The organism is Allobosea sp. 10L417 (assembly GCF_056395485.1).
On record NZ_JBFTJP010000001.1, the window covers coordinates 500,544 to 556,337 of the forward strand.

52 protein-coding genes (2 of these 52 running past the window's edge) are annotated in these 55,794 nt (G+C 66.4%); 22 read left to right on the forward strand and 30 right to left on the reverse strand.

The window, feature by feature from the left end; translation table 11 throughout:
* The 6 genes from AC1DE3_RS02610 to AC1DE3_RS02635 all read right to left on the reverse strand — a co-directional run.
* A protein-coding gene (locus AC1DE3_RS02610) for a Dyp-type peroxidase (RefSeq protein WP_476779032.1) crosses the window boundary here: on the reverse strand, positions 1-582 show its 5' portion. It extends 486 nt beyond the left edge of the window; the window shows 582 of its 1,068 coding nt (coding positions 1-582); it begins with the start codon at positions 580-582; the stop codon falls past the left edge of the window.
* A 93-nt stretch (positions 583-675) separates the two neighbouring features.
* Positions 676-909, reverse strand: coding sequence for a hypothetical protein (locus AC1DE3_RS02615; RefSeq protein WP_476779031.1), 234 nt, complete (start codon positions 907-909; stop codon positions 676-678).
* Positions 910-937: 28 nt separating this feature from the next.
* Positions 938-1,192, reverse strand: a complete 255-nt coding sequence (locus AC1DE3_RS02620; RefSeq protein WP_441512199.1) for a DUF2171 domain-containing protein — start codon at positions 1,190-1,192, stop codon at positions 938-940.
* A gap of 307 nt (positions 1,193-1,499) precedes the next feature.
* Positions 1,500-1,730: a hypothetical protein gene (locus tag AC1DE3_RS02625; protein ID WP_476779030.1), complete on the reverse strand. Its 231-nt coding sequence runs from the start codon at positions 1,728-1,730 to the stop codon at positions 1,500-1,502.
* A 41-nt stretch (positions 1,731-1,771) separates the two neighbouring features.
* A complete protein-coding gene (locus tag AC1DE3_RS02630; protein WP_476779029.1) occupies positions 1,772-2,047 on the reverse strand; it encodes a chaperone modulator CbpM in 276 nt (91 codons plus the stop codon).
* The gene (locus tag AC1DE3_RS02635) at positions 2,047-2,946 is read right to left on the reverse strand and encodes a DnaJ C-terminal domain-containing protein (RefSeq protein WP_476779028.1); all 900 of its coding nucleotides are present in this window, start codon (positions 2,944-2,946) and stop codon (positions 2,047-2,049) included. Before AC1DE3_RS02635 ends, AC1DE3_RS02630 begins: the two co-directional genes overlap by 1 nt.
* A 671-nt stretch (positions 2,947-3,617) precedes the next feature.
* Here AC1DE3_RS02635 and AC1DE3_RS02640 point away from each other — a divergent pair.
* The 3 genes from AC1DE3_RS02640 to AC1DE3_RS02650 all read left to right on the forward strand — a co-directional run bounded on the left by AC1DE3_RS02640 (position 3,618) and on the right by AC1DE3_RS02650 (position 10,606).
* A complete protein-coding gene (locus tag AC1DE3_RS02640; protein WP_476779027.1) occupies positions 3,618-5,804 on the forward strand; it encodes a glycoside hydrolase family 3 N-terminal domain-containing protein in 2,187 nt (728 codons plus the stop codon).
* A 425-nt stretch (positions 5,805-6,229) separates the two neighbouring features.
* Positions 6,230-7,465, forward strand: a complete 1,236-nt coding sequence (locus AC1DE3_RS02645; RefSeq protein WP_476852041.1) for an efflux RND transporter periplasmic adaptor subunit — start codon at positions 6,230-6,232, stop codon at positions 7,463-7,465.
* Positions 7,466-7,468: 3 nt separating this feature from the next.
* Positions 7,469-10,606 carry an efflux RND transporter permease subunit gene (locus AC1DE3_RS02650; protein WP_476779025.1) on the forward strand — a complete coding sequence of 1,046 codons (3,138 nt, stop codon included), beginning with the start codon at positions 7,469-7,471 and terminating at the stop codon, positions 10,604-10,606.
* Positions 10,607-10,727: 121 nt separating this feature from the next.
* Here AC1DE3_RS02650 and AC1DE3_RS02655 read toward each other — a convergent pair whose 3' ends face one another.
* Positions 10,728-11,351 (reverse strand): alpha/beta hydrolase family protein, encoded by a 624-nt coding sequence (locus AC1DE3_RS02655; RefSeq protein ID WP_476852042.1) that lies wholly within the window; start codon positions 11,349-11,351, stop codon positions 10,728-10,730.
* Positions 11,352-11,530: 179 nt separating this feature from the next.
* Here AC1DE3_RS02655 and AC1DE3_RS02660 point away from each other — a divergent pair, with 179 nt between their 5' ends.
* The 6 genes from AC1DE3_RS02660 to AC1DE3_RS02685 all read left to right on the forward strand — a co-directional run bounded on the left by AC1DE3_RS02660 (position 11,531) and on the right by AC1DE3_RS02685 (position 17,697).
* A complete protein-coding gene (locus tag AC1DE3_RS02660) occupies positions 11,531-12,361 on the forward strand; it encodes an AraC family transcriptional regulator (protein ID WP_441512191.1) in 831 nt (276 codons plus the stop codon).
* A 97-nt stretch (positions 12,362-12,458) separates the two neighbouring features.
* Positions 12,459-13,184, forward strand: coding sequence for an alanyl-tRNA editing protein (locus AC1DE3_RS02665; protein ID WP_476779023.1), 726 nt, complete (start codon positions 12,459-12,461; stop codon positions 13,182-13,184).
* Complete coding sequence (locus tag AC1DE3_RS02670) at positions 13,184-14,128, forward strand: DMT family transporter (RefSeq protein WP_476779022.1); 945 nt, start codon at positions 13,184-13,186, stop codon at positions 14,126-14,128. Before AC1DE3_RS02665 ends, AC1DE3_RS02670 begins: the two co-directional genes overlap by 1 nt.
* On the forward strand, positions 14,125-15,189 hold the full coding sequence (locus tag AC1DE3_RS02675; RefSeq protein WP_476779021.1) for a Glu/Leu/Phe/Val family dehydrogenase: 1,065 nt from the start codon (positions 14,125-14,127) through the stop codon (positions 15,187-15,189). Before AC1DE3_RS02670 ends, AC1DE3_RS02675 begins: the two co-directional genes overlap by 4 nt.
* A gap of 4 nt (positions 15,190-15,193) precedes the next feature.
* Positions 15,194-16,309, forward strand: coding sequence for an acetylornithine deacetylase (gene argE / locus AC1DE3_RS02680; protein WP_476779020.1), 1,116 nt, complete (start codon positions 15,194-15,196; stop codon positions 16,307-16,309).
* 47 nt (positions 16,310-16,356) lie between these two features.
* Entirely contained in the window at positions 16,357-17,697 is a 1,341-nt protein-coding gene (locus AC1DE3_RS02685; protein WP_476852043.1) for an MFS transporter, read from the forward strand.
* Between the two features lie 330 nt (positions 17,698-18,027).
* On the opposite strand, the gene AC1DE3_RS02690 is transcribed toward AC1DE3_RS02685, so the two are convergent.
* Positions 18,028-18,231: a cold-shock protein gene (locus AC1DE3_RS02690; protein ID WP_441470030.1), complete on the reverse strand. Its 204-nt coding sequence runs from the start codon at positions 18,229-18,231 to the stop codon at positions 18,028-18,030.
* Between the two features lie 126 nt (positions 18,232-18,357).
* On the reverse strand, positions 18,358-20,556 hold the full coding sequence (locus tag AC1DE3_RS02695) for a glycoside hydrolase family 3 N-terminal domain-containing protein (RefSeq protein ID WP_476779018.1): 2,199 nt from the start codon (positions 20,554-20,556) through the stop codon (positions 18,358-18,360).
* Positions 20,557-20,685: 129 nt separating this feature from the next.
* Between AC1DE3_RS02695 and AC1DE3_RS02700 the strand changes: the two genes are divergently transcribed.
* The 3 genes from AC1DE3_RS02700 to AC1DE3_RS02710 all read left to right on the forward strand — a co-directional run bounded on the left by AC1DE3_RS02700 (position 20,686) and on the right by AC1DE3_RS02710 (position 24,458).
* On the forward strand, positions 20,686-21,309 hold the full coding sequence (locus AC1DE3_RS02700) for a YitT family protein (RefSeq protein WP_476779017.1): 624 nt from the start codon (positions 20,686-20,688) through the stop codon (positions 21,307-21,309).
* A gap of 97 nt (positions 21,310-21,406) precedes the next feature.
* Positions 21,407-22,558 carry an alpha-hydroxy acid oxidase gene (locus AC1DE3_RS02705; protein WP_476779016.1) on the forward strand — a complete coding sequence of 384 codons (1,152 nt, stop codon included), beginning with the start codon at positions 21,407-21,409 and terminating at the stop codon, positions 22,556-22,558.
* Positions 22,521-24,458 carry an SGNH/GDSL hydrolase family protein gene (locus AC1DE3_RS02710; RefSeq protein WP_476852044.1) on the forward strand — a complete coding sequence of 646 codons (1,938 nt, stop codon included), beginning with the start codon at positions 22,521-22,523 and terminating at the stop codon, positions 24,456-24,458. Before AC1DE3_RS02705 ends, AC1DE3_RS02710 begins: the two co-directional genes overlap by 38 nt.
* A gap of 182 nt (positions 24,459-24,640) precedes the next feature.
* Here the strand turns inward: AC1DE3_RS02710 and ettA are convergent, their stop codons facing one another.
* On the reverse strand, positions 24,641-26,293 hold the full coding sequence (gene ettA, locus AC1DE3_RS02715) for an energy-dependent translational throttle protein EttA (protein WP_476852045.1): 1,653 nt from the start codon (positions 26,291-26,293) through the stop codon (positions 24,641-24,643).
* 160 nt (positions 26,294-26,453) lie between these two features.
* Here ettA and AC1DE3_RS02720 point away from each other — a divergent pair, with 160 nt between their 5' ends.
* Both AC1DE3_RS02720 and AC1DE3_RS02725 read left to right on the forward strand, forming a co-directional pair.
* Entirely contained in the window at positions 26,454-26,999 is a 546-nt protein-coding gene (locus tag AC1DE3_RS02720; protein ID WP_441512180.1) for a hypothetical protein, read from the forward strand.
* A gap of 111 nt (positions 27,000-27,110) precedes the next feature.
* Positions 27,111-27,920 (forward strand): MBL fold metallo-hydrolase, encoded by an 810-nt coding sequence (locus tag AC1DE3_RS02725; protein ID WP_476852046.1) that lies wholly within the window; start codon positions 27,111-27,113, stop codon positions 27,918-27,920.
* Between the two features lie 9 nt (positions 27,921-27,929).
* On the opposite strand, the gene AC1DE3_RS02730 is transcribed toward AC1DE3_RS02725, so the two are convergent.
* Positions 27,930-28,670 carry a 3-oxoacyl-ACP reductase family protein gene (locus tag AC1DE3_RS02730; protein ID WP_476779013.1) on the reverse strand — a complete coding sequence of 247 codons (741 nt, stop codon included), beginning with the start codon at positions 28,668-28,670 and terminating at the stop codon, positions 27,930-27,932.
* Between the two features lie 105 nt (positions 28,671-28,775).
* On the opposite strand from AC1DE3_RS02730, the gene AC1DE3_RS02735 reads away from it, so the two are divergent.
* Together AC1DE3_RS02735 and AC1DE3_RS02740 are read left to right on the forward strand one after the other, a co-directional pair.
* Positions 28,776-29,423 carry a TetR/AcrR family transcriptional regulator gene (locus tag AC1DE3_RS02735; protein WP_476779012.1) on the forward strand — a complete coding sequence of 216 codons (648 nt, stop codon included), beginning with the start codon at positions 28,776-28,778 and terminating at the stop codon, positions 29,421-29,423.
* A 69-nt stretch (positions 29,424-29,492) separates the two neighbouring features.
* Positions 29,493-29,810: a hypothetical protein gene (locus AC1DE3_RS02740; RefSeq protein ID WP_476779011.1), complete on the forward strand. Its 318-nt coding sequence runs from the start codon at positions 29,493-29,495 to the stop codon at positions 29,808-29,810.
* A gap of 9 nt (positions 29,811-29,819) precedes the next feature.
* Here the strand turns inward: AC1DE3_RS02740 and AC1DE3_RS02745 are convergent, their stop codons facing one another.
* Positions 29,820-31,634, reverse strand: coding sequence for a monovalent cation:proton antiporter-2 (CPA2) family protein (locus AC1DE3_RS02745; RefSeq protein ID WP_476779010.1), 1,815 nt, complete (start codon positions 31,632-31,634; stop codon positions 29,820-29,822).
* A 129-nt stretch (positions 31,635-31,763) separates the two neighbouring features.
* On the reverse strand, positions 31,764-32,774 hold the full coding sequence (locus tag AC1DE3_RS02750) for an aldo/keto reductase (protein WP_476779009.1): 1,011 nt from the start codon (positions 32,772-32,774) through the stop codon (positions 31,764-31,766).
* 156 nt (positions 32,775-32,930) lie between these two features.
* Between AC1DE3_RS02750 and fliK the strand changes: the two genes are divergently transcribed.
* The 4 genes from fliK to mog all read left to right on the forward strand — a co-directional run bounded on the left by fliK (position 32,931) and on the right by mog (position 36,605).
* The gene (gene fliK / locus AC1DE3_RS02755) at positions 32,931-34,532 is read left to right on the forward strand and encodes a flagellar hook-length control protein FliK (protein WP_476779008.1); all 1,602 of its coding nucleotides are present in this window, start codon (positions 32,931-32,933) and stop codon (positions 34,530-34,532) included.
* Entirely contained in the window at positions 34,529-34,819 is a 291-nt protein-coding gene (locus tag AC1DE3_RS02760) for an EscU/YscU/HrcU family type III secretion system export apparatus switch protein (RefSeq protein ID WP_441512172.1), read from the forward strand. The genes fliK and AC1DE3_RS02760 overlap by 4 nt, the downstream gene beginning before the upstream one ends.
* The gene (locus AC1DE3_RS02765; protein WP_476852047.1) at positions 34,816-35,970 is read left to right on the forward strand and encodes a GNAT family N-acetyltransferase; all 1,155 of its coding nucleotides are present in this window, start codon (positions 34,816-34,818) and stop codon (positions 35,968-35,970) included. The genes AC1DE3_RS02760 and AC1DE3_RS02765 overlap by 4 nt, the downstream gene beginning before the upstream one ends.
* A 101-nt stretch (positions 35,971-36,071) precedes the next feature.
* Positions 36,072-36,605 (forward strand): molybdopterin adenylyltransferase, encoded by a 534-nt coding sequence (mog, locus tag AC1DE3_RS02770; protein ID WP_476779006.1) that lies wholly within the window; start codon positions 36,072-36,074, stop codon positions 36,603-36,605.
* Positions 36,606-36,755: 150 nt separating this feature from the next.
* Here the strand turns inward: mog and AC1DE3_RS02775 are convergent, their stop codons facing one another.
* The 12 genes from AC1DE3_RS02775 to AC1DE3_RS02830 all read right to left on the reverse strand — a co-directional run bounded on the left by AC1DE3_RS02775 (position 36,756) and on the right by AC1DE3_RS02830 (position 47,906).
* The gene (locus AC1DE3_RS02775; protein ID WP_476779005.1) at positions 36,756-37,322 is read right to left on the reverse strand and encodes a glutathione peroxidase; all 567 of its coding nucleotides are present in this window, start codon (positions 37,320-37,322) and stop codon (positions 36,756-36,758) included.
* 103 nt (positions 37,323-37,425) lie between these two features.
* Positions 37,426-37,812, reverse strand: a complete 387-nt coding sequence (locus AC1DE3_RS02780) for a response regulator (protein WP_441512168.1) — start codon at positions 37,810-37,812, stop codon at positions 37,426-37,428.
* Positions 37,813-37,823: 11 nt separating this feature from the next.
* On the reverse strand, positions 37,824-38,921 hold the full coding sequence (cheB, locus tag AC1DE3_RS02785) for a chemotaxis-specific protein-glutamate methyltransferase CheB (RefSeq protein ID WP_476852048.1): 1,098 nt from the start codon (positions 38,919-38,921) through the stop codon (positions 37,824-37,826).
* The gene (locus AC1DE3_RS02790; protein WP_441512166.1) at positions 38,921-39,514 is read right to left on the reverse strand and encodes a chemoreceptor glutamine deamidase CheD; all 594 of its coding nucleotides are present in this window, start codon (positions 39,512-39,514) and stop codon (positions 38,921-38,923) included. Before AC1DE3_RS02790 ends, cheB begins: the two co-directional genes overlap by 1 nt.
* Positions 39,511-40,392, reverse strand: coding sequence for a CheR family methyltransferase (locus AC1DE3_RS02795; RefSeq protein WP_476779003.1), 882 nt, complete (start codon positions 40,390-40,392; stop codon positions 39,511-39,513). The genes AC1DE3_RS02790 and AC1DE3_RS02795 overlap by 4 nt, the downstream gene beginning before the upstream one ends.
* Before the next feature lie 3 nt (positions 40,393-40,395).
* Entirely contained in the window at positions 40,396-42,093 is a 1,698-nt protein-coding gene (locus AC1DE3_RS02800) for a methyl-accepting chemotaxis protein (RefSeq protein ID WP_476852049.1), read from the reverse strand.
* Between the two features lie 185 nt (positions 42,094-42,278).
* A complete protein-coding gene (locus tag AC1DE3_RS02805) occupies positions 42,279-42,794 on the reverse strand; it encodes a chemotaxis protein CheW (RefSeq protein WP_441512163.1) in 516 nt (171 codons plus the stop codon).
* Positions 42,791-45,103: a chemotaxis protein CheA gene (locus tag AC1DE3_RS02810; RefSeq protein ID WP_476852050.1), complete on the reverse strand. Its 2,313-nt coding sequence runs from the start codon at positions 45,101-45,103 to the stop codon at positions 42,791-42,793. The genes AC1DE3_RS02805 and AC1DE3_RS02810 overlap by 4 nt, the downstream gene beginning before the upstream one ends.
* A gap of 10 nt (positions 45,104-45,113) precedes the next feature.
* Positions 45,114-45,473 (reverse strand): response regulator, encoded by a 360-nt coding sequence (locus tag AC1DE3_RS02815; protein ID WP_441512161.1) that lies wholly within the window; start codon positions 45,471-45,473, stop codon positions 45,114-45,116.
* 5 nt (positions 45,474-45,478) lie between these two features.
* A complete protein-coding gene (locus AC1DE3_RS02820) occupies positions 45,479-45,760 on the reverse strand; it encodes an STAS domain-containing protein (RefSeq protein ID WP_476778999.1) in 282 nt (93 codons plus the stop codon).
* Positions 45,761-45,882: 122 nt separating this feature from the next.
* Positions 45,883-46,350 carry a response regulator gene (locus AC1DE3_RS02825; RefSeq protein WP_441512159.1) on the reverse strand — a complete coding sequence of 156 codons (468 nt, stop codon included), beginning with the start codon at positions 46,348-46,350 and terminating at the stop codon, positions 45,883-45,885.
* 53 nt (positions 46,351-46,403) lie between these two features.
* A complete protein-coding gene (locus tag AC1DE3_RS02830) occupies positions 46,404-47,906 on the reverse strand; it encodes a methyl-accepting chemotaxis protein (RefSeq protein ID WP_476778998.1) in 1,503 nt (500 codons plus the stop codon).
* 238 nt (positions 47,907-48,144) lie between these two features.
* Between AC1DE3_RS02830 and AC1DE3_RS02835 the strand changes: the two genes are divergently transcribed.
* Positions 48,145-48,891, forward strand: a complete 747-nt coding sequence (locus tag AC1DE3_RS02835; protein WP_476778997.1) for a superoxide dismutase — start codon at positions 48,145-48,147, stop codon at positions 48,889-48,891.
* A gap of 103 nt (positions 48,892-48,994) precedes the next feature.
* Here the strand turns inward: AC1DE3_RS02835 and AC1DE3_RS02840 are convergent, their stop codons facing one another.
* Both AC1DE3_RS02840 and AC1DE3_RS02845 read right to left on the reverse strand, forming a co-directional pair.
* Positions 48,995-50,395, reverse strand: coding sequence for an amidohydrolase family protein (locus tag AC1DE3_RS02840; protein ID WP_476778996.1), 1,401 nt, complete (start codon positions 50,393-50,395; stop codon positions 48,995-48,997).
* A 130-nt stretch (positions 50,396-50,525) separates the two neighbouring features.
* On the reverse strand, positions 50,526-51,368 hold the full coding sequence (locus tag AC1DE3_RS02845; protein ID WP_476852051.1) for a LysR family transcriptional regulator: 843 nt from the start codon (positions 51,366-51,368) through the stop codon (positions 50,526-50,528).
* Positions 51,369-51,666: 298 nt separating this feature from the next.
* On the opposite strand from AC1DE3_RS02845, the gene AC1DE3_RS02850 reads away from it, so the two are divergent.
* Positions 51,667-51,861, forward strand: coding sequence for a hypothetical protein (locus tag AC1DE3_RS02850; RefSeq protein ID WP_476778994.1), 195 nt, complete (start codon positions 51,667-51,669; stop codon positions 51,859-51,861).
* Positions 51,862-52,808: 947 nt separating this feature from the next.
* On the opposite strand, the gene AC1DE3_RS02855 is transcribed toward AC1DE3_RS02850, so the two are convergent.
* The 3 genes from AC1DE3_RS02855 to AC1DE3_RS02865 form a co-directional block, all read right to left on the reverse strand.
* Positions 52,809-53,675: a flagellar motor protein MotB gene (locus AC1DE3_RS02855; protein WP_441512153.1), complete on the reverse strand. Its 867-nt coding sequence runs from the start codon at positions 53,673-53,675 to the stop codon at positions 52,809-52,811.
* A 28-nt stretch (positions 53,676-53,703) separates the two neighbouring features.
* Positions 53,704-54,561, reverse strand: coding sequence for a flagellar motor stator protein MotA (gene motA, locus AC1DE3_RS02860; protein WP_441512152.1), 858 nt, complete (start codon positions 54,559-54,561; stop codon positions 53,704-53,706).
* A 425-nt stretch (positions 54,562-54,986) separates the two neighbouring features.
* A protein-coding gene (locus AC1DE3_RS02865) for a neurotransmitter-gated ion-channel ligand-binding protein (protein ID WP_476852052.1) crosses the window boundary here: on the reverse strand, positions 54,987-55,794 show its 3' portion. Its footprint extends 152 nt past the window's final position; only the last 808 of its 960 coding nucleotides appear in the window; its start codon lies beyond the right edge, outside the window — the gene reads right to left on this strand; it ends in the stop codon at positions 54,987-54,989.

Below are 55,794 nucleotides of genomic sequence, written 5' to 3' on the forward strand. Positions count from 1 at the left end.
CCAGCCGGCGAGGTCATGCAGGTATTTCTGGACGATGACATAGCTGCCGCCAACGAAGCCCGCATCATCGTCGCCGATCAGCGTGGCCGCGGCAGCATCCGGCCCGCTCGGGTTTTCCGTGCCGTCGACGAATCCGATCAGGTCGCGATCGTCGAAATAGTTGAAGCCGTGGACCTCGTCGACGGCCGTGACCGCGCCGTCGAGCCGGATCATGATCTGCCGGGCCAATTCGAAGCATAGGTCCATCCGCCTGGTCGAGCGGATATGGAACAGGATGTCGCCCGGCGTCGAGACCGCGTGGTGCACGCCGCGAATCTCCTTGAACGGATGTAGCTCCCTCGGCCGCGGCCCGTCGAAGAGCCGGTCCCAGGCCTGCGAGCCGATCCCCATGACGCAGGACAGGTTGCCCTGGAGATCGCGGAAACCGACCGCTCGCAGCAGCCCGGACAAATCGGCGCAGAGGCCGCGCACGGCGACCTCCGCCTCGCTACCCGGATTGATCGTCACGACCAGGAAGATCGCCGAGCGCGTCAGCGTCGCAAATACCGGTTGCGACACCACTGTGGGAAGACCTGTGTCCATGGACGACCGTTCGATAGGCTGGATGCGGGCGCGTCCCGGTCGTCCGGGCCGGGGTAGTTATGAAGCAGAGACTGTCCAAGCCTGCGGCAAATCTCAATCCATGTCGCGGAAAGCATGGCCGGCGCCGGCGACGCCTTCGATCACGCTTGGCGGCAACAGGTCGGCGGCAGCAGTCCCGTCGAAAAGCCATTCCTTGGGGCCGACAAAGTCCGGCAGTTGCGCGCCGCTGGCAACGCAGAACCCGATCGCAGGCTTCTTGGCGTTTAGGTAGAGATCGCATCGCTGCATCGGAGCTATCCATTTCCCGGACAAGACGACCGCGATCACCCGCGCGCGAGGATCGCGGCCGGAAGCGTCAGAGGTTCACTGGCTTGCCGGAGGGCTCTTCCTCAAGCGTCACGGCGATGTCCGCATTGGCGGACAAGCGCACATTGTTGCCTTCGACGCCCGCGACGAAGCCCAGCTCGATATAGTGATGATGGCCTTCATGCCGCCCATAAGAATCGCTCTTCTTGAGCTTGATGCGCTCGCCCTCGACGCGGTCGACCGAACCGACATGAACACCGTCGGCCCCGATGACCTCCATGCCTTCCTTGATCCTGTCCTTCATCGCCTTCCTCCTGGGTTGAAACCTGTCCATCGTCGAGTCCCGTGCCGAGTGATCGGGGCCCCGCCCGCCACAGCGGGTCGGAGCGATAACCGCCGGGCGCTCAGGCCAGTTCCAGATCGTCCTCGTCGACCGTGACGCGCCAGCCAGCGATGGGCCGAATTCGGCATCGGCGGCGGGCTCCATGCCAGCCTGGTTTCGATCAACGGACATACCCGCCCTTCCAGTTCATCGCATCCGAGGGCAGCGGCCCGAGCCACGCCATCAGGCAGCGCTATCGCCACGTCGAAAACCCAGCGGAGCGTGGCGCCTAAGACGGCCCCAGGAAGGCCGGCGCCAGATCCTCGTTGACCATGTTCCGGGCCTCCAGATCGGTCTGCTCGCTGCCGACTTCGTTCATCCGCTTCGCCACGTCGAAAAGCAGCGCGCGGACATCGTCCTCGCTCAGCAGGCCCTTCGCGACCAGCTTGCGAACCAGCGCCCGTAGGACGAGAGCGTCGATATTGCCGCGCTCCTGATGGGCTATCAGAGCTTCGTTCATCCCAGACCTCCCCGGCGCACCAACAAGCGCTGTCCTGCCCCTCACCGCCCCTTGATCTCCTCGCGCAGCTCGCCGAGCACACGCCGCAGCCCGTGAATCTGGTCGACGAGATGCAGGATCACGTCGATGCCCTCGTCATTGGCGCCGAGATCGTCCTTGAGCTGCCGGATCAGATGCGCGCGCGCCAACTCGATCTCGCTGAAGAGCAGCCCCGCTTCGGCCTCCTCCGGGATCAGCCAGCGCTGCTCCAGCCAGAGCTCCAGCACCTGGACCTGGATTCCCGCCGAGGAGAGAAATTCCTGCTTGGTCATCCTCATCACGCCCTGCCCTCACGCGGATCATAATCCTTATCCTTCCAGCCCGACACGAAGCTCTCCAGCTCCGGATCGGGCGATTTCGGCAGGACCACCTTGAGCTGGACGAACTGGTCGCCCTGGCCTCCCTCGCGCCGCGGCACGCCCCTGCCGCGCAACCTGAGCTTCGTGCCAGTGTTCGAGCCCTTGGGCACCGACATCGTCACGTCGCCTGTCGGCGTCGGGACCCGGACCTGTCCCCCGAGGACCGCCTCCGTCAGCGAGATCGGCAGCTCCAGCGTGATGTCGTCGCCGTCCCGGGTGAAGCGGCGATCGGGCCGGACCTCGACCTCGATCAGGGCATCCCCCGGCCCACCCTTGCCGGACCCGGGAGCGCCCTTGCCCTTGAGGCGCAGCGTCTGGCCGTCGACCAGGCCGGCCGGGATCTTCACATCGATCGTGCCGCCATCCGGCAGCGTCAGTCGCTTGGTCGCGCCGGTGATCGAATCCACCAGGTCGACCGCCAAATGGTAGTGCAGGTCCTGCCCGCGGCGGTTCGCCCGCGCCTGCTGGCTGCGGCGCAGCAGCTCGGCGAAGGCGTCGTCCTGATCCATGAAATCGGAAAAGCCGGCGGCGTCCGCATAACGATCGCCCTGGTCCGAGGTCGCGTAGTCCCGGTAGTAGTGGTGCTGCGGCCGCTCGGCGCCGGATTCGTCGATTTCGCCGGCATCGAAGCGCTTGCGCTTGTCGGCGTCGCTGAGCAGGTCATTGGCGGCCGCAACCTCCTTGAACTTCTCCTCGGCCGCCTTGTCACCGGGATTGAGATCCGGGTGCAGCTTCTTCGCCAGCTTGCGATAGGCGCTCTGGATCTCGGCGGCGGAGGCCGTCGCGGCGACACCCAGAACCTCGTAGGGATTTTTCACGGGCTACTCCGAAAGCCTGTACGACGGCGAAGCTTGCACAGACTGCCATCACTTCGCATGGAATTTGATAGCGGCATGCGTCCCGTCGCAGAAGGGCTTGTTTCGCGAGCGCCCCGCAACGGCCGCAGCCTCCCACCTTCCCGACATTCCGCTTCATTAGCGGCCCCGGCGCTCACCGGGGCCTTTTTTTGCCCGAGGCACCGATCGCGGGTGACAGTTTCAACGCTCCACCGTGACGGACTACGATGCCCCGTCTCGTCTAAGTAATTGAATTATTTAATTGCGCGGTGACAAACTCAGGCTCTCATGACAACATCTCAAGCCGCAATTCGGCGTCGCAACGAAGCAGCAGCCGCGCGCAGGGCACTCTCCTGCGACGGCGTCGAGAAAGGCCCGCTTGGCTCCGCCCCCTCTCGAAGCGCCGGTAGAGATGGGATCAGAGCAGCCTCGCGATCTGTTGTTGACGCTCCCCCGGTTTTTATCCAGCGTTGAGTGCCTCTGGGCCGTTCCGGATTGGAGAAGCGACCGGCTTCGGGCGCTGGGATTGGCGGATGCGAACGGCTCTGGACTCTGCCGTATCCGAGCTGCCGGTGAAGGCGCGCTGTGCCAGCAGCACGCCAGCCAACCGGTGCAATGAGCGCCGGTGTGAGATCGCGCTTCGGAGGTGATCGATGAAAGCACCTTTCGACCGTCCGGATATTGAAAAGCTCATCGGCGCCATGACGCTGAAGGAGAAGGTCGGGCAACTCACCATGCTCAGCGGGGAATTGGTTCAGACAGGCCCCGCATCCGCTCCCGTCACCTCCGATGCCATCAAGAACGGCGAGGTCGGCAGCCTTCTGAACCTCGTCGGGCCAGACCGCATCCGGGACGCGCAGCGGCAAGCCGTCGAAGGCTCGCGCCTCAAGATCCCGCTCTTGTTTTCGCTCGACGTTCTCTTCGGGCTGAGGACGATCTTCCCCATCCCTCTCGGCGAGTCGGCCGCCTTCGATCCGGCGCTCTGGGAAGCAACGGCGCGCGTCGCCGCGCAGGAATGCGCCGTAGAGGGTATCGACCTGACTTTCGCACCTATGATCGACATCGCCCGCGATCCGCGCTGGGGCCGCACCCTCGAGGGGCCGGGCGAAGATCCTCTCGTCGGCCGGCGGGTCGCGCAGGCGAAGGTACGCGGCTACCAGATGACCGACCTTGCCGCGCCGACGGCGATCGCCGCGACGGCAAAGCACCTGGCCGGTTATGGAGCTGTCCGCGCCGGGCGGGAATACGCCTCCGTCGATATGTCGGAACGGCTGCTGCACGAAGTCTACCTGCCCCCTTTCAAGGCAGCGGTCGAGGCCGGCGTCGCCTGCATCATGCCGGCCTTCATCGACCTCAACGGGACACCGATGTCGATCCACACGCGGCTCCTGCGGCGGCTGGTTCGCGAGCGCTGGGGCTTCGAAGGGGTGATGGTCAGCGATTGGAGCTCGGTTGCCGAGCTGCTGGTGCATGGTGTAGCGGCAGATCTGGCCGAGGCTGCGGCGCTTGCGCTGAACGCCGGCGTCGACATCGACATGATGGGCAAGGGCGCGTATTTCGACGGCCTGCCCGAAGCGCTCGATCGCGGCCTCGTCACCATGACGACGATCGACGAATCCGTACGGCGCGTGCTGCTGCTCAAGCTGCGCCTTGGCCTGTTCGACAATCCCTATCGTCGATGTGGCTCGCCCGAGGCAGTCGCGGCAGTCCGCGTCCAAACCGCCAGACGCGCGCTGGCGCGGGAAGCCGCGCGCAAGTCGATCGTTCTCCTGACTAACCTGGAGAACACGCTGCCGCTCAAGAAAAGCCTCAGGTCGCTGGCGATCATCGGCCCGTTCGGGGATCTCGCGGGAGGAACCTCAGGGCCGGATGCCGTCCAGCGCATCGCCACCTTCGTCGATCAGGTGAAGGCGGCCTTCCCCAAGGCCGCGATCTCGGTCGCGGCCGGCAGCGAAGTCGAACGACTGAGCGCAACCGGTCTGGAAGTCGCTCGGCAGGATGCACGGCGCAGCGAGGTTCTCCTCCTTTGCCTCGGCGAAACCATGGAAATGGCCGGCGAAGCCAGCAGTCGGGACTACCCCGGAATACCCGAGCCCCAGCAGGACCTGGCGCGCGCGCTCCTTGGAACCGGCAAGCCGGTCGTCGTCCTGCTGTTTTCGGGTCGGCCGCTGATCCTGCCGAGTTGGCTGGCGGAGCGGGCAAAGGCCATTCTCGCGGTCTGGCATCCCGGCTGCGAAGCCGCTGGCGCCATCGTGGACGTTTTGAGCGGCTCGCATAACCCTGACGGTCGGCTCTCGATGTCATGGCCGGCCGATGTCGGACAGATTCCGATCTTCTTTGCCGAACGCCCGACAGGCCGACCAAGGCTGGAGAACGAGCATTTTTCCAGCAAGTATCTCGATGTGCCGAATGAGCCCCGCTTCTCGTTCGGCCACGGCCTCTCCTACACCACCTTCCTGCTGACCAATCCGCGCGCGACCAAATGGACGATCGCGCCGGGCGAGAGCACCGAGATCCTGGTCGACATCAAGAATACGGGAGCGATGGCCGGCGAGAGCACGGTGTTCCTCTTCATTCGCGACGTGGTTTCATCGATCACGCGGCCCTCGCTCGAATTGAAGGATTTCACGAAGGTGGCGCTCGCCCCGGGTGAGACGAAGACGGTGCGCTTCATCCTCTCCACCGACCAGCTTTGCTTTCTTGGCCCCGATCTCGAACCGCTTCTCGAGCCCGGCGCCTTCAACATCTATGTCGGGCCCAGCGCCAGCCCGGACCGGCTCCAGATGCTCGCGCTGCGCGTGCGCCCGGCTTCAATCGAAACCGCGCAGAACAGGGCATGAGCGCTCGCTTGGCGCAGACGAGAGCTTGCGGCCGATCCGAGAGTGCGATGCCGCAATGGGACCTGCGCATGGCCCCCGACCGCCGCGGCGCTGGATCGCCCCGCCGGAGGACCGGATTGCCAGTGCCCCGCTTCATCGCCGGCGTCACAAGATCGAGAGCGCATTCGGCCGGACAAAAGGCCGGCGGCGAATTGGGCAGCGTTGCAATCGCTACGTTCACGCTGCCTTTACAGCATTTTATGGCGCTCCGCGCCGCTTTCCGGCTCTGCGCCGGAATCTCCGTCTCGAGCGGTCACGGATTGGTGCGCAGATTGGCCCTGTAATCCCGGACCCGCCGGCCGCCGCCGCGTTGTTCCCGCGCAGTCGCGAGGGGCATCGCTGCGGCGCCACGGGGGTGACGCTTTCGTCTTTCGGCGGATGCGAGCATGGTCGAGAACTGGAAGAATGGGCGCAAGCGACCCCGCGGTGCGTGGTTGCTTGTCGCCCTGCTGGCGATTGCGATCCTTGGCTATCAGGGCTGGCGCGAATTGAGAGGCCACGCCTCGACCGGCGGCGCCGGGATGGGGACGGCCGCGGCGCAGCGAGTGCCCGTCACCTACGCCGATGTCGGCGAAGCGGACTATCCTGTCTATGTCCGCGGCATCGGCACGGTTTCGGCCTTCAAGACCGTGACGGTCAAGAGCCGGGTGGACGGCGCGATCACCAAGGTACTGTTCAGGCAAGGCCAGATCGTTCGCGAGGGCGATCCTCTGGTCGAAATCGATCGGCGCCCCTACCAGGCTGCTTTCGACCAGGCCGTCGCCAAGAAGGCCCAGGATCAGGCCAATCTGAAGAATAACCAGCTCATTCTCGAGCGTTACCAATCACTCGCCGCAAAGGACTTCCAGTCGCGCGAGAATCTCGACACGCAGCAGGCGCAAGTCGAACAGCTCAGGGCGCAAATCCAGGGCGACCAGGCTGCCATCGATAGCGCCAAGGTCAATCTGGACTATACGACGATCAGCTCGCCGATCACCGGCCGGGTCGGGTTTCGACTGATCGATCCCGGCAACATCGTCCATGCCGCCGATTCGACCGGAATCGTCACCATCGCCCAGTTGCAGCCGATCGCGGTCGAATTCACCGCGCCGCAGGACCGTCTCCAGGCGATCGCCAAGGCCTTCGACGGCGGACAGGTCCCGGTCGACGCGATCTCCTCGGATGGCAGGCGGACGCTGGCGCGCGGCCAGCTCGTCGCCATCAACAACACCGTCGATCTCGCCAGCGGCACGATCGGCCTGAAAGCCCGCTTCGACAACCAGGACAACGCACTCTGGCCGGGGCTTTCGGTCGACACGCGGATGCGGATCGATACGCTCAAGCGGGTAGTCCTCATTCCCATGAATGGGGTGATGCACGGCCCCGACGGCCTGTTCGCCTATGTCATCGGCGACGACGGCAAGGTGAGCGCCCGGCCGATCCAACTGGGTGCCAGCGACGATGAGCGTGCGGTGGTCGTGTCCGGGCTCGGCGTCGGGCAGAGGGTCGTGGTCGCCGGCCAGTCCCGCCTGCAGGAAGGCACCCTGGTCGATGCCAGGCCGATGCGTCCCGAGACTCAAGCGCCAACCGCCTCGAACGCGTCTGCAGAAATATCCCCGGCCTCAGCCAAGAAGGCGGACTGAGCTATGGCCAGCAGAATCTCCACGCCCTTCATCCGTTTCCCGGTCGCCACTTCGCTGCTGATGGCCGGCCTCTTGCTCGTCGGGGTCGTCGCCTATCCGCAACTGCCGGTCGCGCCATTGCCGGAGGTGGATTTCCCGACGATCCAGGTCTCGGCCAACCTGCCCGGCGCAGATCCCGCAACCATGGCCGCAACCGTCGCGCAACCGCTGGAATCCCAGTTCGCTCTGATCCCGGGCGTCGCGGAGATGACCTCGTCGAGCCAGGCCAACTCGACCCAGATCACTCTTCAGTTCGATCTCTCGCGCAATATCGACGGCGCCGGCGCGGATGTGCTCGCCGCCATCAATGCGGCCTCCGGCCAATTGCCCAAAAACCTGCCGAGTCCGCCGACTTATCGCAAGGTCAATCCGGCCGACTCGCCGATCCTGCTGCTCAGCGCCACATCCGATACCTTGCCGCTCACTCAGGTCTCCGACGAGGCTCTCACCAAGCTCGCCCAGGCGATCAGCCAGATCGGAGGCGTGGGCCAGGTCAATGTCGGCGGCCAGCGGACGCCTTCGATCCGCATCCAGGTCGAACCGGCGAAGCTGGTCGCGCGCGGGCTATCCCTGGAAGACATACGCACACCGCTCTCCGTCACCACGGTCAATAGCCCGAAAGGCACCATCAACGGCAGCGCCCGCGCCTACACGATCTACGCCAACGACCAGCTCACCGACGCCAAGAACTGGAACGACGTGATCATCGCCTATCGCGACGGCAACCCCGTGCGCGTGCGCGACATCGGCCAGGCGGTCAGCGCTCCGCTCGACGATACGCAAGCCGGCTGGGCCGACGGCAAGCCCGGCGTGTTCCTGGTGATCTTCAAGCAGCCGGGGGCCAATGTCATCGCCACCGTCGACAAGGTCATGGAAGCTCTGCCGCACCTGACTGCCGGCATCTCGCCCGGCATCAAGATCGGCGTGCTGTCCGACCGGACGCAGACGATCCGCGCGGCGGTCAAGGACGTCCAGTTTACGCTGCTGGTCACGATCGCCCTGGTTGTTCTGGTGATCTTCGTCTTCCTGCGCAGCCTCTGGGCCACCATCATCCCGTCTTTGACGGTGCCGCTCGCGCTGCTCGGCGCCTGCGCCCTGATGTGGTTCGCCGGCTACAGCCTCGACAACCTCTCGCTGATGGCGCTGACCATCGCTGTCGGCTTCGTGGTCGACGACGCCATCGTGATGCTGGAGAACATCACGCGCCATATCGAGGACGGCGAGGAGCCGATGGCCGCCGCCATCAAGGGCGCGAGCGAGATCGGCTTCACCATCCTGTCGATCTCGATCTCCCTGGTGGCCGTGCTGATCCCGCTGCTGCTGATGGGCGGTATCATCGGCCGGCTCTTCCGCGAATTCTCGGTCACGCTGGCGATGGCCATCATGGCTTCCGCGGTGATCTCGCTGACGCTGACGCCGATGATGGCGTCGCGCTTCATGAAGCCGCTCCGCGAAGTGCATCACGGCCGAATCTATCAGGCCAGCGACAGAATGTTCCGGGCGCTTGCCGGCGCTTACGAGCGCAGCCTCGACGTTGCGTTGCGCTTCCGATTTGCCACGCTGATGGTGTTCTTCGCGACGCTCGCGCTGACCGTCTACCTGTTCGTCATCATTCCGAAGGGCTTCTTTCCGCAGCAGGATACAGGTCTGATCACCGGTGTGATCGAGACCGCGCAGGACACCTCCATCGCGGCCATGGCCGGCCATATGGAGGAGGTCGGCGCCATCGTGCTCAAGGACCCCGCTGTCGACCATATGGCGATGCGCATGGGCGGATCCGGGGGCACCCTCAATGACGGCCTGATGTACATCACGCTGAAGCCGCGCGAGGCGCGTACCGACTCGGCCGACGAGGTGATCCGCCGGCTGCGCGCGCAGACCGGCGGGCTGGAAGGCGCAAGCCTCTACCTTCAGGCGGCGCAGGATGTGCGCGTCGGCGGCCGGCCCTCGCGCACGCAATTCCAGTTCACCCTCCAGGGGACCGACGTCGCCCAGCTCGACGAATGGGCTCCCAAGCTGCTCGCCAGGATGAAGGCGATGCCGGAGCTGCGCGACATAGCCTCCGACCAGCAGGCATCGGGCTCCACCCTGACCCTGACGATCGATCGCGACCAGGCCGCGCGCTATGGCCTGACGCCGGACGTCATCGACGCCACGCTCTACGACGCCTTCGGGCAACGCCAGATCGCCAGCTACGCGACGCAGCTCTCAACCTACTATGTGGTTCTCGAGGTGCTGCCCGCGCTGCAGCAGAAAATCGCGACGCTCGATCAGATCTATCTGCGCTCCGCGACCACGGGCGCCAACGTACCGCTCGCAGCCATCGCCACATGGAGCACGGTCCCGGCGCAGCCGCTGGCGATCAACCACCAGGGCCAGTTCCCGGCGGTGACCATCTCCTTCAACCTGGCGCCGGGCATCGCGCTCGGGCAGGCGACGGCTGCCATCAGCAGCCTGGAAAATGCGATGGATTTACCTGCCACGATCACCACGTCGTTCCAGGGCACGGCGCAGGCCTTCCAGGACTCGCTCTCCTCGGTGCCGCTGCTGATCGCTGCGGCGCTGGTCGTGGTCTATCTGATCCTCGGAATCCTCTACGAGAGCTACATTCACCCCCTTACCATCCTCTCGACCCTGCCTTCGGCCGGTGTCGGCGCTCTTGCGACCTTGCTGCTCTTCGGCTTCGATTTCAGCCTAATCGCGCTGATCGGCCTCATCCTGCTGATCGGCATCGTGAAGAAGAACGGCATCATGATGGTCGACTTCGCGATCGCCGCCGAGCGCGAGCAAGGCTTGTCCTCGCTGGAGGCTATCCGCCGCGCCTGCCTGCTCCGTTTCCGCCCGATCCTCATGACGACCATGGCTGCCCTTCTTGGTGGCGTGCCGCTGATGCTCGGCCACGGCACGGGCTCGGAGATCCGCCAGCCGCTCGGCTACGCCATGGTCGGCGGTCTCTTCGTCAGCCAGTTGCTGACCCTGTTCACGACGCCGGTGATCTATCTTTATCTGGACGCGTTCTCGAACTGGCTCGTCCCGGCGCATAGCGCGACAGCTGTCGGGATCGAAGAAGGGCATGGGGTGGTCCCCAACACCGATGGCTGACAGTGGCCGAGCTAAAGAGAGAGCTTCCCTGCCGAGGGCTCAGGGACGACGGCCCGGGTCAAAGGACGGGCCGCCGGGCATCTGGGCGAGAAGGTCCTGTTCAGGATCATGCCCGAAGGCCTCATCGTTCCAGCCAACGCCGAACCGACGCGGCCATCGCAGCCATGTGGTCGCTCGCCGAAAATCCGGAGGCCTTGCGTGGCTTCAGATCGTGATCGCCGTCTTCCAGCCAGACGATCTCAATGTTCGGCGACAGCTGATATCCGCTGACCTCGTCACGGCTGCCGAACGCGTCGCGCGCGCCCTGCACGATGAATGCCGGTGTCGCCAGGCTTGCGAGATGCTGCGTTCTCAGTTGCTCCGGCTTTCCAGGCGGATGGAAAGGATATCCGAGACACAATAGGCCGGTGATGGCACCCGCCGCATACAGCTCATCGGCCACCATGCTGGCGACACGACCACCCATCGATTTACCGCCGATAATCAGCGGCCCGGTCCGCCCCAGCGCCGCCAGTGCCGCGCGATATTCCGGTATCAGTTTCTCGGCGCGCGGCGGCGGCTTGCGCCCGGCTTCGCTGCGACGGCTGGCCATATAGCTGAACTCGAAGCGAACAACACGAAAGCCTTCAGCGGCCAGCGCGGCCGACGCCGCTTCCATCGATGGCGAATCCATCGGCGCGCCCGCGCCATGGGCCAACAGGATCGTGCACCTCCCTTGCTCGGGCCCTTCGGTGAGAAAGTTCACGATCGTCGACTCCATTCGAAGACTGCGGCAGGAAAGCCCTGGGCTTGAGTAAGAGCATATGCTTGATCCATGGAGCGCTCCGAATCCTCGCCACCTGAGACCGCCGCGGTTCTCCCCACGGTTGCGGTCCCGGCACGATCGTTTCACCATCCCGGCTTGCCCCACGACCGGATCGCATCTTGGCCCGTACCGACCTGCGCAATTCGTCCCGCTATTGGCGCGACCCTCGGGTTCCGGGCCTGAGCTGCCTCGTCGCCGACTTCACGAGCCATGATTACGCCCCCCACAGCCACGAGGCCTTCGTCGTCGCGATGACGGAGGTCGGCGGCGCCGAATTCAAGAGCCGCGGACGGAACGACGAAGCCAGGACTTCGACGCTGCTCGTATTCAACCCCGACGAGCCGCATTCCGGGCGCATGGGTTGGAGCGAACGCTGGCGTTATCGCGGGCTCTATCTGACCCCCTGCGCGATCGAGGCCCTCAATTCCGCGCTCGGTTTGGAAACGACGGCGTATTTCTGCCGAAATACCTTTCATGATGCCGATCTGATCGAGGCCTTCCTCGAGCTGCACCGCATCCTCGACGCCGGAAACGACCCTTTCGAGGAGCGCGAGCTGCTGGTGCGCAGCTTCGGAACCCTGATCCGGCGCCATGCCTCCGGCAAGGCGGATCTGATGCTGCCCCGGCGCGATGCCACCAAGGCTGCCCGTGTCCGCGAGATCATGCGCGAACGCCACGCAGAGGAACTCACGCTTGACGAGCTCGGCGCCGCGGTTGGGCTCACGGCGTTCCAATTGATCGCTCTGTTCAGACGCAGCACAGGCCTGACGCCGCACGCCTATCTCACGCAGTTGCGCCTGAAGGCCGCGATCGCCTGCCTCGGCCGCGGCACAAGCATCGCCGCAGCCGCCCTCGACGCCGGCTTCTACGATCAGAGCGCGCTGACGCGGCATTTCAAGCGCAGCTACGGCATCACCCCGCTGCAATGGGTGCGCGCGACCGCCGGCTGATCCGCTTTTTCAATTTCCGCCAATAGCCCCGCGGCCTGGCGCGCCAATCTCGTCCCCATGCGGATGCCCTCTCGGCATCGCGGAAAGGATGAGATGAATGTCCCGCTATTTCTGCCTCGACAATCCCGAGGTCATGACGCTCGCGACGCAGGTCGTCGAAGCCGGGCCGGGCTGGGTCGTTCTCGCGGAAAGCCCCTTCTATCCGGGTGGCGGCGGGCAATTGCCCGATCGCGGCTCATTGGAATGGGCTGGCGGCGAGATATCGGTCGCGGGCTTCGAGAATGAGGCGGGCCGGCTTCGGCATCTGCTGGCCGCGCCCGTCGAACTCCCAGCCGACCGGGTGGAGGCCCGGGTCGACCCGACCTTCCGCAGGCGCATGCGTGCGCTCCACACCGATCTGCACATCGTCAATGCCGTCGTCTTCCAGGGTTTCGACGGGGCGCTCGTCACCGGCGTCCAGATGAATGAGGACGGCACCGCGCGCATCGACTTCGACCTGCCGGATGCCGACAACGACCGCCTGCGCGCGATCGAGGAGCCGGTGAACGCGCTCATCGGGCAAGACCTCGCTGTCCGGCAGGACTATCTCCCGGAGCAGGCGGCCTTCGCGGAGCCGGGCCTGATCCGCTCGCGCTCGGTCGCTCCGCCGCCGACTGCGGACGGGCAGGTACGCATCGTCGAGATCGTCGGCCTCGACCGTCAGGCCTGCGGCGGCACCCATCTCGCCTCCACCGGAGGCTCGCCGCCGATCCGCATCCTGAAGATCGACAACAAGGGCCGGCACAACCGCCGCCTGCGGATCGGCCTCGCGAGCGTGCTGTGATGCCGCCGGTAACGCTCCTGCGGCGTCTCTGGAACCAGCCACTGCTGCTGCTTCCCCTGCCGCCCCTGTTGTGGGCCGGGAACCTCGTCCTCGGGCGGGCATTGGCCGGCTCGTTCCCGCCGGTCTCGCTCGCGGTCGGGCGCTGGCTGGTCGCGCTGGCCTGCCTTGCGCCCTTCGTGCTCGGTACGATCCGTGCGCAGCGCCAGGCGCTCTTTCGCGCCCGCTGGCTCATCCTCGCCTGCGGAGCCTTCGGCATCGCAGGCTATAATGCGCTCGGCTACGTCGCCCTGCAGAGCGCGCCGGCGGCCAGCGTCGCCTTCCTCAACTCGACGCTGCCCCTGATGGTGCCGCTCGCGGCCTTCCTGCTCGGGGTCGAGCGCGTCTCGGCGCGCACGCTCGCGGGCATCGCCATCTCCTTCCTGGGCGTGGCCTGGATCGTCGCGCGCGGCGAGCCGTCGACGCTGTCGCGTCTGGGCTTCGGCGGCGGCGAGCCCTTGGTGCTGGTCGCCGTCGCCAACTACGCCGTCTATTCGGTGCTGCTGCGCCGCCGCCCCGCCGATCTCGATCCGCTCGCCTTCCTGGCAGCGACGATGGTGGCGGGACTTTTCGTGCTGCTGCCGTTCTGGGTCTGGGAGCTGGCGCAGGGCGCCACGATCCCCACCGCGTCCGGCCCGCTCGCCGCCGTGCTCTACATCGGCATCTTCGCCTCGCTGCTGGCCTTCGTCATCTGGAACCGCTGCGTCGCGACGCTGGGGCCGAGCGTCACTGGCGCCTCCTTCCATCTCGTCGCCCTATTCACCGCGGTGCTCGCCTTCCTCCTGCTGGGCGAGCCGGTGCGCCCGTTCCATCTCGCTGGTGCGGCGCTGATCCTCTGCGGTTTCGGCCTCGCGGCCTTCAGCGGGCGCCCTTCCGTCTCCCGTTCCTCCGGAGCTCTCAAGCCATGACCGTGTTTTCGCATGAAGCCTTCGCCGATCACGAGCAGGTGGTGTTCGTCTGCGACGCAGCAACCGGGTTGAAGGCGCTGATCGCGATCCACGACACCTCGCTCGGCCCTGCGCTCGGCGGCTGCCGCATGTATCCCTATGCCGACGAGCAGGCGGCCTTGCGCGACGTGCTGAGGCTCTCGCACGGAATGACCTACAAGGCCGCGGCCGCGGGGCTCGATCTCGGCGGCGGCAAGGCGGTCATCATCGGCGATCCGCGCCGGCAGAAGACGCCCGAGCTCCTGCAGGCCATGGGCCGGGCGGTCGAGCGGCTCGGCGGGCGCTACATCACGGCCGAGGATGTCGGCACCTCGGTGGCCGATTTCGCCGAGGTTCGCAGGACGACCGGCCATGTCGTCGGCCTGCCCACCGAACTCGGCGGCAGCGGAGACCCGTCGCCGACCACCGCGCTTGGCGTCTTCCACGGCCTGAACACGGCCGCGCGGCACCGTTGGGGCGCGACGCGCCTGTCCGGCTGCGCGGTCGCCGTCCAGGGGTTGGGCAATGTCGGCTGGCATCTCTGCCAGTTACTGCATGAGGCAGGGGCGTCGCTCACGATCAGCGACCTCGATGAGAGCCGCGTTGCGAAGGCCGTCGCGGCATTCGCGGCCTGCGCCGTGGCCCCCGAGGCGATCTATGCGGCTGAGGTCGACATATTCGCCCCTTGCGCGATGGGCGCCGTGCTGGACGATACGAGCATCGCCCGGCTGCGCTGCGGCATTGTCGGTGGCGCTGCGAACAACCAGCTCGCCCGCGAGGACCATGGCGAGCAGTTGCGCGCCCGCGGCATCCTTTATGCACCCGATTTCGTGATCAATGCCGGTGGCATGATCCGCGTTGCCTCGGAGCGCACGGGCTACGACCAGGATTTCGTCGATCGCGGCGTCGAGGGTATCGGCCGCACGCTGCAGGCGATATTCGAGAGCGCGGAGGCTGCCGGCGTGCCCACCCAGACGGCCGCCCTGCGCCATGCGCGAGCCCGGCTCGCCCGCGCCCGTGGCGGGCATGCTTTGGCAGCCTGAGCCGATGAGCGCGACCGTCTCACTGCTGGAAGAGCTGGTCGGCTTCGACACCACGTCGAGCCGATCGAACCTGGCTCTCGTCGGCCGCGTCGCCGACCGCTTCGACGGCCTCGGCGCCCGCATCCGGCTCAGCCATGACGACGACCGCACCAAGGCGAACATCCTCGCCAGCTTCGGGCCGCAGGTGCCGGGCGGTATCGTGCTGTCCGGGCATACCGACGTCGTTCCGGTCGCCGACCAGGCTTGGTCATCCGATCCGTTTCGCCTGATCGAGCGCGACGGCAGGTTGTACGGCCGCGGAGCCACCGACATGAAAGGCTTCGTCGCAGCTTGCCTGTCGGCGGCCGGCGGTCTGGCGGCGTCCGGTCTTGCCCGGCCGGTCCATATCGCCTTGTCCTATGACGAGGAGGTCGGCTGCCTCGGGGTTCCGCGCCTCATCGACGATCTGTTGGCCCATGAGGAGAAGCCGGCGCTCGCGATCATCGGCGAGCCGACCGGCATGCGGATCGGCGACCGCCACCGCGGCTTCCTCGGCTTCCGCGTGCGTTTCGAAGGGCGAGCCGCGCACTCCAGCGACCCCGGCGCCGGCGCGAGCGCGATCTATCCCGCAGCCGACTTCATCCGCTTCCTGCGGACCATCGGGCATCGCACGGGCGTCGGCGTCGATGGGACGACGATCAATGTCGGCCGGATCGAGGGGGGCACGGCGATCAACATCGTGCCATCCGCCTGCGAGGTGGTCTGGGAATTCCGGCCGGTCACGGCGACCGACGCCGCCGAGGTCGAAGCCCTTGTCCGCGCCTATCTCATGCGTGCGGTGCCGGACGATGTCCGCCTGTCGATAGCGCGGGACATCCACGTGCCGCCGCTGTCGACGCAGAACGAAGGGGCCGCGCTTGCGGTCGCGACAGCACTGGGGGGAATCGCCCCGCCCTTCCCGATGCCTTTCGGCACGGAGGCCGGCTTCTTCCAGTCGGCCGGCATCCCGGCCGTCGTGTGCGGCCCAGGCTCGATCGAACAAGCACATCAGCCCGACGAATGGATAGCGCAGGCCGAACTCGATGCAGCCGACTCCTTTCTCGCCCGCCTTATCGACTGGGCTAGCCGACGAGAAGCCTGAAAGCCCGTGGCCTCGACGCCAGGGCCTGTTCCAACGAGGGGATCACCATGACAGAGCTTGCAGCCACCCATACCGTTTCCGAACGAGACGCAGCCGCCAGAACTGACACGTTTTCGAGCCTGCGAGCCGTGATCGCCGCGGTCGTCGGCAACACGCTGGAGTGGTACGACTTCGCAGTCTACGGCTTCTTCGCGCTCACGCTCGCCAAACTGTTCTTTCCTGCAGGCGACGCGACGGTTTCGCTGCTGCTGACCGTCGCCACCTTTGGCGTCGGCTTCGTGATGCGCCCGGTCGGCGCGCTCGTGCTGGGAACGCTCGCCGACCGGCGCGGCCGCAAGGCCGCGCTCTCGCTGACGATCCTGCTGATGGCACTGGGCACGGCCATGATCGGCTTCGCGCCGACCTATGCGACGGCCGGAGCCTGGGCACCGGCCATCATCGTGCTCGCGCGGCTGGTCCAGGGCTTCTCCGCCGGCGGCGAGATCGGCGGCGCGACCGCCTTCCTGGTCGAGCATGCACCTCCGGAACGCCGCGGCCTCTATGCGAGCTGGCAGCAGGCGAGCCAGGCCGGTGCCCTGCTGCTGGGCTCCTTGACCGGCGCGCTGCTCACCGGCCTCCTCCCGCAAGCGGAGCTTGAGGCCTGGGGCTGGCGCGTGCCGTTCCTGATGGGGCTGCTGATCGCGCCGGTCGGTCTCTATATCCGCTCCCGCGTCGACGAGACTGAGGCCTTCAAGGCGATCCTGCGCGAGCGCGCCGCGCGGCCCGAGGCCACCTTCTCACCGCTGCGCGACACGCTCGGGCAGCACCGCGCCGCGGTGATCACCGGGATTGGCATCACCATCGCCTGGACGGTCTGCACGTACTTCTTCCTGGTCACCATGCCGACCTATGCGGTGCGCCAGCTCGGCGTGCCGCAAAGCGCGAGCCTTCTCGCCAACAGCGTCGGCCTCGTCGTGATCGTCATGCTGGCCCCGGTGTTCGGCGCCTGGTCGGACAGGATCGGCAGGCGCCCGATCATGCTGGGATCCGCGCTGGGGCTGCTTCTGCTGAGTTGGCCGCTGCTACTTTGGCTGACGAGCCAGCCCGGAGCGCTCAACCTCATGCTCGCGCAGATCGTCTTTGCCCTCCTGATCGCAGGCTTCAGCGGCCCCGCGCCGGCTGCGATGGCGGAGCTCTACCCACCCGCCATGCGCTCGACCGGCCTGTCCATCGCCTACAATCTCGCGGTTACCGTCTTCGGCGGCTTCGCGCCCTTCATCACGACCTGGCTGATCGCCCGGACTGGCAGCGCTCTCGCACCGGCCTGGTACGTGATGCTGGCGGCAGCCATGAGCCTCACAGCCTTGATCGCAGGCCGCAACCTGCTGAAGGCGGCCTTCGGCCGGTGATCGGAACCGGCGCTGCCAGTCCCACGGCAGTTGACGGAGGCAGCAGCGCCGCAAGCCCGGTAGCCAATCGCAGCAAGATTGCCGGCGGGAGGCAGAGCATATGACAGCGTGTGACTCAGCCGAGATGGCTGCTCGCCAAGAGCGCAAAACCCGGGGAACGCCGCAGACTGGGCCCGGACCGGCCTTTTCGCGCGGCGCTCCTGAAGGATCGACAAGCCGCAATACCGGAAACACGGCGCGTCAACGTCGATCCGGTCCTTCGATGTCAGCAAACGCCCGCCGCGGCCTCGGCCGCGCGCGGCAGGCGGTTCTTCCTGCAGCAGGAAACGTTCAGAGCAATTTAAGATCGCCGGCTGCGGTCTTGCCGCGTTCGGTCTTCAGCTCGAAAGAAACCTTCTGCCCTTCCGTCAGCGTCATCATACCGGCTTCCTTCACGGCAGTAATATGGACGAACACGTCCTTGCCGCCTTCCTCCGGTTGAATGAAGCCATACCCCTTTTCAGTATTGAACCATTTTACGGTTCCGGTCGCCATCGCCACATCCCTCGAAGCCGCGCCCACCGCCCTCCGCGCCATGTCGCGGAAGCCGGCAACAGAAGGATTCACCGAAAACCGAAACTTGTCGAGATTAAACACGGTTCAGACGAATCAAATAATCATTCAAGACCTGACCACGACGAATTGTGTCGTTGCTGCAGCACGGGACGATCCACCGAGGTAAATTTCCACCTCGCCCGGGTCGACGACGTAACGTCCCTGTTCGTCATGGGCCCCGAGGTCCGAGATCTCCAGCTTGAATCGCACGGTTTTCGTCTCTCCGGCCGCAATCATGACCTTCTCGAAGCCTTTGAGCTCGCGCACCGGCCGCGAAAGGCTCGCGACGGGCTGGCGGATATAGAGCTGCACCACTTCCTGCCCGTCGCGCGCACCCGTATTGGTGACGTCGACGGCGACCTCGACGGAGCCGCCGAGCCGCACCGACGAGGCCGAAACGCGCGGATTGGTATAGGCGAAGTGGCTGTAGGAAAGCCCATAGCCGAAGGGGTAGAGCGGCTCGGCGCGCTCGTCCATGTAGATGGACGCGTAACGCTCGCCCGGTTTTTCCGGCCGGCCGGTCGGAAGCTGCCCGTAATAGACCGGGATCTGGCCGACCGAGCGCGGGAAGCTCATCGGCACCCGCCCCGACGGATTGTAGCGGCCGGTCAGGATGTCCGCTATCGCGGTCCGCCCCTCCGTGCTGCCATGGAAGGTCTGCAGGATCGCGCCGACATGCTCGCTCGCCCAGGTCAGGATGAGCGGCCGGGCCGTCGCCAGCACCAGAACCACCGGCTTGCCGGTCTTGACCAGCGCCTCGAGCAGTTCCTGCTGCACCCCCGGCAGCCCAAGCTTGGTGCGTGAGGCCGCCTCGCCGATGAATTCGCAATCTTCCCCGAGCATCGCGAGCACGAGATCGCTTTCGGCGGCGGCGCGGATCGCAGCCTCCTTGTCGGCGAATTCCGTGCCGCAATTCTTGGTGAAGGCAGGCTGATAGGTAACCGAGACCTCCTTCGGCAACCGCTCGCGCAGTGCGTCCGGCAGAGGCGTGATGACCCGCCGGCCCAGTCCGGCGGGATCGGTCCAGACCCGCTCGTCTTCCGGCACCGCCATCGCACCGATAACCGCGACCGACTTCACCGTGTCGCGAACCGGCAGCGTCTCGTCGGCGTTCTTGAGCAGGATCGCGCCTTCGCGTGCCGCCTGCAGTGCGACCTCACGGGCGGCCGGCATCTGCATCTGGCGCGGTGCGGCGGCCGGATCGACATCGGGCCTCTCGAACAGGCCGAGATGGAACTTGACGCGCAGCACCCGCCGCACCGCCTCGTTCACCGCCTTCATCGGCACGCGGCCGGCACGTACCTCGTCGGCGAGGTGCTTGTGGTAGACGTCGCCCATCATGTCCATGTCGATTCCCGCCAGGAGCGCCTTGCGGGCCGCCTCGGCATCGTCGCGCGCGATGCCGTGCAGCCGGAGCTCGGAGATCGAGCCGAAATCGGAGGTGACGAAGCCGCGGAAACCCCAGCGACCGCGCAGCAGGTCGGTCAGCATGGCGCGATGCGCCGTCGTCGGCATGCCGTTCAGCGCCGTGAAAGCCGCCATCGCCGTCATGGCTCCGGCCTCGAAGGCAGCCTTGAACGGCGGCAGATGCAGGTCGAAGAGCTGGCTCGTCGGAATCCAGGTCGCGTTGTAGTCGCGCCCCGCCTCGACGGCGCCATAGCCGACGAAGTGCTTCGGCGTCGTCGCCACCCCTCCGCGCTGGTAGCCGCGCGTACGCGCAGCCGCGACGACGGCACCGAGATAGGCGTCCTCGCCCGCTCCCTCGAGAGCACGGCCCCAGCGCGGATCGCGCGAGATGTCGACCATCGGCGCGAAGGTCCAGTTGATGCCGGCGGCCGAGGCCTCCCGCCCCGTCCAGTAGGCCGCCTGCTCGATCAATTCCGGATTCCAGCTCGAAGCCTGTCCGAGCGGCAACGGAAAATAGGTCGAGAAGCCATGGACCGCGTCGAGCCCGATGATCAGCGGGATCTTCAACCGGCTCTCGCGCGCGGCCTTCTGCACCGCCAGAACCTCGGCCGGCACGACGAAGTTCATCACCGCGCCCATGTCGCCGCTGCGGACCTGGTTGATGTCGAAGCCTTCGCCCCGCCCCGACAGGTGGAGCTGGCCGACCTTCTCCTCAAGCGTCATTCGCGCAATCAGCGCATCGACCTTGCGTTCGATCGCGCGCGCCTCGCGTCCGGTTTTCCAGGCGACGGGCTGCTGTGCCCATGCGGTGCCGGCCGGGATCAGCAGCAACAGGGCGGCGAGGAGCCGCAGAAGCATCGGGGGCATCTCTCCGAAGAATACGGGAAGTAGGAGAAGTCCGCGCCTCACTGAATGGTTCCCCGCCTCCTGGCTCGTCCATTGCATAGCCTCTGGCGCTCGCAGCCTCCAGCCGATACAGGGCTCGCCATGTCCCAGACCGCCGTCGCCGCCATGCCGCAGCAGCACCGTCTCTACGAAGATCTGCTCGCCCTTCCTCTGGGCACGCTCATGATCAGCATCGGCATCGTGCTCTTTGCCAAGGCGACGCTGCTGACGGGCGGCGCGGCCGGGCTCGCCCTGCTGCTGCAATTCGCCACGGGCGCCGATTTCAGCCTGGTCTTCTTCGTCATCAATCTGCCCTTCTACTGGCTCGCCTTCCGGCGGATGGGCTTTGCCTTCACGCTGCGTACGATCGCTGCCGTTGCGCTGATCTCGCTCTTCGTCTGGGCGACCCCGGGCTGGTTCCGGATCGAGGCGGTAGCGCCGCTCTATGCAGCCATCGCCGGTGGCGTCGCGATGGGGCTCGGCCTGCTGGCATTGGCGCGCCACCGCACCGCCATCGGCGGGGTCAACATCCTCGCGCTCTACATGCAGGAGCGCCATGGCCTGCGCGCCGGCTTGGTCCAGCTCGGCATCGACGCGGGGATCTTCGCGGCCGCCCTTTTCGTGCTTCCGCCGGACAAGGTCGCCCTGTCGCTGGTCGGCACGCTCGTGCTCAACGCCATCCTGGCGATGAATCACAAGCCGGGCCGCTACATGGCGATCTCCTGATGGAAGGCCCTCCTACTGCTCGGAGAGGTTGCGCCCTGACCATCGGCATGCGAGTCAGCCGAAGCAGCTGACGGGAAGCGAACGGCGAGACGAGACCATGGCCCAGCCTCTGACCATCGAAGACCTGCGCCTCCTGGCCAAGCGCCGCGTCCCGCGCATGTTCTACGACTACGCCGATTCCGGCGCCTGGACCGAGAGCACCTATCGCGCGAACGAGACCGACTTCGCCAAGATCAAGCTGCGCCAGCGCGTCGCCGTCGACATGACCAATCGCTCGCTGGCATCCGAGATGATCGGCCAGCCGGTCTCGATGCCGGTCGCGCTCGCCCCCACCGGCCTCACCGGCATGCAGCACGCTGATGGCGAGATCCTCGCGGCCCGCGCCGCTGCCAAGGCCGGCGTGCCCTTCACCCTCTCGACCATGAGCATCTGCTCGATCGAGGACGTGGCGAACCACACCCAGGCGCCGTTCTGGTTCCAGCTTTATGTGATGAAGGACCGCGACTTCATCTCCCGCCTGATCCAGCGTGCCAAGGCCGCCGGCTGTTCGGCGCTGGTCCTGACGCTCGACCTGCAGATCCTCGGCCAGCGCCACAAGGACATCCGCAACGGCCTCTCCGCCCCGCCGAAGCCGACCATCGCCAACCTGATCAACCTCGCCTTCAAGCCGCTCTGGTGCCTGAAGATGCTGGACACGCCGCGCCGGCAGTTCGGCAACATCGTCGGCCACGTCACCGGCGTCGCCGACATGTCCTCGCTCTCCAACTGGACCGCCAGCCAGTTCGATCCGAAGCTCAACTGGGACGACGTCCAGTGGATCAAGGATCAATGGGGCGGCAAGCTGATCCTCAAGGGCATCCTCGACCCGGAGGACGCCGAGATGGCGGCCAAGAGCGGCGCCGATGCGCTGATCGTCTCGAACCATGGCGGCCGCCAGTTGGACGGCGCCCTGTCCTCGATAGAAGCCCTCCCCGGCATCGTCGAGCAGGTCGGCAACCGCATCGAAGTTCTGTTCGACGGCGGCATCCGCTCGGGTCAGGACGTACTGAAGGCGGTCGCGCTCGGCGCCAAGGGCACCTTCATCGGCCGCGCCTTCCTCTACGGGCTCGGCGCCATGGGCGAGCAGGGCGTCACCGCCGCGCTCGACATCATCCGCAAGGAACTCGACGTCACCATGGCCCTTTGCGGCAAGCGTGACATCAGGGATGTCGATGCGAGCATCCTTGTCGGCGGCAAGCCGACAGTTTGATCTACCGCGCGGAGACCCTACCCTGAGACCCCTGGCCTACAACCCGGGCGGGACCGCGCCGGCGGACCTGCCCGCAGCGCCTCGCTCGAGCCTCCCGCAGCGACTATTCGCCGGCCCATCCTTCGCAGACCGTCTGGCGGCCGCTGGTAACCGGCCGGCCGGCTTCGACTATCTGCGCCTCCTGCTCTCGACGCTCGTCATCGTCACCCATGCGGTGGGTGTGGCCTACGGCGTCGGCGAAACGTTTCGGATTTTCGGCGGAGCGCTGCGTCCGGCGGTGGCCCTGATCCTGCCGATGTTCTTCGCATTGAGCGGCTTTCTCGTCGCCGGCAGCCTCGAACGCTGCCGGTCGCTGATCTCGTTCCTCGGGCTGCGGCTGCTCCGGCTGGTCCCGGCCCTTGCCGTGGAGACCTTTGCGGCAGCCATCGTCATCGGCGCGATCTTCACGACGCTGCCGCTGAAGGAGTATTTCGCCAGCCCGCTCTTCCGGCAGTATTTCCTGAACATCCTCGGCGTCGTCCAGTTTCTCCTGCCGGGCGTGTTTCTGGACAATCCGTGGCCGGGACTGGTCAACGGCCAGCTCTGGACCCTGCCATGGGAGCTGTACTGCTACCTGATCATCGCCGGCATCACGGCAATCGKGCTGTCGCGCCGGGAGGATCGCGCTCTTGCAACGATCCTCGTCGTCCACGCCGTCATTTTCGTCATCTATGTCCTGATCAGGCGTCAACAGCCGGGCGTCACCGTCTCGGGGCCCGTGCTGATCCTCTGTTTTCTCTACGGCATCGGCTTCTATCTGTTCCGGAACCGGATCGTGTGGAGCAAGGCGCTGTTCGCGCTGTCCCTCGCAGCGACGCTGCTGGGGTTGAGCTTCCCGGGCGGCGACTATCTGATCGCCCTGCCCTGCGCCTATCTGACTGCCTTCATCGGGCTGACCCGGCCGCGCCGCGTCTGGCTGGTCTCGTCGGGCGACTATTCCTATGGCCTGTTCCTCTACGGCTTCCCGATCCAGCAGGCCGTGGTCGCCAGCTTCGGCGCGGGAGGACAGTCCTGGTGGGCCAATGCTGCCATCTCCTGGTGCCTGGCATTCGCCCTCGCCTTCCTCTCCTGGCACCTCGTCGAAAAAAACGCGATGAAGCTGCGCCCGCGGCTCCTCGCCACCGAAACAAATCTGCTCGCGCGCCTGCCGGGGCCCGATGTCTTCGCCGGATGGCTCCGCTCTCGCCGCGTCATCACCGCCTTTGCCGTAGTGCTCATCGCCGCCGCGGCAGCCGGCACCTATCTCGCGTTGCGCAAACCGGCCGAGAACTTCCCGCTTCTGGCGAGGCTCGCGGTCATCAACGCCCAGATCGGCGAAGCCGACGCGGATTATGTTTTCATAGCCGGCGACTCCAACGCCGAGATGATCAACTCCACCCATCGCCTCTGCGGCCGCAACGTCGTCAACGCCGGTATCAGCGGCGCCAAGATGACGGATATGAACGGCCATTGGGCGAAGTTCGCTTTTACGAAGAAGCCAAGCAAAATCGTCATCCTAGTCGGCACCAACGACCTGCATCGCAAGCGTAATCCCACTCAGCCGAAGTACCTCGACGCATTCGAACGCAACACAGACCGGCTCATCGCCAGCGCGGCCGCGCTGTCCGCGAAGGTCTTCGTCGCCGCCGTTCCCCCCGCCGAGCCCTCGATGATCAAATATTATGAGCCGGCGGCGGTCGTCGCCCTGTCGGAGCGGCTGAAGCGGGCCTGCGGTCGCAACGCCTGCACCTTCATCGACCCCTTCGCCGGCACCCGCGACGGAGCCGTGGGCCTCGCCAAGCCGGACAGCACCCATGACGGCATTCACGTGCGGTCGTACCGGGAGGCCATGACGTCGGTCGAAGCCGAAATCTGCGGCTGATCGCCCGCTTTCGAAGCAGGCCCAAAAGCCTCGGATGGCCCCTCCTTCGAGGAGCCGGCCAGTCGGCGCCGCGCCGCCTCCCCAAAAGCAAAGCCCGCCGGCGACCGGAGGCGCATCGGCGGGCTCGACGGAAGGCAGCGGCAGGACGAGAGCGCCGCATCGCGCGGCGCCCTCGCGAAAGCTCAGCGCGTGAACTTCTTGTACTGGATGCGCTTCGGAATGGTGGAGTCGATGCCGAGGCGGCGCTTCTTGTCCTCCTCGTACTCGGCGAAATTGCCCTCGAACCACTCGACATGGCTGTCGCCCTCGAAGGCGAGGATGTGGGTCGCGATGCGGTCGAGGAACCAGCGATCGTGGCTGATGATCACGGCGCRGCCGGCGTAGTCCTCCAGCGCCTCTTCCAGCGCCCGCAGCGTATCGACGTCGAGGTCGTTGGTCGGCTCGTCGAGCAGGAGGACGTTGGCGCCCGATTTCAGCATCTTGGCGAGGTGGACGCGGTTGCGCTCGCCGCCCGAGAGCGAGCCGACCTTCTTCTGCTGGTCGCCGCCCTTGAAGTTGAAGGCCGAGCAATAGGCCCGCGAATTGATCTCTTTCTTGCCGAGATAGATGATGTCGTTGCCGCCCGAGATTTCCTCCCAGACGTTCTTCTTGTCGTCGAGCGAGTCGCGGCTCTGGTCGACATAGCCGAGCTGGACGCTCTCGCCGATCTTGATCGTGCCGGCATCGGGCTTCTCGACCCCGGTGATCATCTTGAACAGCGTCGTCTTGCCGGCGCCGTTGGGACCGATGACGCCGACGATGCCGCCCGGCGGCAGCTTGAAGGATAGGCCGTCGATCAGGAGCTTGTCCTGGAAGCCCTTCGACAGGTCCTCGAAATCAACGACGTTGTTGCCGAGCCGCTCGGCGATCGGGATGATGATCTGGGCGGTGTCCGGCCCCTTGTTCGAGGCCTTCTGCACCAGTTCGTCATAGCGCTGGATGCGGGCCTTGCTCTTGGCCTGCCGCGCCTTCGGCGAGGCCGCCATCCACTCAGCCTCGCGCTCCAGGGTCTTCTGGCGCGACACGTCCTCGCGGCCTTCCTGGGCGAGGCGCTTCTGCTTCTGCACCGACCAGGCCGAGTAATTGCCCTCATAGGGAATGCCCTGGCCGCGATCGAGCTCAAGAATCCAGCTCGTGACGTTGTCGAGGAAGTAGCGATCGTGAGTGACGATCAGAATCGCGCCCGGATACGTCCGCAGGTGGCCTTCGAGCCAGGCGGTGGTCTCGGCATCGAGATGGTTGGTCGGCTCGTCGAGCAGCAGCAGTTCCGGCTGCTCCAGCAGGAGCTTGCACATGGCGACGCGGCGGCGCTCGCCGCCCGAGAGCTTGTCGACCTGCCAGTCATCCGGCGGGCAGCGCAGCGCGTCCATCGCCTGGTCGACCTTGGAATCGAGATCCCATAGGCCCTTGGCCTCGATCTCGTCCTGGAGATTGGTCATCTCGTCGGCGGTCTCGTCCGAATAATTCATGGCGAGTTCGTTGTAGCGATCGAGGATCGCCTTCTGCGGCGCGACGCCGAGCATGACGTTCTCGCGGACGGTCAGCTCCTCAGCCAGCTTCGGCTCCTGCGGCAGGTAGCCGACGCGCGCGCCCTCGGCGACCCAGGCCTCGCCGGTCCACTCCTTGTCGAAGCCCGCCATAATCTTGAGCAGGGTCGACTTACCGGCGCCGTTGACGCCGAGCACGCCGATCTTGGCGTCCGGGTAAAAGGACAGGTGGATGTCCTTCAGCACCTGCTTGCCGCCCGGATAGGTCTTGGACAGGCCACGCATATGGTAGATGAACTGGCGGGACATGAGGCGAGCGGGCTCCGCTTTCAGGCGCTTGGCGACGGGATGTCGGGAAATCTGGCCGCTATGTAGCGAGCGGCCGCGCCCGCCGCAACCGCATCGGGCGATTGCGGCGGCTGCGCGTGTCCTGAACAATGGACCGACTGCGGCCGGGACTCGATCCGAGATGTCAGATTACGATGGCAAGGCGATGATCGAGCTGCGGCTGCGCGACGGCGCGCAGCTCTTCAACAGCCTCGACCCTTTCCCCTTTCGCGAGGGCGACCTCGCGGCCGAGGCCGAGGGGTATATTCTCGATTGGGCGCGCGACCTGCCAAAGGACAAGCCGATCGCAATCGTGATCCATCTCGAAAAGCCCGATGCTCCCGACAAGCCGCTGCCGGACCTCGCCACCGCCATCACCCGCTGGTTCGCAGGCCGGGCGAGCGCCGAAACCCGCGCATTGCACGAGCTTTTCCACGACGGCCGCCTCGCCTTGATGATTGGTTTTGCCGGGCTCGCCGCCTGCCTGTCCCTCAGCTGGCTGCTGACCCAGGACAGTGAAGGCCCGTTCGCGCGCGTCTTCCGGGAAAGCCTGATCATCATCGGCTGGGTGGTGATCTGGCGCCCGGCCGAAATGTTTCTCTACGACTGGGTGCCGATCCTGCGCCGCAGAAAGCTCTACCGCCGCCTCGCCGAGGCGAATGTCGAAGTCAGATTGCCCGAGCAGTGAAATGCGTATGGCGGGCCGCGTCTCGGCGCCAGTTCACAAAACCGCCAGAGCGCTTCCAACGGCCCGCCATTTGCCTGATCGTCGCCGGAAAAGGGAAAGCAGGAGCGTGCGATGAATCTGTCGAGCCCCTTCGCAGCACTGGCATTCGTTGTCGCCGCTCTAGCCGGTTTCATCTCCTCGCCCACCCGCGCCCAATCCGGCGAGCCGGGCTGCCGCCCGGAGATGGCGCGCCTTGGCCTGCCGATCCAGCGCGTGCAACTGGCCAAGGACGAGGTGCGGCTGACCTTCGTCGGCCATGCCACCTTCCTGATCGAGACGCCCGGCGGGGTGAAGATCGCGACCGACTACAACGACTATGTCCGTCCGCCGGTGACGCCCGACATCGCCACGATGAACAAGGCGCATGCAACCCACTACTCGAACCATCCCGACCCCGGCATCAAGCAGGTGCTGCGCGGCTGGGACCCGGACGGCAAGGGCGCCGCTCATCATGACGTTACGCTGGGCGACGTCCGCGTGCGCRATGTGCCGACCAATATCAGGACCTATGACGGCGGCACCGATTACGACGGCAACTCGATCTTCGTCTTCGAGATCGGCGATCTCTGCATCGCCCATCTCGGCCATCTGCATCACCCGCTCGAACCCGGTCATCTGCGCGCGCTCGGCCGGGTCGATGTCGTGCTCTTCCCGGTCGATGGCAGCTATACACTTGACCAGGAGGGCATGATCGAGGTGTTGAAATCCCTGCAGGCCAAGGTCATGATCCCGATGCATTTCTTCGGCGGCGGTACGCTGAACCGCTTCCTTGCCCGCACGCAGGATCTCTGGCCGGCCGAGCGGCGCGAGCAGCCGGCGATCACGTTGAGCAAGGCCACATTGCCGGCGACGCCCACCGTGATCGTCCTGCCCGGACATTAGCTCTGGGCGTCAGGTGTTCACGCCACCATCCACTGCAAAGCCCGCGCCGGTGATGAAGCGCCCTTCCTCGCTGGCGAGATAGGCCACGGCTCCGGCGATATCCTCCGGCCTGCCATAAGCGGGAATGGCCATGCGCGCGAGCTGCGCCTCGGCACGCGGGCCGCTGGCCGGATTCATGTCGGTATCGGTCGAGCCGGGATGGACGATATTGACGGTGATACCGCGCGGGCCGAGATCGCGCGCCAGGCCCTTGGTGAAGCCGATCAGCGCCGCCTTGCTCATCGCGTAGAGCGTCACGTTGGGTTCGACCACTCTATCGGCGAGGCAGGAGCCGATCGAGATGATCCGGCCGCCCTTGCCGAGATGCGCGGCCGCGGCCTGCGAGGCCAGCACCACCGAGCGGATATTGACCGCAAGGGTCGCGTCGATGTCGGCAAGGCTCCATTCCGCGACCGGGCCGCCGCGATAGATGCCGGCATTGTTGACGAGGATGTCGAGGCCGCCCAGCGCCTTCGCCGCCTCGTCGACCGAGCGCTTCACGGCGGCGGGATCGGCACTGTCTGCGGCGATGGCGACGCCCCTGCGCCCGAGCGCCTCGACCGCCTTTACGACCTCGGCCGCCTTGTCGGCGGAACGTTCATAGGTCAGCGCGACATCGGCCCCCTCGCTTGCCAGCCGCCGGGCGATGGCGGCGCCAATTCCACGGCTGCCACCGGTGACGAGGGCGCGCTTTCCAGCAAGGCGGGACATGGCAAACTCCATTTATGTGATGATCGATACATAAATAGGTGACGCGCTTGCCTCATGACGTCAAGAGAAATATATAACGACCGACACAGAAATTTCGGAGATGGAATGGCGATGGCGGAGCGAGGGCGCCCGCGCAGCTTCGACCGGCAGTTCGCGCTGCAGCGCGCCATGGAGGTGTTCTGGGATCGCGGCTATCAGGCGGCGTCGATGAGCGACCTCACCGGGGCGATGGGCATCAATTCGCCGAGTCTCTACGCCGCTTTCGGCAGCAAGGAAGAGCTCTATCGCGAGGCCATCGCCCATTTCGCCGCGACGGAGAGCGACGACATTCTCAGCCCTTTGCAGCACGCGCCGACCGCGCGTGCGGCGATAGAGGGTTATCTCATGGCCAGCGCCGCGACCTTCACCCGCCCCGGCCGTCCACCCGGCTGCATGGTCGTGCTCTCGGCGGTCAACGCGGTCGGCGTCGGCGAGGAAACCAGCCGCATTCTGCGGGAAATGCGGGCCGGCAGCGTCACCATGATCGAGGAGCGGCTGATCCGTGCGGTCGCGGAAGGCGAGTTGCCCGCTTCGCTCGATCTGCGGGCCCTTGCCAGCTACTACGTCACCGTCCAGCAGGGCATGTCGATCCAGGCCCGCGACGGCGCCTCGCGCGCGATGCTGGAAGCGATCGTGCAGGGCGCCATGGCGGCATGGGACAGCCTGACGCGGCCGCGTGCTGCTGCCTCAGCATTCGCGTTAACGCCTCGCTGAGGCTGATCCGAAGCTTCGCTTGCCCTTGCGGCAGATCGCGACATCCTGCCGGCAACCGGGAGATCGCCCATGCGCCGCGTCGCCGCCGCCGCCTGCCTGTTCGCCGCCGCCACCTTCCTGCCCGTTCAGGCGGAAGCCGCCGGGTTCCGCGGCGGGCGCGGCAGCGCCGCCACCAAGACCAGCCGCAGCGTTGTCATCGTCCCTGGTGCAGCCGCCGCCAATCGCGCTCAGGCTGCGGAGACCGGAAAGCCCGAGCGGGTGCCCTTCCCGCCTTCCGACACGCCGCGCGAGGAACCCGTTCTGCTGCGCCTGACCGCCAATGAAGGCAACCAGAAGCCCTGGTGCCGGACCGAGGTGGTCGTCGGCGGCTTCTGCATCCTGAACTGAGCCCCGCCCTCAGGACTCCCCACCGATATCGTCGGGCAGATTCGCCGGGATCTGGCCGGGCCGCTTCGGCTTGGTCAGCGGCGTCGGGACTGGCGCGTTGTTCCTGAGCAACTCCCGTCCGGAGTAGAGATCGCCTGCCAACTGCAGGTCGAAACGCTCATCGTCGCGCCGGCGCACATCAGCCTCGATCGCCTCGGCCTCGTCTTCGGGAACGCCGAGGCATTTCAGCAGGGCCGTGCCGAAGACCATCGCCGATTCGAAGGTTTCCCGTATCTGATACTCGACGCCGGCATGGACAAGATCGAGCGCGTGCCCCCGATCATAGGCCCGCACGAACAACTTGGCGTGCCCGAACTCGGCCTGCGCCAGCCGCACGATCGCATCCGTAGTCTGCTGCCGGTCGACGCAGACCACGATCACCTCGGCCCGCTCGGCGCCGGCGGCTTGCAAGATGTCGCGCCGGGTTCCGTCGCCGTAATAGAGCTTGAAACCGAACTGCGACGCGGCCCGGATCATCCCGACATCGAAATCGATGATCGAGACGCTGATGCCGCGGGCGAGCAGCGCCTGGCTCGCAACCTGGCCGAAACGGCCGAAGCCGACGATCAGCGCCTGCCCCTTGAGCCCGTCCGCCACCTCGATGCCGTCGAGATCGGTCGGTGCCGCAGGCATGAAGCGGTCGAGCGCCAGCGCAAGCAGTGGCGTCAGCGCCATCGAGATAATCACAGTGCCGCTCGCGATGGCGGTGGTGCGCGGATCGAAGATGCCGGCGGCGGCAGCCGCCGCATAGAGCACGAAGGCGAACTCGCCGCCTTGCGAGAACAGCGCGACGCGCGTGATCGCCTCGCGCCAATCCGAGCCGAAGAGCTTGGCGACGATGAAGATGCCGAGCGCCTTGACCGCCATGAAGCCGATGACGGCGGCCAGGACGAGGCGCCATTCGCGCGCCACGACGCCAAGATCGAGCGACATGCCGACGGCGAGGAAGAAGAGCCCGAGCAGGATGCCGCGGAACGGCTCGATATCCGCCTCCAGCTGATGCCGGAACGTGGATTCGGAAAGGAGCACCCCAGCGAGGAAGGCGCCCATTGCCATCGACAGGCCGCCGAGTTGCATGGCCAGCGCCGAGCCGAGCACGACGAGCAAGGCCGCGGCGGTCATGACCTCCCGCGCCTCGGCCGCCGCCAGCACGCGGAACATCGGGTTGAGCAGCCAGCGCCCGGCCGCGATCAGCCCGCCGAGCGCGCCTGCCGCGATGGCGAAAGAGACCCAGGCCTGCCCGCTGCCGCCCCGCTGCGGCGACAGCAGCGCCACGATCGCAAGCAGCGGCACGATGGCGAGGTCTTCGAGCAGCAGGATCGAGACCGCCTTCTGGCCCTGCGGCGTCGAGGTCTCGCCGCGCTCGTTCAGCATCTGCATGACCACCGCGGTCGAGGACAGAACGAAGCCCATCGCCGCGATGAAGGCGACCTTGGGGCCGAGGCCGCCAGCCATGCCGAGCAGCGTGAGGAGGAAGCCGCAGGTCAGAACCTGCGCGATGCCGAGCCCGAAGATGCTGCTCCTGAGGCCCCAGAGCCGCGAGGGCTGCATTTCCAGCCCGATCACGAACAGGAACATCACCACGCCGAATTCGGCGATGTGGAGGATGCCTTCCGGGTTCGAGAACAGGCCGAGGCCGAAGGGGCCGATCACGATCCCCGCGCCGAAATAGCCGAGCACCGAGCCGAGCCCAAGCTTGCGGAAGATCGGCACGGCCACGACGCCGGCGCCGAGCAGCGCCACGACCTTGACGAGGTCGCTCGTCAATCCTGCCTCGGCAGCCATTCGCCTTCCCTTCGCGGCGGGCTCGACTGTGGCCCGCCGTTCAAACCTAGCGGGCGCGCCGAAGGTTCAACAAGGCGGTTGTTCGATTAGGACGCAGCGAGCCACGCGGGCACGCCCATCCGGTCGGTGTCAGCCCGCGCGGCTGGTCCGCCCTTCCAGCGGATAGGCCGGATCGGAATAGCCGGGCGTCGAGGGGTGGCCCGGGGGCACGAGGCCGTCGACTAGCGCCTCGTCCTCGCTGTCGAAACCCGCATCGACCGCCGCGAGATAGGCCTGCCATTGCTCGAAGGTGCGCGGCCCGGCGATCGCCGCCGTAACGAAGGCGTTGTTCAGCACCCAGCGCACCGCGAACTGGATCGGCGTCAGCCCCTTCTTAGCGGCATGCTCCTTCAGCGTCTGGGCGATGGCGAGGCTCTCCTCGCGCCATTCCGCCTGCATGATCCGCTTGTCGCCGCGGCCGGCGCGCGTGCCCTCTGGCGGCGCCTCACCGGGCGCGTATTTCGCCGTCAGCACGCCGCGCGCCAGCGGCGAATAGGAGGCGACGCCGAGCCCGAAATAGCCGCAGGCCGGCAGATGCTCGACCTCGGGCATGCGGTTCATCGCGTTGTAATAGGGCTGGCTGACGACCGGCCGGTCTATGCCGAGCTCGTCGCAGAGCCGGCAGATCTCGGCCAGCCGCCACGCCCGGTAGTTCGAGACGCCGAAATGCCGGATCTTGCCCTGGCGGACGAGATCGGCAATCGCGTGTACCGTCTCCTCCAACGGCGTCTGATGATCCTCCTTGTGGAGGTAATAGATGTCGATCGTCTCGGTGCCGAGCCGGCGCAGGCTGTCCTCGCAGGCGCGCATCATCCAGCGACGCGACAGCCCGCCGCTCATCGGCCCCGGCCCCATCGCACTCGCCACCTTAGTCGCCAGCACCCAGTCATGGCGATTGGGGGCGATGGCGCGGCCGGTGACCTCCTCCGAGCGCCCCTCATTGTAGACATCGGCCGTGTCGATGAAATTGATGCCGGCCTCGCGAGCATTGTCGACGATGCGGCGCGAGGTCGCCTCGTCGGTCGGTCCCCCGAACATCATCGTGCCCAGGCATAGCGGCGAGACCTTGAGGCCGGAACGGCCGAGGCGGCGATAATCCATGGCGGTGATCCTTCGGATGGGGAAGCGCCGAGCCTGCCGCAGCGCTACCCCCGACGCCAGAGCCGGCGGCGCAGGCGCGCCCTGCACGGCACGGCCAGCAGCAAGGAAACGCTTAATCTTTCGTGACAGGATGAGTCGTCGTCACATGGCAGCCAGATGAACCTCGCCCAGCTCGTCCAGAGCCAGACCTTTGCCACCCTGCTGCACGCGCTCGAATCGGCGGGTGAGCTGACGGCTGGCCGGACGGTGCAGGCCAGATTGCTCTCGCTGGAGACGGACGGAACGGCAACGGCGATGATCGGCGATAGCAAGGTCGCGCTCGTGCTGGCGGGCCCCCAGGCCAAGCAGGCGGAACTGCAGCCGGGAGCCACCCTGCTGCTGCGGCTGGACCCGCCCGAGCAAGCCGGCGGCGATCTGCGCGCCACCTTGGTCGAGGTGCGTCCGCCCACTACGTCGCCCGCCCCTCCGGCCGCCTCGCAGCCAACAGTCGCATTTCCGGCGCCCCGAACCGGCATGCCGCTGCCGTCCGCCAATACGCCGTCGATCGCTCCGGCACCGGCCGCGCCGCCTTTGCCGCCGGCCACCAGCCAGCCGCCGCTTTCAGGGCCGGCAGCCATTCCCGCCTATCCCACCGTTCCGTCCGCCGTCAGCCCGCTTGCCGCCCCTGCGTCGACAGCCGCACCCGGCATCGCCACGCAGCCCCGAGCGCCTGCGGCGCCGCCGCCAGTTGGCCCCGCCATTCCAAATCCCGCCACGGCGCGCAGTCTTGCCGGGCCGCTGCTCGGCTCCGTGCTGCAGACCCAGGACAGCCTCGCTCCGCTCTTCGCCAACCTGCGCGGCCTCGCGCAGGGTTCGATCGCGCTGACCTTGCCGAAGCCTCTGCTGGCGGCGATCGACCGCGTACTCGCCCAGGCGATACCGGCCGAGCGCCAGCCGGTCACGGCGCAGCGGCTGAAGGAGGCGTTCCAGAGCTCGGGTCTCTTCACGGAGGCTCGCCAGGCCATCGGAGCGCCCGCCCCGCGGCAAGGCGATCTCAAGACCGGCCTCCAGGCGCTGCGCGAGACGCTGCTGCCGATCATCGAGAGCCTGTCGCCCGGGCCGAAGGCGAGCCAGCCGGACCGCTCTGCCGCTGCGCTCGCACTCGACCGGCTCTCCGACAGCCCGCCGGGCGCCACGGCAGACAGCGCCAGCCGCACCGCTCCGCCGCGCCGCGATGGCCCGCTGCTGCCGCAGGCCGCCGCCGAGCCAACGCTTTCGCCGGGCGAGAAGCCGCTCGCCATCGTCGAGACGCTGCTCGATCAGGCCGATGCGGCGCTGGATCGCATCAAGCTCACCCAATATGCCTCACTGCCTCTGGATCAGGCGCGGCAGGACAGCAGCCAGCCGGCGCAGCGCTGGCTCGCCGAGATCCCGATCGCCTTCCAGCACGGCACAGCAATCCTGCCGCTGCAGGTCGAGCGCGAAGCGCCGCGGCGGGACTTCCAGGGTGTGAGTCCGCCCCTCTGGCGCATCCGCTTCGCCCTCGATGTCGAGCCGATGGGGCCCTTGCAAGGAGTGGTCACCTTGCAGGCACGCGATGTCGGCGTGACGCTCTGGGCCGAGCGCGAGGAAACCAGCCAGCTTCTGCGCGGTGCCGCGCCCGGTCTCGAGAGCGCTTTGCTCCATGCCGACTTCAGCAGCGGCGCCATCGATATCCACACCGGACAGCCCCGTGTGATGCAGCCGACGGCCGGCCAGTTTCTGGATCGCCTGTCATGAATCCGCAGCCGCCCCGCATCGCCGTCGCGCTCGAATATGACGGGCATGGCGCACCGCGCGTCACCGCCAAGGGACGCGGCGAACTGGCGGAGCGTATCGTCGAGACCGCGCGCGAGCACGATGTCGCGGTGGAGCAGAACGCTATCCTCGCCCAGGCGCTCTCGGCCGTCGAACTCGACGACCAGATCCCGGAAGAACTCTATCGCGCGACGGCCCAGGTGATCGCCTTCGTCCTCGCATTGCGCGGCGAATGGCGCCGGCCGAACCGCGACGGCCATCGATCTTGAGCGGCATCGTCGTCAGGCGCATCGGCCCAGCCGCTTACGCGGAACTGGGGCCGGCTTTCGCGGAACTCGCCGATCATGCGGCCGAGCCGAATCCGCATATGGCGCCGGCCGCCGTCAGCGCGGCGACCCTGCTCGTCCCCGAAGAGGAGATCATCGTCCTCTGCGCCTGGTTCAGCGAGGCGCTCGATTTCGAGCGGCTGGTCGGTGTCTGGGCCTTCAAGCACGTGCAGGGCTGGCGCAGCGGTTTCGCCGGCGCCCTCGCCGCGCCGCTCGTGCCGCTCTACGAGGTCTCTTCGCTGCCCGTGCTCGACCACGACCACGCGGCGGAGGCCGCGCGGGCGCTGATGCGCTATCTTCTGGCCTCGCGCGACCTGCCGCATGCGCTTCTGCTGCCGCTGCTGCCGCTCGACGGCCCCTGCTATGCCGCCCTTTCGGAAGCCAGCCGTCAGACGGGCAGCCGGATCTCGATCTACGAGCGCTGGACCCGGCCGGTGATGGTCCCTCAGCCCGGCGACGATTTGGAGCGCTATCTGCGGCGCTCGCTCGGCTCCAGCTACAAAAAGCGGATGCAGCAGTTCCGAGCGGTGGCGAAGCATGGCGCGCTGACCTTCCGCCGCAGCCGCGGCCCCGCGGCGCTCGATGCGCTCGAGGCCTTCCTCACGCTCGAAGCCGCGGGCTGGAAGGGCGCGGCCGGGACGGCAATCGCCTGCATACCGACGCACGCCGCCTATATCCGCCGGATGGCCGAACTCTTCGCCGAGGCGGACGCCCTCCAGATCGATACCTTGCTGCTCGACGGGCGCGTGCTCGCGATGGGCCTGCTCGTCGAGAGCGGCAACCGCCGTCATTTCCTCAAGATCGCCTATGACGAAGCGCAGGCGCGCCATTCGCCTGGCCGCACCCTGACGATCGCGATGCTGCAGGCCGACCTCGCCGGTACGCCACCCGCGTTCTTCGACAGCGGCGCCGGCGAAGGCGTCGATGCCGGCACCTATGCCTGGGGCGAGCGCCGCGAGATGGGCAACGTCATCATCCGCATCGGACCCGGCCGGCCCAGCCCGGCGCATATCGCGGCCTTCAGCCGGATGTGGCTGCGACGCCTGCGGGAGGCCGCTCGAAGCCGATCTGACCGAGTATCTCCTTCCAGATAGTCTCAAGGAGCGGGAGCGGGGAGAGCTCGCAACGCCGCCCATGCGCTTGACCGCCCTTCCCGCCGGCCGATAGAGCCGCAGTGCTGCGTTGGAGACGCCCGATGACCGTTGTTGCCCGGATTGGAATTGTCACGGTCTCGGACCGCGCCTCGGCCGGCGTCTATGCCGACGAAGGAGGCCCCGCGATCCGCAGCTATATGGCGAAGGTGCTAACCTCGCCCTGGGAAGCGGTCGAGCGCGTCATCCCCGACGATCGCAAGTTGATCGCGCAGACCTTGACCGAGCTGGCCGACCGCGAGGGCTGCTGCCTCGTCGTCACCACCGGCGGTACCGGCCCCGCCCCGCGCGACGTTACGCCGGAAGCGACCGAGGATGTGATGGAGAAGGCGATGCCGGGCTTCGGCGAGCTGATGCGGCAGGTCAGCCTCGCCAAGGTGCCGACCGCAATCCTTTCGCGCCAGACGGCCGGCATCCGCGGCAAGACCCTGATCGTTAACCTACCCGGCCGCCCCCGTGCCATTGCCGAATGCTTGGACGCAGTGATGCCGGCGATCCCCTATTGCATCGACCTGATCGAAGGCCCCTATCTGGAGACCGACCCGGCGGTGATCACCGCGTTCCGGCCGAGGAAGTGATGAGCGAACAAGCCCTGCGTCATGCTCGGGCTTGCCCCGAGCATCTCCTGCCGAAAGAGGCTCCGGCGTCTTGTTCTGGCGGAGATTCTCGGGTCTACGCTTCGCTTCGCCCGAGAATGACGGCGCTGTGCTAGCCGGAACCGCTGAAACTCAACCCGCCACCAATTCCCGCCCGATCGCCTGGACGAGCTGCGGGGAGAGCGGATCGGTCGCCGCCGGGAAGCCGCCGATCAGCGTGCCGTCGCGGCCTATCAGATATTTGTGGAAGTTCCACCGCGGCGTCTCAGCCGGCCGCTGCGCCGCCGCCCAACGATAGAACGGGTGAGCCTCCGGCCCACGCACGACGGTCTTCTCGACGAAGGCGTAAGTCGCGCCATAGCTCTCATGGGCGGCCTCGGCGATGGCGGCGCCGTCCAACGGCTCCTGCCCGCCGAAATCATTGCTGGGCACGGCGACGAGTATCAGCCCGCGCGTCTGATAACGCTGCCAGAGCTGCTCCAGTGTCGCCATCTGCCCGGCATAACCGCAGCGTGTCGCGGTGTTGACGACGAGGATCGGCCGGTCGTGGTAATCAGACAGGGCAAGTCGCCCCCCACCCGGCCGGTCGAAACCGAAGGCGTGCGCTCCCGCAAGCGATTGCGCGGGAGCATCGAGGGACAACAGGGCCCCTGCCATGGCGGCTGTTCCAGCAAGCACGTCCCGGCGCGACACGCTCATGGCGCTCCTCCCTGCAATCCGACGCGCCAATCATGCCCCAAAGCAAAAAGCCCCGCAGCCGGTCGGCGCAGGGCTTTGCTTCACGATGGCGCTATCAGGAGCCTCAGCAGGAGAGAACCTTCTTCACCCGCACCTCGAGGTCGCGCAGCTCGTAGGGCTTCACAACGTAATGATCGGCGCCGTTGCTGGTCGCCTCGTCCATCTTGTCGACCGAGCGCTCCGAGGTCGCCATGATGATCTTGATCTGGTTGAGCTCCGGCACGGAGCGGATGGCGCGCAGCAGGTCGATGCCGCTCATGCCTTCCATGTTCCAGTCGAGCAGCAGCAGATCGTAGCGCTTCTGCTGCATCTTCATCAGCGCCTCGCGGGCGTTCTCTGCCTCGTCGATGTCCTGAAACTCGATCTGCTTCAGGAAATAGGTCGCCAGGCCGCGCATGCTCTTCTGGTCGTCGACCACCAGGATGCGGAACTCGCTTCTGGCCTTTGACATAACTTTGCTCCTTACGCGCTCCGCAGATTCGGGCGCTCGCCGATCAGCTGCCCGACCGCCGCGCCGATCTGGCTGAGCGGAACGACTCTGTCGGCGGCTCCCATCTCGAAGGCCGCTTTCGGCATCCCGTTTACCACGCAGGTCTCACCACTTTGGATTAAAGTTTCGGCGCCTGCTTTGCGCATAGCTAACAAACCGTCAGCGCCGTCGCGCCCCATGCCCGTGAGCAAGATGCCGATCGCATGCGCTCCGAGGCTACGCGCGACCGAATGGAACATGATGTCGACCGAGGGCGAATGGCCGCTGACCAGCGGACCCTCCTTCAGGACGCAGACGAACTCGCCGCGCCGCTCCTCGATTTCGAGATGGCGCAATCCCCCCGGCGCCACCACAGCCGAGCCGGGCCTTAGCCGGTCGCCATCCACAGCCTCGCGCACATCGAGGCCGGTCGCGGTCGCGAGCCGTGCCGCGAACTTTGCCGTGTAGCCCGGCGGCATGTGCTGGACGACGACGACCGGCAGCCGCAGATGGGCGAGGTCGCGCATCACCGTCTGCACGGCCGGCACGCCGCCCGTCGAGGCGCCGATGGCGATCAGCGAGGTCTTGCCGGCACGGGCCGGCTCCCTCGGTGGCGCCGGGCGCGCCGGCGCAGCGATCTGCGCGATTTGACGAGCAGCCGCGATCATCTTGCGGCTTCCCGCCGCGCGTTGCAGCCCCGCGACCAGATGTTTCATGAAGCCTTCGAGCGTGTGGGTCGTGCCGTCCGGCTTTTCGATGAAGTCGATGGCACCGAGCTCGAGCGCCTGGATCGTGTTGTCGGCGCCCGGCCCGCCGAAGGCCGATACGATCAGCACCGGCAGCGGGTCCTGCTTCAGCACCCGTGCCAGCAGCTTGAGGCCGTGCCGTCCGGGCAGTTCGAGATCGAGCGTGACCACATCCGGGCGCAGTTCCTGGATGGCGTCCCAACCCTCCTCGGCGCTGCCGGCGACGCCGATCACCTCGAAGCCCGGCGCAGAATCGATGATCTTGGTCATCAGCTTCTGCATCAGGATGGAATCGTCGACGACGAGAACCTTGACCGGCGCAGCGGACGACGTCGGCATGCTCATTACCAGACCTCCACTTCACCAGCCACGGGCTGAGTCTTGAGCCGGTTGAGATAGGCGATTTCCTGCTCGTGGCCGCTGTCGCGCGCCGTCGGCTGGACATGCTGCACCCAGGCCCGTCCCGTCGAGGGCTGGTAGTGGATGCGCCGCGAGCGCGTGCCGCCGACATCCCGCGAGACGACGGGAATGCCCTCGACCTTCAGGAATTCGTTGACGAAGGCGATGTTGCCGTCGCCGATCGCCAGCATGGTCGCGCCCGAAAGCACGCGCGCGCCGCCGAAGACCTTGGCCTCGAAGTTCTGGCGCCTCGCCCCGCGCTTCAGCAGGTCGTTGATCAGAACCTCCATCGCCGTATCGCCATAGCGTTCGCCGGCGCTGGGGTCGGCATTGCCGTTGTTCTTCGGCAGCAGGAAGTGGTTGAGCCCGCCGACGCCGATCTGCGGGTCGCGCAGGCAGACCGAGACGCAGGAGCCGAGCACGGTGGCGACGATCTCGTCCTTGGCCGAGGTGATCTCATGTTCGCCTGGAGCGACGGTGATGATCGTCGCCTCGAAACGCGGGTCGAAATAGCGGCGCGAGGACCGGGAAACGCTCATGCTGTCCTCTCGTAGATCGTGCGTCCGATCAGGCGCAGATGCTGGTGCGGTTGCGGCAGCGATTCCGAATGGCCGAGATAGAGGAACCCGCCCGGCGACAGCAGCGCTACGAACCGATCGAGGATCGAGGCCTTGGTCTGCGTATCGAAATAGATGAAGACGTTGCGGCAGAAGATCACGTCGAACGGCCCGTTCATCGGCCATTTCTCGATGAGATTCAAACGCTTGAAGGCGATCAGGCGGCGTAGATCCTCTGCGATGCGTGCCTCTGCGCGCCCCGCTCCGCCTTCCAGCTTGAGCAGCGGCTTCACATCGGCGGGCAACCGCTCGAACAGCTCCGCCGGATAGATCCCCGCTTCGGCCCGCGCCAGGATGTCGGTGTCGATGTCCGTCGCCAGGATCTTGAAATCGAGGTCGCCACGCGCGCCCATCACATCGCGGCAGGAGGCCGCGATCGAATAGGGTTCCTCGCCCGACGAACAGGCCGAGGACCAGATGCGGATGCGACCGCGCCGGCCCGCCCGCTCCTGCAGAAGCCGCGGCATCACCTCCTTGCGCAGGTGATCGAAATGGTGACGCTCGCGGAAGAAGGCGGTGTGATTGGTCGTCACCGCATTGATCAGCTCGGGCAACTCGCCCGCCGCCTGCGGCGTCTTCAGGAAAGCACAGTATTCGGCCACCGAGCTCAATCCAAGCGCCTTGACGCGGCGCGCCAGCCGGCCGCGCGTCATCGCTTCCTTATGCTCGCGGATGACGATACCGGCTTGCTCGTAGACCAATGCGGCGATGAACTTCATGTCGTCGCGCGTCAGGCTGATGTCGGCCATTGCGGGCTGGAGCGACGGCACCATGCTCGGGAGCGATGTAGGTCTGGACATGCCTCAGCCTCCCGCCCGTGCGCCAGCGGCAAGGCGGCGAGGCTGCATGTGCTGCGGCAAGCGCTGTTCGGCCGGAGCCGGTGCAGGCACGGCGCGGCGCGCGCGCGGCGGTTCGCTGCGCACCGGCACGCTGGCGAGGCGGAGCGTCTCGACGATCTCGCTCAACATGGAGGCTTGATCGGCGAGTTCGCCCGCCGCCTCGACGCCGCGCCCGGCGAGTTCGGCATTCGCCCGGATATCCTTGTTCACCTGCGCCACGCTGCGACTCATCCCTCCCATGCCGCGCGCCTGCTCGGCGCTCACGGCGGAAATCTCGGCTACCGTCTCGGAAACCTTGCTCACTGCTGCGGCGATGCGGCCGAGCGTCTCGCCGGTCTCGCGCACGAGGCCGACCCCCTCGGCGACCTGCCCGTTCGAGGTCGCGATCAGCCCCTTGATGTCTTTTGCGGCCTGGGCCGAGCGCTGCGCCAGCGACCGCACCTCCGAAGCGACCACGGCAAAGCCCTTGCCGGCATCGCCGGCGCGCGCCGCCTCGACCGCTGCATTGAGCGCCAGCAGATTGGTCTGGAAGGCGATCTCGTCGATCACCCCGACGATCTCGGCAATGCGCAGCGAGGAACTCTCGATCCGTTCGATCGCGCCGACTGCCTTGGCAACCACGCTCCGGCCTTCCTGTGCCACGCCCATGGTCGTGCCGGCGAGCTCGCTGGCCTCGCGCGAACGCTCATGGCTGCGTCCGACCGAGGCTGCGATCTCTACCGCCGCTCCCGATGTCTCGCCCAGTTCGCCGGCAACCTTCTCGGTCCGCGCCGCAAGGTCCGTCGCCACGCTGTTCACGTCGATGGCGACATGGCAGACCGAGCCTGCCGTCGCGCGGATCATTTCGATCCGCTCGTCGAGCAGGCCGAGCGCCTGATTGAGTTCGTGCTGGAGCCGGCCCAGCCGGCCGGAGCGGCGGCCAGCCATGCGGCGGGTCAAATCGCCTTCCGACAGGGCCTCGACCACCGCGTCGATATCGGCGAAGGTCTCGTCCAGCTCTCCGTTGATCCGGTTCATGCCCTCCGCGATCCGAGCCACCGTTTCGGATTTACCCTGAGCGGCGATGCGCCGCGAGAAATCGCCTTCGATGGCAGCTTCGATCAGCTGCGAGATTTCCTGGGCAACAGCCAGCTCGTCGGTCAGTTCGTGCCAATCCACGGCCGTCCCGAGGCTGCGCCCGTCGGCGGCCTCGACGGCCGTCAGGGTCAGGCAGACGATCCGGCGGCCGAGCGTCAGGCGAACGGAGGGACCGGTCGCCAGGCGGGGCTCGGCCCGCACACGTTCCATCACGCGCCCGAGCATGTCCTTGGCCGAGCAACCCGGAAACGCCGCGCGAAAATCCTCCTGCGCCTCGGCGAAGAAGCGCAGAAGCCCCTTGCTGGCATAGATGACGCGGCCGTCCGGATCGCAGATCATGACGCTGGCGCGGCCATGGTCGAGGACGGAGCGCAGGCGGACCGCTTCCTGCGCCCGCTCCTGCAAGCTGGCGAGGACACGCGACAGCTCTGCGCATTCGTGGCTGCCGCCGGCCTTTGGCAGAACCAGATCGACGTCATCCACCAGACCCGGCGCGATCCGCGACAGGCTCGCGACGGATCGGCCCGCGCCCCAGGCGGCGAAGCCGCCGAGCAACGCCACGGCCGAGGCGGCGAGAGCTCCCATGACTGGAGTTCCCGACGCTGCCGCATAATAGGCGAGCCCCCCGGCAAGTGCCGCGGAACCGGCGGCGGTCAGCGGCTGGCTGACCGAGAGTCGCGAAARGGGGCCGAGCGCGCTGCCCATAGGACCTGTCGTTTCTTGTTCTGGCCCGCCTGGACGCTACGCTCGGGCTATGTTTTGAAAGCTGTTCAGGCGGCGCGGCTGGTCTTGAGCTGCACTTCGCCGCCACCACCGTCACGGATGACCGCCGCCAGATCGAGCAGCGCCACGATGTCGCTGTCGAGCAGGACGAGGCCCTCGATCAGGCCGTGCTCGTCGCGCTCCAGATCCGGCGCCGGCCGCACGGCCGAGACCGGCACGTCGACGATGTCCGAGACCGAGTCGACCAGCAGGCCCGCGGTCTTGTCCTCGACATCGACGACGACGATGACATGGGTGGCTGAGGCATCGGTGACGCCCATGCCGATCGCGGTACGCAGGTCGTAGACGGCGAGAATCACGCCGCGCAGATTGAGCACACCGCGCACATGCGGGGCCGCATGCGGCAGCGGGGTCGTCGCCTGCCAGCCCTTGATCTCGCGGACCATGCCGACATCGATGCCGAAGGTGCGGTCGCCGACCTTGAAGGTGACGATCCGCCTCGCCGCCGCTTCCGGCTGCGCAGACGAGAAGTGCTTTTCGCCGAGTTGGAGGGTCATGGTCATCCAGCCATCTTGAGATCTGTCACGGGAGTTCGGCCGCCGGACGCGGCGAGCCGCAGCATGGAGTCGATATCCAGGATCAGGGCGACGAGGCCGTCGCCGAGGATCGTCGCCGCCGAGGCGCCGTTGACGGTGCCGTAATTCGCCTCGAGGCTCTTCACGACCACCTGCTGCTGGCCGACGATCTCGTCGACCGCGATGCCGACATTGTTGCCGCGCTCGTTCTCGGCGATGATCACGATGTTCTCGTTGGTCGTGCCGGTCGAACCCATGACCTCGCCGAGGCGATAGAGCGGCGTCACCTCGCCGCGCCAGCGCAGCACCTCCTGACCGAAGGGCAGCCGCTCGATCGGGGTCGAGGCGAGATGCTGGGTCTCGATGACGGAGGCGATCGGGATCACGTAGCGGTCGTCGCCGCAGCGGATCACCATGCCTTCCAGAACCGCGAGCGTCAGCGGCAGCGCCAGCGTGAACTTGCAGCCGCGGCCCGGCTCGGAATCGACGCTGATGCGTCCGCCGAGCGACTCGACGTTGCGGCGCACGACGTCCATGCCGACGCCGCGGCCGGAGATGTCGCTGACCGCTTCCGCCGTCGACAGGCCGGCGGCGAAGATGAGCTGGTCGATCTCCTCCGGCTGCAGCCTTTCGTCGGCGCCGACGAGTCCGCGCGAGCGGGCCTTGGCCAGCAGCCGGTCGCGGCCGATGCCGCGCCCGTCATCGGTGACGGAGATGACGATGCGGCCGGCGCGATGCTCGGCGATCAGCTTGATCGTGCCCTCGCGCGGCTTGCCCGCGGCGACGCGCTCGTCCGGCGTCTCCAGCCCGTGATCCATCGAATTGCGGATCATGTGGGTCAGCGGATCGGCGAGCTCCTCGATGATCGTCTTGTCGACCTCGGTGTTCTCGCCTTCCAGTACGAGACGCACTTCCTTGCCGAGCGTCTGCGCGAGCTCGCGCACCAGCCGCGGCATGCGTTGGAACACTGCCTTCACCGGCTGCGCGCGCACCGCCATGACATGATCCTGCAGCTCGCGCGTCTGGCGGGAAAGGGTCAGCATACCTTCGGCGGTCTTGGCGTAGACGTCGTAGGGCAGCGAGCGCACGCACTCGACCAGCATCGACTGGGTGATGACGATCTCGCCGACGAGGTTCATCAGCTTGTCGATGCGATCGAGATCGACGCGCACGCTCACAGCCTGGCGCTGGCGCGTCGCTTGGTCATTGGCCGGAGCCCGCGCGGCCGTGCGGGCGGCAGCCGGCACTTCGGCAGCCGGCGGGGCGGCGACGGCAGGCGCCTCGACCGGCGGCATGGCCGGTGCAGACGCGACATCGGGCTGGCTCGCAGCCTCGGGCATCGGACCGAGTTTGGCGAGGATCGCCGAGAGATCGGCAGCGACCGAGCTCGGAACCTCGGCCTCCGGAGTCTCTTCGACGATGGCGGCGGCTTCGAGCGCCTCGATCTCGAATTCCTCGTTCGCCAGGCTGAAATCGAAGCGCCCGTGCAACTCCTCGACCGACAATTCGGTGCGCAGGTCGACCTCGAAGCGCATCCAGCAATCGGTGACGTCGAGGGTTTCGAGCGACGGCACCTGGCTGAGATCGCAGCGGATCGCGACGACATCGTCCGCCGGCAAGGAGGCGAAGACGACGCGCGGCTCGATCACGCGGCGGAACAGATCGCTCTCCGGCGTAATGCGCAGGCGCAGGTCGCGACCCGCCTTCAGGGCGACGGGCGGTGGCCCGGGCATCGCGGCGGGCTCGTCATCCCAGCCATCGTCGGCAGACGCTGTTGCAGCTGTTTTCGCCTCGACCATGGCAAGGAGGTTGCCGAGCGCGGCGATGCCGAGAGGCGCATCCTTGTCCGCAGCAGCGAGGGCAGGCGCGGAAACGGGGAACGAAGCGGCCGGAACGGGCGCAAGCGCCAACGCCACCGGTTCCTTGCCGACCTGCTCCAGCGCTGCCAGCAGATCCGGGCGCTCGGTCGCGGGCTCGTCGCTGCGCGCGGCCGCGACCAGATCGGCCACGGCATCCGAGCAGCGCAGGAACAGCGTGAAGGGTGCGTCCTCGATCGCGACACGGCCCGACCTCAGATGGTCGAGCGAGGCCTCGAAGACATGCGCGAAGCCGACCAGCTCCGTGCAGCCGAAAGCCCCTGCCCCACCCTTGATCGAATGGATGGCGCGGAAGGCGGCGTTGACATCCTCGGGATCGACGGAACCCTCGTCGAGAGCCTGGAGCTTCTGCTCCAGCGCGCCGAGGAGTTCTTCGCATTCCTGGAAGAAGGTCTGCTTCAGTTCTGCCAACGGATCCATCGGCCGACCTTCAGTTCTGGTAGCGCGCGACGAGGCCGAGCAGCGTGTTGGGTTCGAAAGGCTTGACCATCCAGGCGCTGGCGCCGGCGCGGCGGCCTTCCGCCTTGATCTCGGCTCCGTTCTCCGTGGTCAGCACGATGATCGGCGTGTTCTGCCCGGCGGCCCGCGAGCGGCAGGCGCGAGTGAACTCGATGCCGTCCATGATCGGCATGTTGAGATCGGTGATCACAAGATCGGGCTTGAACTGGTCGAATTTGTTCAGGCCGTCCTCGCCGTTCTCGGCCTCCGCCACTTCGTGACCGGCGTTGCGCAGAGTCAGGCTGAGCAGGCTGAGCAGGGTCTTGGTATCGTCGATGGCCAGGATTTTCATGCCTGTCACTCCAGAACGAGAGCGCTGTGAGCGGCATCGAAGCCGATCGCCCGCAGGGATTCGCGGCATTCCGAGGAGGCCGCCTTGAGCGTGACCGAAAGCCCCCGCGCCTTGGCGCTGGCGGCTGCGGAATGAAGGAGCTGGATCCAGAGGCTCGGCAGCGGCCCGGCTTCCGCGCATTCGACGGCGACGCTTTCCTTCTGCTCCAGCGCGACGAGCAACTGGTTGCGAAAGGTCGCGGCCTCGGAACGGCCGAGGAAGGGCGGAAGCGAGACGGTGATGACCATGAAGGGCGATCCAGGATTGCCCGTGGAGCATCACAACAAACTGGTAAAAACTTCGCTAAATGGCGCGAGGCCCGTCAACACTCGTGACGCTTTCGCGACGATGGCGCGGCGGCCGGCCCGGCTCAGAACATATTGTTGCTGATCGCCCGCGGCACCAGCGTGATCTTGCCGTTCGTCTCCCGGTATTTTCGCGGCATGTTGATGATCCCCGACATATGCAGCCAGAGATTGTTGGGCGAGATCGGCTTGGTGATGATCTCATGCGCGCCGAGCTTCGCTGCCTGGAGGATCGAGCGCCGGTCCGGCCGCTCCATCATCACCAGCACCGGCGCCTTGGCGAAGGGCGAAGTCTTGAAGGAGCGGATCGCGGCCAGGCATTTCACGCTGCCGCCATCCGGCAGATCCCAGTCGAGAATGACGATGTTCGGCTGCTTCTGAATGAAGGTCGTGGCGGCCGAGGACAGATCCGGCGCCTCGAAGATGCGATTGAGCTGCGTCTGGTACAGCATCGTGCGGACGATCCGCCGATAATGCGGGCTCGGGTCGATGAGCAACACCGACAGGTTCGGGAAGGAAGGCGCGATATGCATGGCGCTCGCTCGGGTACTCGCTCACTCAACTCCGCAGACGGCACGAATGGCCGCTACGCCTTCAGCCCGATGCGGAAGCCGCCCCAGTGCCGCCCCTTCACCAGGATCGGCGCCGACAGATCCTCCATCACCAGGAACTGCCCGCCGCCCATGTCACGCCTGTAGCTCTGCAGCAGGAAGGGCTTGCGGTTGCGCGCGGCAGCGAGCCCCGTCCGGTCGTCGAAGATGCGCCGGTTGCGGCAATTCGCATTGTTCCACGCCGGGTCCCGGCCCTGCGGCTGGGCATATTTGCGGTTATGCGTCGGCAGGAAGCCGTTGCGGTCGACGGCGGCGCAGAACACGATGCGCCCGTTCGAGCCCAGCAGTTGCTCCTGCAGCGGCGGCAGCAGGCGGTCGGTCAGGCCGACGAAGCGGGTCACGTGCTGGACCGGGTCGGAGCCCGACACCGGCCGATAGCCCTCGTCGAACAGATCGGCGAGCGTCACATCGCCCCGCGCGAGTGCGGTCTCGAACAGCGCTCCGATCGTCGCCGCCGTCTCCATCACCGTCGCGATCAGCTCGGATTGCGCGGTTCGCACGCCGGAGGCGGCGATCGAGCCGAGAATGCCCTCGCTGATCGTGACCAGCGCGTCGGTGCGCTGGACCGCCTGTTCGAGGATGTGGGTCGACGCGTCGACCCCGGCAACGAGCCCGGCGAGATCCTGCCCGGCCTTCGCACAGGCCTCGGCATTCTCCCGCGTCGGCCGCGATACCGCCTCGATCTCGCCGATCAGATCGACGACCGAGCGGCCGAAGCTGTCGAACTCGCTGACCTGCTGCGAGATCGTCTGGCTGCCCTCGCGGGCACGCTGGGCGGTCTGGGCATTCTGCTGACTGCGGCGGGAAAGCGCGTCGACCGCCTTGACCAGAAGATCAAGTTGCGCCGCGCTCGCGGCCGTCGCTTCCCGCGTCTGCTCGGCCAGCGCCTTCACGGCGGCGGCGATCACGGCGAAGCCCTTGCCGGCCTCGCCGCTGCGCGCCGCCTCGACGCCAGCATTGATCGAGAGCAGCTGAATCTCGCGGGTGATCGACTGGATCGCATCGCTGGAGGCCCGCGCCTTGTGTGCGTCGCTGACGGCCTGCGCCAGCGCCCGCGACATCGACTGCGCCTCCTCCGAGAGCGTCTCGATATCCGTCTGCGCCGCATTGAGACCGAGCTTGACCGAGCCGGCGACACGTTCCAGCCCGCTGCGCACTACCGAAGCCGCAGCTTGCGCCCCCTCGGCGGACTGCCGGATCGCGTGATTGGCCCGCGAAACCTGCTCGACCGCCCCGACGACGCGCCGAAGCCCGGCGGTCTGGGTCTCGAATTGCTGGGTCACATCGCCGATTCGGCCGGCGACATCGGTGATCTCGGCGCTGAGCTTGCCGAAGCGATCGGCGATCTCGCGCACGGCGCGCTCGGCGCCGGTCTCCGGAGTTGCAATCGGGCGAATGGATGCGCCGGCGGACGCCGCAGCATCGTTGAACGGCTCGTTCGGGGTCGCCAGATCGGCCTTGAGAGCCAGTGCGTGCATGCGAGGCGTTTCCCGAACTGACGGATTTCCTTCCAGACCGTAGTGAAACGCGGTAAATCGCTGGTTAAGAGGGTGTTTCGGGGCGTTAAGCGTGTTGCGGGCGATTCGACTTGCCGTCGCCGCATCCGGCGGGGCCAGATGCCGCTGGAACCGCCCTGAACCTTTCGACGTAGACGAACGACAACAACCGGCGGCGGCCGGACGGGCTGCCGGCCATCCTTTCCTGCAGGAGAACGCCATGACGGAATTCGCAGCCCTTTCTCGCCGCGGCGTGCTGACGCTTGGCGCAGCAGCCCTCGCGGTCGCTACTGCGCCGAAGGTCTGGGCGCAGGCCACCGCCCCGGCAGCACCGGCCGGCCCTTTTTCGCTGCCGAAGCGCGCCTATGAGCCCAACGCGCTCGAACCGCATATCGACGCGACCACGATGGATATCCACTACAACCGCCACCACGCTGCCTATGTCGCGGCTCTCAACAACGCCGCCAAGGACAATGGCGTGATCGCCAAGGCCTCCGTCGCAGAGCTGCTCACGGACCTCAACCAGTTGCCGGAGAGCGTGCGCACCCTCGTTCGCAACAATGGCGGCGGCCACGCCAACCACACCATGTTCTGGGAGGTGATGGGTCCGGGAGCCGGCGGYGCACCGACCGGCGACGTCGCCGCCGCGATCACCCGCGACCTCGGCGGCTTCGACAAATTCAAGGCCGATTTCGAGGCGGCGGGCCTGCGCGTCTTCGGCTCGGGCTGGGTCTTCGTCACCGTCGACAAGGACGGCAAGCTCGCCTTGCTGCCGAGGCCGAACCAGGACAGCCCGATCATGGAGAAGCAGATGGTCCTGCTCGGCAACGACGTCTGGGAGCACGCCTACTACCTGAAATACCAGAACCGCCGGGCCGACTATCTCAAGAGCTGGTGGAACGTCGTGAACTGGACGAAGGTCAACGAGCGCTACGCCGCTGCAAAGGCCGGCAAGCTCGCGATCTGAGCTGCCGCGGACTGACCCGGTTCAAGTCGGAGAACAGGCGCATGCACGCTGCCAATCGGCAGCGTGCATGCGAAAACTGACGACGAACGCGGCGTTCCAGGGCTCAGGCGACGCCTACGCTGCCGAAGACCATGCGGCCGCGATGGAAGGTTGCGCTGCGCTCCGGCAGGCGCGCGACAGCCTCCGCCGAACAGCTGGCCGGAACCAGCGTGAAGGCCGCGTCGTCGCCGGCCTTCGGCCATGCCCGCTTGCCGCTGTCGTCGAGCGGCAGCACGCCACCAGTAGCGATCGCCATGGCGCGCGACAGACGGAATTCGTCGCTGCCCCTGTAAAGCTGCGCGTGGAGGTTGGCCTTTTCCAGCATGTCTCCCTTGCCGAAGGGCGACCAATGGTCGATCACGCTGTCGGTCCCGGTCATCACGAAGACTCCCTTCTCGCTCAGCTGCGGCAGCGGCATCGTCAAACCACCGAGCGGCACCGTCGAGGCGATGGTCATCTGCTGAGCCGCCATGCGGCCGATGGTCTCCGTCAGCGCGCCCGCAGACAGGGTGGTCAGGGCGAAGGCGTGGCTGATCGTCACCTTGCCCCGCAAGGCCGGGTTCTTCTCGACGGTGTCGATCATATGATTGACTGCCGCGACACCCGCCGGGTTGGTCTCATGCAGGTGGATGTCGACGCCCTTGCCCGAGTCGAGCGCGATCTGGAACATGGCGTCGAGCGATTTCTCCATCGCGCCGTCGACATTGGTCGGATCGAGCCCGCCGACATAGGCGGCGCCCATTTTCATCGCCTCCCGCATCAGGCCGTCGACCTTTGAATGCAGCAGGCCGTGCTGCGGGAAGGCGACGATCTCGCAGTCGAAGTCGTCGCGATGGTTCTCCAGCGCGCGCTGCAGATGTTCGAGGCTCTTGAGGCCGCTCACCGGATCGATGTTGCAATGGCTGCGGGCTACGGTCGTGCCCTTTGATTGCAGCAGGGCGATCAGCGCCTCGGCCCGCTGCTGCGAGGTCGGCAGCAATTGCGGGATCAGCTTCTCTTCGCGAGCGATCATGTCGAGGATCGTCTTGCCCTGGCGCGGTAGCGGCGCCTGCCACGGACCGCTGTAGAAGGTCTTGTCGAGATGGATGTGCATGTCGCGCATCGCCGGCAACGCAAGCTGGCCATGGGCGCGGTAGCAGGGCACGCCTGCTGGCAGTGCGGCTCCGGCCGGATGCAGCGCGGCGATCTTCCCGGCCTTGATCTCCAGCGTGTAGAGCGCCGTACGCGTGCCGACGACGATCTCGCCGTCGCGCTCGAAGCCGTCCTCCAGCCTCACATCGGTCAGGCAATAGTGCTGGTCCGTCAGCTTGCTGACGCCCGCCTCCGACGCCGAACGCCCCTGTGCGGCCGTGCTCGGGGCGGCCTGGGCGCCGCCGCTCGCCAGCCCGGCGACGGCATAGGCGGCAGTGACCTTTCCGGTCTGGCTGAGAAAGGCCCGTCGGCTGTGATGATGCCCGGTTTCCATGGCGGTTTTCCGTTGCCTTGATGGTTGCGTTTCCGCTCCCGGATCTACGCGCCGGCAACTCCGTTTGGCAGCGATATTTGACAATCCCAGCTATTCGAAACGGCAATGGCGCCTGACGGCCGCCACCCGCTCACCATTCCAGCTGGCAGAATTCGGCCAAGCGCTCCGCCAGCACGATGGCGGCGGCAGGCGCGGTGTCGCGGTAGTAGAGCGCGAGCTCGAAATCCGTGATCTCCGGCAACCCCTGGGCCGCGCCAAGTATCCGGTGACCGGGCAACCGGCAGCTCGCGGGCAGCAAGGTCACGCCCAGCCCGGCAGCCGACGCAGCGGCGAGCGCGGCCAGACTGGCGCTGCTGTAGCTCACGCGCCAGCGAATGCCGAGGCCGTCGAGCGCCTCGCAAAGCTCCTCACGGTAGAGGCCATTGAGCGGAAAGACGGCGAGCGACACCGGCGAGCGCTCGATCCCCGGATACGCCGTGCTGTCGAGCCACAGCAAGGGCTCCCGCCGGGCTGCGCGAGGCGGCTGGCGGCGGCGCTGCTTGACCAGGATTAGGTCCAGCTCCTCGCGGTCATAGGCGCTGCGCAGATCGGCGCTGAGGCCGCTGGTGACGTCGAGCCGCAAATGCGTCTGCTCGCGGCTGAACGCGGCGAGCAGGTCGACGGTCGGCACCGTGAAGTCCTCGGGCATGCCGAGCCGCAGCACGCCGTCGCGCCAGTAACCGGTCAGCGCGTCATGCGCCTCCTCGTTCAGCGCGATGATGCGCCGCGCATAGCGCAACAGCCTGCCGCCTTCTTCGGTCAATTCGACCTGATGCGAGGATCGCTCCAGCAGGGGCTTGCCGAGGAGATCCTCCAGCCGCCGGACCTGTTGGCTGACGGTTGATTGCGAGAGGGACACGCGGTCGGCCGCGCGGGTGAAGCTCAGCGTCTCGCACACCGCGACGAAGCTCAGCAGCAGTTGCGGGTTGAACATCGGATAACGGTTCATTGGCCCGCCGCGAGGCACGTCATCGGCCGATTGTCCAAGACCTTGAGGGCGTTCGCCACGCTGCCGCGCACGACCATCGCAGGGTTGGCCAAGCCTTCGGACCTGTCAACGCCGAAGCACCGTTCATCGAAGCGTAAGGCGTTGCCGGCGCTTTTGGCGTATCCTGTGCGAAGCTACGCCGCTAAAGCACGCGCCCTCTCCGCCAAATCACAAGCCAAAACTGCGTGCATGTGATGGGCGAGGACGGACATCTACCCCGCGCGCAAGGATGAGAGGTTCCGGGATGGCTGAAGACGAGCAGGAGGCGTGGCTCAGGAAGCTGAAGGAAGCCCGCCGGCTGATGATGGTTCACTATCTCGCCGATCGTCATGACGAGGGCGACAAGATGAAGAGGCTCGCAGCAGATCTCGAGCAGTTCGGCCGGTCCCGGGCTTGGCCGATTCCAGACGAAGAGTATGCGCGCAAATCCGATCGTTGAGATCGAATTGCCGCCGCCCCACACCGAGGACCGGCATCTATGCGGACCGGCAGCTATCTGTGGCGATTTCGGCCTGGCAAAGCCCAAAGTGGCCTGCGCCCCGCAAGAATTGGTGGGCCGGGCCGGACAGAACTGGGAACATCTTTGGCCCGTTGAGGTCACCCAGAGCTTCCGCTTTCCGGCGGGGCTGGCTGAGATAATCTTGAACCGCCAAAAAATGGTCCATTCGCTTGCGCCCGGAATGTCGGTTTTGTGGCGCGCTATTGAGGTCGGTAGCTCCGCAGGCGGAACCGATGATAAGGCGTTTGCGCGCCAGCGGGGGATTGCTGCAAGCGCGGGCGCTCTGAGGGTAGGCAATAGCCGACGAAGACGAATCTGACGGCAATTGGGGCTTCCGCTGGCCGAAGGCGCGGGACTGACATTTTGCCCAATCCGACCATCACCATGAAAACGCTGACCTCAACCTTTTCGGCTTCAGCCGCACATGGAGGATGACGAGCGAGTACGGGATGGTGGCGGACTTCATGGTCGAGCGGGTAGCCGCAGATTACCACGATAAGGACCTGCTCGTTTTTCCCCATGATCTTCAATTATCGGCACTGGATCGAGCTGTCGTCGAAGTCCCAAGCGCGTACGGCCGAGCCGCGCCGCTGGGCAAGGCCTCCTCGGGCTCAAGAGGGGAAGGCGGGCGCCTATAGGCATGGACCTTCCGCTCCTGCATCCAAGCCGAGCGCTTACGAACCGGAGAGGCTTCGAGGGTCCCACTGGCGCCATAGGCCGTAGAACGGACCCTCGGTAGATGACTGCTCGCGGCGCCCGGTCCGCAACTTCGCGCAGCGCATCGACGTCTCCGAGGCCATGATCCACGTCGTAATGGTCAGCCTCGTACGTCTCAGCCACTGAGCTCAATCTCAAAAGGAGTCTGAGGCGGCCGAGGCGCCTTGTCGTCAGGGAACGCCCGGGGGCAGCGGCGGCTCCGCATTGAGCAGCGTGATCGTCACCCGTCGGTTCGACGGGTTGTAGGGATCGTCGAGGAAGAGCGGCTCGGTGTCGGCACGTCCTACCACGGAAGCAAAGCGGTTGCTGGGGAGCCCGGCACCCGACAGGATCTCGCGCACGGCGAGCGCGCGCCCGGCGGTGAGGCTCCAGGAATCGGCGGCCTGCACCGAGCCCGGGCGCGCAGGGGCCGTGTGGCCGGCGACAGATAGTTGGTTGGGCAGCCGGCGCAGGGTGGGCGCGAGCGCCTCCAGCACGAGACGGGTGCGGTCGTAGGGCTGGACCGAGCCCTCGGGGAACATGGAGCGGCCGTACTCGTCCACGAGGGAAACGTTCACCCCCTCCTTGGTCGGCTCGATCACGATGTTGCGCGACAGCTCGGAAATTTCGGGCATTTTCTGGAGCGCCTGCCGGAGGCTGGCTATGGCGCTATAGTTGGCCTGCACGCCGGCGGCCGGGCGGCTGACTTCACGGTCGCTGCGGCCCGAGCTGGGTGGGCGCGCCTTGTCCTCTTGCCCGTTAGTGCCCCTCGCCGCGTCGCGGGGCGCCGATGGCCTGCTGCCTGACTTGTCCAGGGCGGTGCCCATCATGACACCGCCGGAGCCACTGGTTGTAAGACTTGGAGCCGCCGGCGCGAAGTATTCCGCCAAGCCGACTTTCTGCTCCTGCGTCGTCATGCTGATCAGCCACATCAGCAGAAAGAACGCCATCATGGCGGTCACGAAGTCCGCATAGGCGATCTTCCAGGCCCCGCCATGGTGCGCATGAGCGGCCTTCTTGACCTTCTTGATGATAATCGGCTGGGTGGGCTTGGCCATCGAGTCCCTGCTGGAGATTGGGTCAGATCTAGGCGGGCAGATTGGCGGTTGCCGCTTCCACTTCGCTGAAGGTCGGGCGGACGTCGCTCATCAGAGCCTTGCGGGCAAATTCTACCGCCACCACCGGTGGCTGGCCGCCGATATGGGCGAGGAGACCCGCCTTGAGTGAAAGGAAGTATTTGGATTCCGCCTCGAAGGTGCCCTTGAGCGACTGCGCCATGGGCCCGAAGAAGCCGTAGGCGACGAAGACGCCGAAGAAGGTGCCTACGAGCGCGCCGCCGATCAGATGTCCCAGCACCTCCGGCGGCTCTGTGATCGCCCCCATCGTCTTGATCACGCCGAGCACGGCGGCGACGATGCCGAGCGCCGGTGTCCCATCGGCAAGCGACTGCATGGCCGCAACGAGACGCTCCTGCTCCTGGTGGTGCGTCTCCAGTTCTTCGTCCATGAGAGCGTCGATCTCGTGGACGTTGTTGGCGCCCATCGTCAACATACGCATGTAGTCGCAGACGAACTCGACTGCATGATGGTTCGCTGCAAAAGTCGGGAAGGCGTTGAACAGCGTCGACTCGCTTGGATTTTCAATATGCTCCTCGACCGCGAGCATGCCCTTCTGCTTCACGAATTTGTACAATGAATACTGCATCCCCAGCAGTTCGACATAGCATTCCTGCTTGTACTTGGAGCCCTTCATGAGCGTGCCGAGCATGGCGGGCACGGCCTTGAGCACCGGCGCGGGGTTGCCGATGACGAAGGCACCGATCGCTGCACCGAGGATGATAACAAACTCGAACGGCTGCCAAAGGACCTCGAGGTGGCCACCCATCGCCGCGTAGCTGCCGAAGACGCAGACGAAGACGATGATTGTGCCGACGATCAGCCGCATGGTTTGCCACCCTCGCGCCGCAGCAGGTACAGCCCGCGCGAAGCCACTCACTAGTCCGACGGATGACCGATCAAGGTTAAGGGCGCGTTTATGGCCGCTGGCCCGCGGGTTTGTCAGCGTCGTCCTCCGGCCGCGGCTTTGAGGCTCGGGGCGGCAAGGTAGGCCCAGGGAAGAAATCGGGGGTACGATGCGTCTCCGCCAATTCCGGTGATCGGCGTCCAATAGGGAACCGTTTCCCGGGATCATCTACGCTGCGCCACTTTGCTGTGGCGCGGCGAGGCGATGCTCAAATGTCCGGTTATGGCGCCGTTGCGACCAGTTTCGGGATGCGAGCGATTTCCGAAACCATCATATGACTTCGGATAACCTTCCGGATCGTGCGCTCTTCGAACTAGCCTCGAATGCCCGGTGGTGGGAGAGAGGAACTATCCAGGCAGGACGCGGACCGCTGCCCCGATGCAGATGATCAACATCATCGCCGGTACCGCCCAGCGCAAATGCCAACGCAAATCGGCGGCCTGGTCGCGCCAGCGAAAGCTGGGGTGAGCGATCGCCACCGACAGGGCAATCTCGAACATCAGCACTGCGACGAGATAGAGGTATCCGAGCGATATCATCTCGGCGACGGGGGTATTGAGGGAGATCGAGCCCGGAAACGAGGATTCGAAGGTGAAGCTGATCGCGGCAAGGGCCAGCAGGGAGGAGAAGATCAGGCCTCCTTTGTCTTGCTCCTTCAAACCCGGAGACCACAGCACGAACAGCGAGACCGCGAGCACCGCGATAATGGGAATGAAGACCCGCAGGTGGTAGCGCTCCGCATAGCGCGCGATCGTCACGGTCGCGTTGAGGCGCGAGTAGGAGCGCGCGTTCCAGCCGATCGCGAGATCGTTGGTGAAGCGCAGGCCGACCGGCCGCCAGTCGACGACCGAGAGCGTATCCTCGACGCCGGAGAAGGGACGGTCGGCCTCCGTCGTCAGAATGATCGCCTCCTGCTGTGCATAGCGCGGCAGCGAGAGGCCGATCGTCAGGTTCTGTCGGTCGAAGGGAAAGGCGTCCATGTTCATCCGAAAGCGGAAATCGCTTTCGAAGCGCTCGATCAACACCACCTCGCCATCGGCATGCACTGAAAGAGCGACGATGCGTGCGTCCTTGTCTCCGATCTGGTTGTCGAGCGCGAGGCCGGGCGACCATATGGTCTTCAGATAGTCGTCGGCCTCTTCGCCGACCCGATCT

What these genes read in the sequence shown, in the direction of transcription:
- AC1DE3_RS02620 (WP_441512199.1), bottom strand. Translation starts at nt 1,192, where the DNA reads ATGAAGGACAGGATCAAGGAAGGCATGGAGGTCATCGGGGCCGACGGT.
- AC1DE3_RS02625 (WP_476779030.1), bottom strand. Translation starts at nt 1,730, where the DNA reads ATGAACGAAGCTCTGATAGCCCATCAGGAGCGCGGCAATATCGACGCT.
- AC1DE3_RS02630 (WP_476779029.1), bottom strand. Translation starts at nt 2,047, where the DNA reads ATGAGGATGACCAAGCAGGAATTTCTCTCCTCGGCGGGAATCCAGGTC.
- AC1DE3_RS02640 (WP_476779027.1), top strand. Translation starts at nt 3,618, where the DNA reads ATGAAAGCACCTTTCGACCGTCCGGATATTGAAAAGCTCATCGGCGCC.
- AC1DE3_RS02645 (WP_476852041.1), top strand. Translation starts at nt 6,230, where the DNA reads ATGGTCGAGAACTGGAAGAATGGGCGCAAGCGACCCCGCGGTGCGTGG.
- AC1DE3_RS02650 (WP_476779025.1), top strand. Translation starts at nt 7,469, where the DNA reads ATGGCCAGCAGAATCTCCACGCCCTTCATCCGTTTCCCGGTCGCCACT.
- AC1DE3_RS02665 (WP_476779023.1), top strand. Translation starts at nt 12,459, where the DNA reads ATGTCCCGCTATTTCTGCCTCGACAATCCCGAGGTCATGACGCTCGCG.
- AC1DE3_RS02670 (WP_476779022.1), top strand. Translation starts at nt 13,184, where the DNA reads ATGCCGCCGGTAACGCTCCTGCGGCGTCTCTGGAACCAGCCACTGCTG.
- AC1DE3_RS02675 (WP_476779021.1), top strand. Translation starts at nt 14,125, where the DNA reads ATGACCGTGTTTTCGCATGAAGCCTTCGCCGATCACGAGCAGGTGGTG.
- argE (WP_476779020.1), top strand. Translation starts at nt 15,194, where the DNA reads ATGAGCGCGACCGTCTCACTGCTGGAAGAGCTGGTCGGCTTCGACACC.
- AC1DE3_RS02685 (WP_476852043.1), top strand. Translation starts at nt 16,357, where the DNA reads ATGACAGAGCTTGCAGCCACCCATACCGTTTCCGAACGAGACGCAGCC.
- AC1DE3_RS02690 (WP_441470030.1), bottom strand. Translation starts at nt 18,231, where the DNA reads ATGGCGACCGGAACCGTAAAATGGTTCAATACTGAAAAGGGGTATGGC.
- AC1DE3_RS02695 (WP_476779018.1), bottom strand. Translation starts at nt 20,556, where the DNA reads ATGCTTCTGCGGCTCCTCGCCGCCCTGTTGCTGCTGATCCCGGCCGGC.
- AC1DE3_RS02700 (WP_476779017.1), top strand. Translation starts at nt 20,686, where the DNA reads ATGTCCCAGACCGCCGTCGCCGCCATGCCGCAGCAGCACCGTCTCTAC.
- AC1DE3_RS02705 (WP_476779016.1), top strand. Translation starts at nt 21,407, where the DNA reads ATGGCCCAGCCTCTGACCATCGAAGACCTGCGCCTCCTGGCCAAGCGC.
- AC1DE3_RS02720 (WP_441512180.1), top strand. Translation starts at nt 26,454, where the DNA reads ATGTCAGATTACGATGGCAAGGCGATGATCGAGCTGCGGCTGCGCGAC.
- AC1DE3_RS02730 (WP_476779013.1), bottom strand. Translation starts at nt 28,670, where the DNA reads ATGTCCCGCCTTGCTGGAAAGCGCGCCCTCGTCACCGGTGGCAGCCGT.
- AC1DE3_RS02735 (WP_476779012.1), top strand. Translation starts at nt 28,776, where the DNA reads ATGGCGATGGCGGAGCGAGGGCGCCCGCGCAGCTTCGACCGGCAGTTC.
- AC1DE3_RS02740 (WP_476779011.1), top strand. Translation starts at nt 29,493, where the DNA reads ATGCGCCGCGTCGCCGCCGCCGCCTGCCTGTTCGCCGCCGCCACCTTC.
- AC1DE3_RS02745 (WP_476779010.1), bottom strand. Translation starts at nt 31,634, where the DNA reads ATGGCTGCCGAGGCAGGATTGACGAGCGACCTCGTCAAGGTCGTGGCG.
- AC1DE3_RS02750 (WP_476779009.1), bottom strand. Translation starts at nt 32,774, where the DNA reads ATGGATTATCGCCGCCTCGGCCGTTCCGGCCTCAAGGTCTCGCCGCTA.
- fliK (WP_476779008.1), top strand. Translation starts at nt 32,931, where the DNA reads ATGAACCTCGCCCAGCTCGTCCAGAGCCAGACCTTTGCCACCCTGCTG.
- AC1DE3_RS02760 (WP_441512172.1), top strand. Translation starts at nt 34,529, where the DNA reads ATGAATCCGCAGCCGCCCCGCATCGCCGTCGCGCTCGAATATGACGGG.
- mog (WP_476779006.1), top strand. Translation starts at nt 36,072, where the DNA reads ATGACCGTTGTTGCCCGGATTGGAATTGTCACGGTCTCGGACCGCGCC.
- AC1DE3_RS02775 (WP_476779005.1), bottom strand. Translation starts at nt 37,322, where the DNA reads ATGAGCGTGTCGCGCCGGGACGTGCTTGCTGGAACAGCCGCCATGGCA.
- AC1DE3_RS02780 (WP_441512168.1), bottom strand. Translation starts at nt 37,812, where the DNA reads ATGTCAAAGGCCAGAAGCGAGTTCCGCATCCTGGTGGTCGACGACCAG.
- cheB (WP_476852048.1), bottom strand. Translation starts at nt 38,921, where the DNA reads ATGAGCATGCCGACGTCGTCCGCTGCGCCGGTCAAGGTTCTCGTCGTC.
- AC1DE3_RS02790 (WP_441512166.1), bottom strand. Translation starts at nt 39,514, where the DNA reads ATGAGCGTTTCCCGGTCCTCGCGCCGCTATTTCGACCCGCGTTTCGAG.
- AC1DE3_RS02795 (WP_476779003.1), bottom strand. Translation starts at nt 40,392, where the DNA reads ATGTCCAGACCTACATCGCTCCCGAGCATGGTGCCGTCGCTCCAGCCC.
- AC1DE3_RS02800 (WP_476852049.1), bottom strand. Translation starts at nt 42,093, where the DNA reads ATGGGAGCTCTCGCCGCCTCGGCCGTGGCGTTGCTCGGCGGCTTCGCC.
- AC1DE3_RS02805 (WP_441512163.1), bottom strand. Translation starts at nt 42,794, where the DNA reads ATGACCATGACCCTCCAACTCGGCGAAAAGCACTTCTCGTCTGCGCAG.
- AC1DE3_RS02810 (WP_476852050.1), bottom strand. Translation starts at nt 45,103, where the DNA reads ATGGATCCGTTGGCAGAACTGAAGCAGACCTTCTTCCAGGAATGCGAA.
- AC1DE3_RS02815 (WP_441512161.1), bottom strand. Translation starts at nt 45,473, where the DNA reads ATGAAAATCCTGGCCATCGACGATACCAAGACCCTGCTCAGCCTGCTC.
- AC1DE3_RS02820 (WP_476778999.1), bottom strand. Translation starts at nt 45,760, where the DNA reads ATGGTCATCACCGTCTCGCTTCCGCCCTTCCTCGGCCGTTCCGAGGCC.
- AC1DE3_RS02825 (WP_441512159.1), bottom strand. Translation starts at nt 46,350, where the DNA reads ATGCATATCGCGCCTTCCTTCCCGAACCTGTCGGTGTTGCTCATCGAC.
- AC1DE3_RS02830 (WP_476778998.1), bottom strand. Translation starts at nt 47,906, where the DNA reads ATGCACGCACTGGCTCTCAAGGCCGATCTGGCGACCCCGAACGAGCCG.
- AC1DE3_RS02840 (WP_476778996.1), bottom strand. Translation starts at nt 50,395, where the DNA reads ATGGAAACCGGGCATCATCACAGCCGACGGGCCTTTCTCAGCCAGACC.
- AC1DE3_RS02845 (WP_476852051.1), bottom strand. Translation starts at nt 51,368, where the DNA reads ATGTTCAACCCGCAACTGCTGCTGAGCTTCGTCGCGGTGTGCGAGACG.
- AC1DE3_RS02850 (WP_476778994.1), top strand. Translation starts at nt 51,667, where the DNA reads ATGGCTGAAGACGAGCAGGAGGCGTGGCTCAGGAAGCTGAAGGAAGCC.
- AC1DE3_RS02855 (WP_441512153.1), bottom strand. Translation starts at nt 53,675, where the DNA reads ATGGCCAAGCCCACCCAGCCGATTATCATCAAGAAGGTCAAGAAGGCC.
- motA (WP_441512152.1), bottom strand. Translation starts at nt 54,561, where the DNA reads ATGCGGCTGATCGTCGGCACAATCATCGTCTTCGTCTGCGTCTTCGGC.